The organism is Lysinibacillus sp. BS3 (genome assembly GCF_039614735.1).
In the GTDB taxonomy this organism is placed as follows: Bacteria; Bacillota; Bacilli; order Bacillales_A; family Planococcaceae; genus Lysinibacillus; species Lysinibacillus capsici.
In genome coordinates this window covers 57,672-114,549 of the sequence record NZ_CP154860.1, presented here as the reverse complement: position 1 = coordinate 114,549, position 56,878 = coordinate 57,672, and the positions used below count along the sequence as shown (strand labels likewise).

63 protein-coding genes and 1 riboswitch (2 of these 64 only partly in view) are annotated in these 56,878 nt (G+C 39.0%); of the genes, 25 read left to right on the top strand and 38 right to left on the bottom strand.

Annotation, left to right across the window (positions count from 1 at the left end; all coding sequences use genetic code 11):
• Positions 1 to 415, bottom strand: partial view of a GNAT family N-acetyltransferase gene (locus tag AAJG31_RS00600; protein WP_048392511.1) — the 5' portion only. 20 nt of this gene lie to the left of the window's left edge; 415 of the gene's 435 nt are visible here — the first part of the coding sequence; it begins with the start codon at positions 413 to 415; the stop codon falls past the left edge of the window.
• A 183-nt stretch (positions 416 to 598) separates the two neighbouring features.
• Here AAJG31_RS00600 and AAJG31_RS00595 point away from each other — a divergent pair, with 183 nt between their 5' ends.
• Positions 599 to 1,765 carry an immunity 26/phosphotriesterase HocA family protein gene (locus AAJG31_RS00595; protein WP_115673289.1) on the top strand — a complete coding sequence of 389 codons (1,167 nt, stop codon included), beginning with the start codon at positions 599 to 601 and terminating at the stop codon, positions 1,763 to 1,765.
• A gap of 116 nt (positions 1,766 to 1,881) precedes the next feature.
• Positions 1,882 to 2,916 (top strand): YdcF family protein, encoded by a 1,035-nt coding sequence (locus AAJG31_RS00590; RefSeq protein WP_279495230.1) that lies wholly within the window; start codon positions 1,882 to 1,884, stop codon positions 2,914 to 2,916.
• 61 nt (positions 2,917 to 2,977) lie between these two features.
• Here AAJG31_RS00590 and AAJG31_RS00585 read toward each other — a convergent pair whose 3' ends face one another.
• The 9 genes from AAJG31_RS00585 to AAJG31_RS00545 form a co-directional block, all read right to left on the bottom strand.
• A complete protein-coding gene (locus AAJG31_RS00585) occupies positions 2,978 to 3,445 on the bottom strand; it encodes a hypothetical protein (RefSeq protein WP_103118297.1) in 468 nt (155 codons plus the stop codon).
• A gap of 21 nt (positions 3,446 to 3,466) precedes the next feature.
• The gene (locus AAJG31_RS00580; RefSeq protein ID WP_279495231.1) at positions 3,467 to 3,934 is read right to left on the bottom strand and encodes a DUF4259 domain-containing protein; all 468 of its coding nucleotides are present in this window, start codon (positions 3,932 to 3,934) and stop codon (positions 3,467 to 3,469) included.
• 129 nt (positions 3,935 to 4,063) lie between these two features.
• Positions 4,064 to 4,864 (bottom strand): hypothetical protein, encoded by an 801-nt coding sequence (locus AAJG31_RS00575; protein WP_279495232.1) that lies wholly within the window; start codon positions 4,862 to 4,864, stop codon positions 4,064 to 4,066.
• Positions 4,865 to 4,877: 13 nt separating this feature from the next.
• Positions 4,878 to 5,573: a DUF4274 domain-containing protein gene (locus AAJG31_RS00570; RefSeq protein WP_279495234.1), complete on the bottom strand. Its 696-nt coding sequence runs from the start codon at positions 5,571 to 5,573 to the stop codon at positions 4,878 to 4,880.
• A gap of 13 nt (positions 5,574 to 5,586) precedes the next feature.
• Positions 5,587 to 7,248, bottom strand: a complete 1,662-nt coding sequence (locus tag AAJG31_RS00565) for a DUF6138 family protein (RefSeq protein ID WP_279495236.1) — start codon at positions 7,246 to 7,248, stop codon at positions 5,587 to 5,589.
• Between the two features lie 66 nt (positions 7,249 to 7,314).
• The gene (locus AAJG31_RS00560) at positions 7,315 to 8,376 is read right to left on the bottom strand and encodes a suppressor of fused domain protein (RefSeq protein WP_279495239.1); all 1,062 of its coding nucleotides are present in this window, start codon (positions 8,374 to 8,376) and stop codon (positions 7,315 to 7,317) included.
• Between the two features lie 371 nt (positions 8,377 to 8,747).
• On the bottom strand, positions 8,748 to 9,296 hold the full coding sequence (locus AAJG31_RS00555) for a hypothetical protein (protein WP_036076496.1): 549 nt from the start codon (positions 9,294 to 9,296) through the stop codon (positions 8,748 to 8,750).
• Positions 9,297 to 10,172: 876 nt separating this feature from the next.
• Positions 10,173 to 10,895, bottom strand: coding sequence for an SDR family NAD(P)-dependent oxidoreductase (locus tag AAJG31_RS00550; protein ID WP_066037249.1), 723 nt, complete (start codon positions 10,893 to 10,895; stop codon positions 10,173 to 10,175).
• 547 nt (positions 10,896 to 11,442) lie between these two features.
• Positions 11,443 to 11,613, bottom strand: coding sequence for a hypothetical protein (locus AAJG31_RS00545; protein ID WP_167444824.1), 171 nt, complete (start codon positions 11,611 to 11,613; stop codon positions 11,443 to 11,445).
• Positions 11,614 to 11,750: 137 nt separating this feature from the next.
• On the opposite strand from AAJG31_RS00545, the gene AAJG31_RS00540 reads away from it, so the two are divergent.
• A complete protein-coding gene (locus AAJG31_RS00540; RefSeq protein WP_167334363.1) occupies positions 11,751 to 12,692 on the top strand; it encodes an SDR family oxidoreductase in 942 nt (313 codons plus the stop codon).
• A 532-nt stretch (positions 12,693 to 13,224) separates the two neighbouring features.
• On the opposite strand, the gene AAJG31_RS00535 is transcribed toward AAJG31_RS00540, so the two are convergent.
• Positions 13,225 to 14,205, bottom strand: coding sequence for a DUF2268 domain-containing putative Zn-dependent protease (locus tag AAJG31_RS00535; RefSeq protein WP_279495241.1), 981 nt, complete (start codon positions 14,203 to 14,205; stop codon positions 13,225 to 13,227).
• A gap of 199 nt (positions 14,206 to 14,404) precedes the next feature.
• Between AAJG31_RS00535 and AAJG31_RS00530 the strand changes: the two genes are divergently transcribed.
• The 6 genes from AAJG31_RS00530 (at position 14,405) to AAJG31_RS00505 (ending at position 17,162) form a co-directional block, all read left to right on the top strand.
• Positions 14,405 to 14,629, top strand: coding sequence for a hypothetical protein (locus AAJG31_RS00530; protein ID WP_004224247.1), 225 nt, complete (start codon positions 14,405 to 14,407; stop codon positions 14,627 to 14,629).
• A 251-nt stretch (positions 14,630 to 14,880) separates the two neighbouring features.
• Complete coding sequence (locus tag AAJG31_RS00525) at positions 14,881 to 15,006, top strand: YjcZ family sporulation protein (RefSeq protein WP_081011033.1); 126 nt, start codon at positions 14,881 to 14,883, stop codon at positions 15,004 to 15,006.
• Between the two features lie 361 nt (positions 15,007 to 15,367).
• Positions 15,368 to 15,652, top strand: coding sequence for a hypothetical protein (locus AAJG31_RS00520; protein WP_036076476.1), 285 nt, complete (start codon positions 15,368 to 15,370; stop codon positions 15,650 to 15,652).
• A gap of 87 nt (positions 15,653 to 15,739) precedes the next feature.
• Entirely contained in the window at positions 15,740 to 16,216 is a 477-nt protein-coding gene (locus AAJG31_RS00515) for a GNAT family N-acetyltransferase (protein ID WP_048392488.1), read from the top strand.
• Positions 16,217 to 16,422: 206 nt separating this feature from the next.
• On the top strand, positions 16,423 to 16,902 hold the full coding sequence (locus AAJG31_RS00510) for a hypothetical protein (RefSeq protein ID WP_279495244.1): 480 nt from the start codon (positions 16,423 to 16,425) through the stop codon (positions 16,900 to 16,902).
• An 8-nt stretch (positions 16,903 to 16,910) separates the two neighbouring features.
• A complete protein-coding gene (locus tag AAJG31_RS00505; protein WP_279495245.1) occupies positions 16,911 to 17,162 on the top strand; it encodes a hypothetical protein in 252 nt (83 codons plus the stop codon).
• Positions 17,163 to 17,223: 61 nt separating this feature from the next.
• Here the strand turns inward: AAJG31_RS00505 and AAJG31_RS00500 are convergent, their stop codons facing one another.
• Genes AAJG31_RS00500 through AAJG31_RS00485 form a run of 4 tightly spaced genes read right to left on the bottom strand, consistent with a single transcriptional unit; the run spans position 17,224 to position 19,386 of the window.
• The gene (locus AAJG31_RS00500) at positions 17,224 to 17,577 is read right to left on the bottom strand and encodes an aconitate hydratase (RefSeq protein WP_279495246.1); all 354 of its coding nucleotides are present in this window, start codon (positions 17,575 to 17,577) and stop codon (positions 17,224 to 17,226) included.
• On the bottom strand, positions 17,561 to 17,896 hold the full coding sequence (locus AAJG31_RS00495) for a YolD-like family protein (RefSeq protein WP_279495247.1): 336 nt from the start codon (positions 17,894 to 17,896) through the stop codon (positions 17,561 to 17,563). Before AAJG31_RS00495 ends, AAJG31_RS00500 begins: the two co-directional genes overlap by 17 nt.
• 12 nt (positions 17,897 to 17,908) lie before the next feature.
• Positions 17,909 to 19,168: a UV damage repair protein UvrX gene (locus tag AAJG31_RS00490; protein WP_112118455.1), complete on the bottom strand. Its 1,260-nt coding sequence runs from the start codon at positions 19,166 to 19,168 to the stop codon at positions 17,909 to 17,911.
• The gene (locus tag AAJG31_RS00485; RefSeq protein WP_048392481.1) at positions 19,165 to 19,386 is read right to left on the bottom strand and encodes a transcriptional regulator; all 222 of its coding nucleotides are present in this window, start codon (positions 19,384 to 19,386) and stop codon (positions 19,165 to 19,167) included. The genes AAJG31_RS00490 and AAJG31_RS00485 overlap by 4 nt, the downstream gene beginning before the upstream one ends.
• Before the next feature lie 204 nt (positions 19,387 to 19,590).
• Here AAJG31_RS00485 and AAJG31_RS00480 point away from each other — a divergent pair, with 204 nt between their 5' ends.
• Positions 19,591 to 20,250 (top strand): cupin domain-containing protein, encoded by a 660-nt coding sequence (locus tag AAJG31_RS00480; RefSeq protein WP_279496341.1) that lies wholly within the window; start codon positions 19,591 to 19,593, stop codon positions 20,248 to 20,250.
• A 97-nt stretch (positions 20,251 to 20,347) separates the two neighbouring features.
• Complete coding sequence (locus AAJG31_RS00475) at positions 20,348 to 20,830, top strand: DUF3231 family protein (RefSeq protein WP_048392480.1); 483 nt, start codon at positions 20,348 to 20,350, stop codon at positions 20,828 to 20,830.
• 48 nt (positions 20,831 to 20,878) lie between these two features.
• On the opposite strand, the gene AAJG31_RS00470 is transcribed toward AAJG31_RS00475, so the two are convergent.
• The 5 genes from AAJG31_RS00470 to AAJG31_RS00450 form a co-directional block, all read right to left on the bottom strand.
• Complete coding sequence (locus tag AAJG31_RS00470) at positions 20,879 to 23,485, bottom strand: cation-translocating P-type ATPase (RefSeq protein ID WP_048392479.1); 2,607 nt, start codon at positions 23,483 to 23,485, stop codon at positions 20,879 to 20,881.
• Between the two features lie 252 nt (positions 23,486 to 23,737).
• Positions 23,738 to 24,928 (bottom strand): MFS transporter, encoded by a 1,191-nt coding sequence (locus tag AAJG31_RS00465; RefSeq protein WP_009370354.1) that lies wholly within the window; start codon positions 24,926 to 24,928, stop codon positions 23,738 to 23,740.
• A 73-nt stretch (positions 24,929 to 25,001) separates the two neighbouring features.
• Positions 25,002 to 25,101: riboswitch (purine riboswitch) on the bottom strand.
• Positions 25,102 to 25,500: 399 nt separating this feature from the next.
• A complete protein-coding gene (lepB, locus tag AAJG31_RS00460; RefSeq protein WP_279495249.1) occupies positions 25,501 to 26,061 on the bottom strand; it encodes a signal peptidase I in 561 nt (186 codons plus the stop codon).
• A gap of 150 nt (positions 26,062 to 26,211) precedes the next feature.
• Complete coding sequence (locus AAJG31_RS00455) at positions 26,212 to 26,322, bottom strand: hypothetical protein (RefSeq protein ID WP_004230560.1); 111 nt, start codon at positions 26,320 to 26,322, stop codon at positions 26,212 to 26,214.
• Between the two features lie 351 nt (positions 26,323 to 26,673).
• A complete protein-coding gene (locus AAJG31_RS00450; RefSeq protein WP_048392475.1) occupies positions 26,674 to 27,609 on the bottom strand; it encodes an LCP family protein in 936 nt (311 codons plus the stop codon).
• Between the two features lie 292 nt (positions 27,610 to 27,901).
• On the opposite strand from AAJG31_RS00450, the gene AAJG31_RS00445 reads away from it, so the two are divergent.
• Complete coding sequence (locus AAJG31_RS00445) at positions 27,902 to 28,990, top strand: Xaa-Pro peptidase family protein (RefSeq protein ID WP_279495252.1); 1,089 nt, start codon at positions 27,902 to 27,904, stop codon at positions 28,988 to 28,990.
• A 13-nt stretch (positions 28,991 to 29,003) separates the two neighbouring features.
• Entirely contained in the window at positions 29,004 to 30,203 is a 1,200-nt protein-coding gene (locus AAJG31_RS00440; RefSeq protein WP_048392473.1) for an aminotransferase class V-fold PLP-dependent enzyme, read from the top strand.
• A 27-nt stretch (positions 30,204 to 30,230) separates the two neighbouring features.
• Here AAJG31_RS00440 and AAJG31_RS00435 read toward each other — a convergent pair whose 3' ends face one another.
• The 5 genes from AAJG31_RS00435 to AAJG31_RS00415 form a co-directional block, all read right to left on the bottom strand.
• The gene (locus tag AAJG31_RS00435; RefSeq protein ID WP_036077236.1) at positions 30,231 to 31,004 is read right to left on the bottom strand and encodes an IclR family transcriptional regulator; all 774 of its coding nucleotides are present in this window, start codon (positions 31,002 to 31,004) and stop codon (positions 30,231 to 30,233) included.
• A 396-nt stretch (positions 31,005 to 31,400) separates the two neighbouring features.
• The gene (locus tag AAJG31_RS00430; RefSeq protein ID WP_175400760.1) at positions 31,401 to 31,796 is read right to left on the bottom strand and encodes a MarR family transcriptional regulator; all 396 of its coding nucleotides are present in this window, start codon (positions 31,794 to 31,796) and stop codon (positions 31,401 to 31,403) included.
• A gap of 58 nt (positions 31,797 to 31,854) precedes the next feature.
• On the bottom strand, positions 31,855 to 32,610 hold the full coding sequence (locus AAJG31_RS00425; protein ID WP_036077242.1) for an SDR family oxidoreductase: 756 nt from the start codon (positions 32,608 to 32,610) through the stop codon (positions 31,855 to 31,857).
• Between the two features lie 174 nt (positions 32,611 to 32,784).
• Positions 32,785 to 33,786, bottom strand: a complete 1,002-nt coding sequence (locus AAJG31_RS00420; protein WP_279495256.1) for an anti sigma factor C-terminal domain-containing protein — start codon at positions 33,784 to 33,786, stop codon at positions 32,785 to 32,787.
• Complete coding sequence (locus tag AAJG31_RS00415) at positions 33,779 to 34,282, bottom strand: RNA polymerase sigma factor (protein WP_279495258.1); 504 nt, start codon at positions 34,280 to 34,282, stop codon at positions 33,779 to 33,781. Before AAJG31_RS00415 ends, AAJG31_RS00420 begins: the two co-directional genes overlap by 8 nt.
• Before the next feature lie 195 nt (positions 34,283 to 34,477).
• On the opposite strand from AAJG31_RS00415, the gene AAJG31_RS00410 reads away from it, so the two are divergent.
• Positions 34,478 to 34,846, top strand: coding sequence for a hypothetical protein (locus tag AAJG31_RS00410; RefSeq protein WP_048392470.1), 369 nt, complete (start codon positions 34,478 to 34,480; stop codon positions 34,844 to 34,846).
• Between the two features lie 44 nt (positions 34,847 to 34,890).
• Here the strand turns inward: AAJG31_RS00410 and AAJG31_RS00405 are convergent, their stop codons facing one another.
• Together AAJG31_RS00405 and AAJG31_RS00400 are read right to left on the bottom strand one after the other, a co-directional pair.
• On the bottom strand, positions 34,891 to 36,624 hold the full coding sequence (locus AAJG31_RS00405) for an ABC transporter ATP-binding protein (protein WP_054550412.1): 1,734 nt from the start codon (positions 36,622 to 36,624) through the stop codon (positions 34,891 to 34,893).
• Positions 36,621 to 38,363, bottom strand: coding sequence for an ABC transporter ATP-binding protein (locus AAJG31_RS00400; RefSeq protein WP_115673309.1), 1,743 nt, complete (start codon positions 38,361 to 38,363; stop codon positions 36,621 to 36,623). Before AAJG31_RS00400 ends, AAJG31_RS00405 begins: the two co-directional genes overlap by 4 nt.
• A gap of 914 nt (positions 38,364 to 39,277) precedes the next feature.
• On the opposite strand from AAJG31_RS00400, the gene crcB (AAJG31_RS00395) reads away from it, so the two are divergent.
• From crcB (AAJG31_RS00395) to AAJG31_RS00385, 3 genes are read left to right on the top strand one after another with little or no spacing between them, the layout of a single operon-like run.
• A complete protein-coding gene (gene crcB, locus AAJG31_RS00395; protein WP_279495261.1) occupies positions 39,278 to 39,643 on the top strand; it encodes a fluoride efflux transporter CrcB in 366 nt (121 codons plus the stop codon).
• On the top strand, positions 39,640 to 39,969 hold the full coding sequence (gene crcB / locus AAJG31_RS00390; RefSeq protein WP_054550415.1) for a fluoride efflux transporter CrcB: 330 nt from the start codon (positions 39,640 to 39,642) through the stop codon (positions 39,967 to 39,969). The genes crcB (AAJG31_RS00395) and crcB (AAJG31_RS00390) overlap by 4 nt, the downstream gene beginning before the upstream one ends.
• Positions 39,970 to 39,983: 14 nt before the next feature.
• The gene (locus tag AAJG31_RS00385) at positions 39,984 to 40,331 is read left to right on the top strand and encodes a hypothetical protein (RefSeq protein WP_048392463.1); all 348 of its coding nucleotides are present in this window, start codon (positions 39,984 to 39,986) and stop codon (positions 40,329 to 40,331) included.
• Between the two features lie 30 nt (positions 40,332 to 40,361).
• On the opposite strand, the gene AAJG31_RS00380 is transcribed toward AAJG31_RS00385, so the two are convergent.
• From AAJG31_RS00380 to AAJG31_RS00370, 3 genes are all read right to left on the bottom strand, one after another.
• Complete coding sequence (locus tag AAJG31_RS00380; protein WP_279495262.1) at positions 40,362 to 41,063, bottom strand: NAD-dependent deacylase; 702 nt, start codon at positions 41,061 to 41,063, stop codon at positions 40,362 to 40,364.
• A gap of 54 nt (positions 41,064 to 41,117) precedes the next feature.
• Entirely contained in the window at positions 41,118 to 41,744 is a 627-nt protein-coding gene (locus AAJG31_RS00375; RefSeq protein ID WP_233732807.1) for a TRIC cation channel family protein, read from the bottom strand.
• A gap of 229 nt (positions 41,745 to 41,973) precedes the next feature.
• Positions 41,974 to 42,900, bottom strand: a complete 927-nt coding sequence (locus AAJG31_RS00370; protein WP_279495264.1) for a helix-turn-helix transcriptional regulator — start codon at positions 42,898 to 42,900, stop codon at positions 41,974 to 41,976.
• 162 nt (positions 42,901 to 43,062) lie between these two features.
• Here AAJG31_RS00370 and modA point away from each other — a divergent pair, with 162 nt between their 5' ends.
• Together modA and modB are read left to right on the top strand one after the other, a co-directional pair.
• Entirely contained in the window at positions 43,063 to 43,842 is a 780-nt protein-coding gene (gene modA, locus AAJG31_RS00365; RefSeq protein ID WP_048392458.1) for a molybdate ABC transporter substrate-binding protein, read from the top strand.
• Between the two features lie 3 nt (positions 43,843 to 43,845).
• Positions 43,846 to 44,502, top strand: a complete 657-nt coding sequence (modB, locus tag AAJG31_RS00360) for a molybdate ABC transporter permease subunit (RefSeq protein WP_279495265.1) — start codon at positions 43,846 to 43,848, stop codon at positions 44,500 to 44,502.
• Between the two features lie 37 nt (positions 44,503 to 44,539).
• Here the strand turns inward: modB and moaD are convergent, their stop codons facing one another.
• Genes moaD through AAJG31_RS00335 form a run of 5 tightly spaced genes read right to left on the bottom strand, consistent with a single transcriptional unit; the run spans position 44,540 to position 48,049 of the window.
• Positions 44,540 to 44,773 (bottom strand): molybdopterin converting factor subunit 1, encoded by a 234-nt coding sequence (gene moaD, locus AAJG31_RS00355; RefSeq protein ID WP_004230585.1) that lies wholly within the window; start codon positions 44,771 to 44,773, stop codon positions 44,540 to 44,542.
• Positions 44,770 to 45,246 carry a molybdenum cofactor biosynthesis protein MoaE gene (locus AAJG31_RS00350; RefSeq protein ID WP_279495266.1) on the bottom strand — a complete coding sequence of 159 codons (477 nt, stop codon included), beginning with the start codon at positions 45,244 to 45,246 and terminating at the stop codon, positions 44,770 to 44,772. Before AAJG31_RS00350 ends, moaD begins: the two co-directional genes overlap by 4 nt.
• The gene (gene mobB, locus AAJG31_RS00345; protein ID WP_081011035.1) at positions 45,243 to 45,761 is read right to left on the bottom strand and encodes a molybdopterin-guanine dinucleotide biosynthesis protein B; all 519 of its coding nucleotides are present in this window, start codon (positions 45,759 to 45,761) and stop codon (positions 45,243 to 45,245) included. Before mobB ends, AAJG31_RS00350 begins: the two co-directional genes overlap by 4 nt.
• Positions 45,731 to 47,020, bottom strand: a complete 1,290-nt coding sequence (glp, locus tag AAJG31_RS00340; protein WP_279495267.1) for a gephyrin-like molybdotransferase Glp — start codon at positions 47,018 to 47,020, stop codon at positions 45,731 to 45,733. Before glp ends, mobB begins: the two co-directional genes overlap by 31 nt.
• A gap of 12 nt (positions 47,021 to 47,032) precedes the next feature.
• Positions 47,033 to 48,049, bottom strand: a complete 1,017-nt coding sequence (locus tag AAJG31_RS00335) for a thiazole biosynthesis adenylyltransferase ThiF (protein ID WP_279495269.1) — start codon at positions 48,047 to 48,049, stop codon at positions 47,033 to 47,035.
• A gap of 107 nt (positions 48,050 to 48,156) precedes the next feature.
• On the opposite strand from AAJG31_RS00335, the gene AAJG31_RS00330 reads away from it, so the two are divergent.
• From AAJG31_RS00330 to moaC, 3 genes are read left to right on the top strand one after another with little or no spacing between them, the layout of a single operon-like run.
• A complete protein-coding gene (locus tag AAJG31_RS00330) occupies positions 48,157 to 48,651 on the top strand; it encodes a molybdenum cofactor biosynthesis protein B (protein ID WP_036077264.1) in 495 nt (164 codons plus the stop codon).
• Entirely contained in the window at positions 48,648 to 49,238 is a 591-nt protein-coding gene (locus AAJG31_RS00325; RefSeq protein ID WP_279495271.1) for a molybdenum cofactor guanylyltransferase, read from the top strand. The genes AAJG31_RS00330 and AAJG31_RS00325 overlap by 4 nt, the downstream gene beginning before the upstream one ends.
• Complete coding sequence (moaC, locus tag AAJG31_RS00320) at positions 49,231 to 49,713, top strand: cyclic pyranopterin monophosphate synthase MoaC (protein ID WP_048392450.1); 483 nt, start codon at positions 49,231 to 49,233, stop codon at positions 49,711 to 49,713. The genes AAJG31_RS00325 and moaC overlap by 8 nt, the downstream gene beginning before the upstream one ends.
• A 50-nt stretch (positions 49,714 to 49,763) precedes the next feature.
• Here moaC and moaA read toward each other — a convergent pair whose 3' ends face one another.
• The 3 genes from moaA to AAJG31_RS00305 are packed head-to-tail and all read right to left on the bottom strand — an operon-like array spanning position 49,764 to position 51,956.
• The gene (gene moaA, locus AAJG31_RS00315) at positions 49,764 to 50,780 is read right to left on the bottom strand and encodes a GTP 3',8-cyclase MoaA (protein WP_279495274.1); all 1,017 of its coding nucleotides are present in this window, start codon (positions 50,778 to 50,780) and stop codon (positions 49,764 to 49,766) included.
• The gene (gene fdhD / locus AAJG31_RS00310) at positions 50,781 to 51,584 is read right to left on the bottom strand and encodes a formate dehydrogenase accessory sulfurtransferase FdhD (protein WP_259419694.1); all 804 of its coding nucleotides are present in this window, start codon (positions 51,582 to 51,584) and stop codon (positions 50,781 to 50,783) included.
• A gap of 24 nt (positions 51,585 to 51,608) precedes the next feature.
• Positions 51,609 to 51,956: a DUF2294 domain-containing protein gene (locus tag AAJG31_RS00305; RefSeq protein WP_004230595.1), complete on the bottom strand. Its 348-nt coding sequence runs from the start codon at positions 51,954 to 51,956 to the stop codon at positions 51,609 to 51,611.
• 574 nt (positions 51,957 to 52,530) lie between these two features.
• Here AAJG31_RS00305 and fdhF point away from each other — a divergent pair.
• The 3 genes in view from fdhF to AAJG31_RS00290 are tightly spaced (at most 12 nt apart) and all read left to right on the top strand, a layout consistent with a single transcriptional unit that may run on beyond the window.
• The gene (gene fdhF, locus AAJG31_RS00300; protein ID WP_279495276.1) at positions 52,531 to 55,467 is read left to right on the top strand and encodes a formate dehydrogenase subunit alpha; all 2,937 of its coding nucleotides are present in this window, start codon (positions 52,531 to 52,533) and stop codon (positions 55,465 to 55,467) included.
• A gap of 4 nt (positions 55,468 to 55,471) precedes the next feature.
• The gene (locus tag AAJG31_RS00295) at positions 55,472 to 55,951 is read left to right on the top strand and encodes a DUF1641 domain-containing protein (protein ID WP_048392447.1); all 480 of its coding nucleotides are present in this window, start codon (positions 55,472 to 55,474) and stop codon (positions 55,949 to 55,951) included.
• Between the two features lie 12 nt (positions 55,952 to 55,963).
• Positions 55,964 to 56,878: the 5' portion of an Mrp/NBP35 family ATP-binding protein gene (locus AAJG31_RS00290; RefSeq protein ID WP_279495278.1), read on the top strand. 132 nt of this gene lie beyond the right edge of the window; the window shows 915 of its 1,047 coding nt (coding positions 1–915); it begins with the start codon at positions 55,964 to 55,966; the stop codon falls past the right edge of the window.

Here is a 56,878-nt window from a genome sequence, read left to right as displayed (position 1 = left end):
ATATAATTTTATGTCTGCCTTTTTCATCAATAAATGTTGATAATATATCGAAACCATGCTTGAGGTTGGTAATGAGCATGGCTTTGAATGTATTTCTTCCGTATGTACGAACTTTGTGAAAGCCTAAAGTCTTGATATGCTCATGCTGTTGTTTCATTAATTGACTTGCAATTCCCTGACCTCGATGTGCTACATGAACGCCACCCAACCAACTATAAAAAATATCATCTGGTTGTGGGTAGCCTAGTTTAAAGCCGATCAATGTGTCACCTTCCACTGCCAATATGCAAAGAAGGCCTTCTTTCTTTTCTAGCTTTTCGAGTGGCAAATTTGCTCCATCAAAAACGTGAGCGTGGATTTCTTGTAATTGTTCAAGCCAAGCATAGGGTATGCCTTCAATCGTCACAATATGCATATTCATCACCTCTGTCTGTCATTATAGCAGTTCTATAGCCTGAAGAAAAAGGTAGGCATCTGCTCCAAAAGCAATTATTATCACTGCATAAAAGTAACTATTTTCCATCTAAGCTATTTTCGACACCCACCAAATTCAGTATACTTGACCAAAATACAAAACAATAGCTAGGAGGAAATTCGATTGACACCATTTACTAGTTGGTTAACGAATTCATTGCGCCCCTATTTCGGCCTACATACTTTAGAAGCACATTGGGAAACGATTCCGATTCGAGAGGATTATTTTATTTGCCTTGAAGGCGATCTCATTAAAAAAAGAATTTTCGTGAATGAGCATAGCTACCAAGAAGCGGATGTCGACATTTTAACACGTAATCGTGAAGTCATTGTCCCTCAAACTGCGCGTGGAAAAGAAAAGAAATTGAATTATACCAATATCTCCGCTGTGAAAGCTGCAGGCGTTGTTTTTTCTGTTGGTCTAGGTAATGAAAACCATCCATCTAGCTATATCACAGCTCGTAACACTAAAACATATTACCAGCTACCATTAACAGGCTTTGAGCATTTAACGACTAAGTCAGCTCTCTTGAATTGGTTAGAGCAATTTCCCTCCCAGCTTCCTGCTGATTACTCAGACAAGCTAGAAAAGCTAACCAAGATGAAAAGTCTACGCTATAAAACTGTGCCAGGTGATATTTTTCGTGTAGAAATCGATTTATTTGTAGATGGCTATGTGCTTGTCATTGGCGATTTACGACAAATGCAAAAGGATCATCTATTTGGAGAAGATAGTATTTGGCATAATGTAATGACAATGCCATTGTTTGTACGGCCCTATTTGTTGACAACAACAGAGCGCCTGCCTTCTCTTGAGGAAATCATATCTGCTCCATTGGCCCCTCAAACCCATATTGTGATGGATGACCATTTTATGCGAGGATGCTATGAAAAGATAGGCCATAAAATGTTAACAGAATCCGATATTGTATTTCCAATGGGCTATGGCGTGACACTAAACTATGGGAAAGAGCCTCGATATCGTCTATCCTGGGGGACAGGAACAATTAGTAAACCTGCACCTTCCACCTCCTATCAAACAGCTAGCCGTTTTACCAATCATGGTGTCTATGCAGGCGTTGCCAGTGATTGGTTGAAGCAAGAGGAAGGAATTGTAACAGAGTCGCTAGATCATCCACACTTCCGCGAAGATCGTCAGCGGGCACTCGCTGAATTTAGTTTTCCAGAAGATATCTCCTACGATGACTTTAATCGCCAAACGGGTGGCTTGACCCGCACCCAATATATTCATTACCTCAATAAAACCTATCATCGTACACACAAAAAATAGAGGGAGCTTCTAGATGCTCCCCCTCCACTTTTTCATCGATGGTTGATTTCATCCAATAATTACTTATAATATAGAGATATCATTAACCAACTTCCATCACTAGAGGTGCATTTTGTATGTATTTTGGCATTATTCCACTGATTCTTTTCATCGTTTTTCTTATTTCTTACTTTAAAGACCCAAGAAAAATGATCAACGGACTATTATTTAATCTATTTGTCTGTTCATTTCTGCTATTCTGCGTCATTCTATCTTTAGCATCTGACCATTACTTTTTAAGGCTTATTGTCATTATTCCACTGATTGCTCTTTTCATTTTAATTCCTTTTGGTATTGTGGCTTTAATGTTTGGTTTATTTTTAAATGCGAGAGTATTAATGAAGCGAGAAGGTAGACGTTTAGCCAATTCCTTAACATTACTTGTGGCGATTGGCATTTTACTTTTTATCCTATTACCGATTATCAATCCAGCGAGTTTGTTTTCAGTCCACCTCCAGCCCATTTTTGGTGGAATTTCACTCATTACGTTTTATTTTTTTATCCATTTATCCAATTTTTTATCTGCTTATTTTCTCTACCAATTCAATCGCCCTCGATTGAATCAAGATTTTATTATTGTACTAGGCAGTGGATTAATTAATGATAAGGTGCCTCCACTTTTAGCTAGTAGAATTCAAAAGGCAATTGACTTCTATCATAAGCAAGCAGCAGTGACTACTCCACCTACCATTATTTTCTCTGGTGGACAAGGTCCTGATGAAAATCTACCCGAAGCTGAAGCGATGCAACGATATGCAATAGAAAAAGGCATTCCCATTGAGCATACACTCCAGGAGAACCGCTCTGTGAATACCTATCAAAATATGTTATTTTCTAAGCAGCTCATGGATGATCGGAAACAGGGTAAGGCCTATAACAGTATTTTCACCACGAATAATTTCCATCTTTTTCGTGCGGGTATTTATGCAAGACTTGCGGGCTTAGATAGTCAGGGCATTGGCTCTAAGACAGCCTTTTATTATTGGCCAAATGCGATGATTCGTGAATATGTAGCGATTGTTGTAATGGCACGAAAACGACATATGAAAATGATTGGACCTATTGTGATCATTTCGATTGCGCTATCTCTATTCAGCTTTTTCTTTGTATAGGTTCTAGGAAATGGATTCGTACACTTTTTATAGAAAGTGTTACGAATCCTTTTTGATGCTATCATACCCAAAATTTCTTCAGCTGTTGTTCATATAATGTCTCATAGTATAGTTTTCGAGGATAGCGTTGTTCTTGTAATACCTGATAGAGAATGGATTGACCTTCCTCATAGCGAATCCCCTCATCACAATTATCAAATAGTTTTCGTGTCAGCTGTCTTACTAGGTGAACATCTTTTGTGTTCACTCTCCAGCCAAATTGAATTAAATCCAGCTGATCGAGCGGATCTCGATAAGTATCAAGTACCACACAGACATGTGGTTGCTGCTTATTCGCAAATACTAAAACATGTCCTGTATGAATGGATTGACCAAAATAACGTTCGTAAATCTCTGCTATCGGTACTTGGATTTCAAGCACATCCATGATCGTCTGTAAAGTTGGATGTGCTATATAGTCATCACTTGTCTCATCTGGATATTCAACCAACTCCATGATGGAAGCCATCATCCAAAAATCATAGGTCATTTCCAATCACTCCATCTATTTTTATTGTGGCAAACGGTTAATCGCTTGTTCCACCGTCTGAATAAGATAGGCTAAGTTGGACTGCCATTCTGGCCAACTCTTGGACTCTTGCCATAATTCTACAATCTCTCTACTACCATGTTGATCAGGTACTTCATCTCTAATGTCCTGTAAATACCGCAATATAAATGTCAAAGAGCTTTCATCTACTACCCATTGTATTTGTCTATCCTTACTTTCTTGACCATAAATGGTTCCTGTATCCAGATATTGACTATAAAGCTCTGCCAAAGCCAGGGCACTTATATCGTAGAAAAAATCTATATCCTCCAATGTTTTACCAAAAAAGCCTTGCTGTTTCATAGCCTGTACAATATCCGATAATGTTAGCTGATTGGATTCCTTATGCTGTTCCATAAACTCCCTCAAAAACGCCACTACATCTAAACCTTCATCACTTTCCAATGCTTTGTATCCCCAAGCCCCCATCTCACTGCACCTCTCTTATTTATTCTAGTAAAGCTCTGGTAAAAGTAAAATCTGCACGCATGACCATGACAGCTGTTCATTATAGTAGCCGCTCTTAAAATTCCTTTGCTATATCAATAATCCTCAGCTTTATAGGTAGGAGGCAAAGTAAAACTTCATCTTTTCCTGTGAATAGCCATCCTGTCCTCTCCAAGTCGCCATTGACATAAAATCAGTTCCACGTCCACGCTCCTTGCGATAATCATCCTTTGATACGAGTAGTCCCGCATAACCCCAGATTTCCATGACCACATCTCGTTCATGTTGATTGGACTTGAAAACATCTTTCCAGCGCTTTTCAAGCTGTCTAGCTGCATCTGTGTCGTTACAGGATTCTATTGCTGCTACCATCTGTTGTAAGATGGCTACGTCATCCTCACTTACATTCAATGCTTCTTGTTCTTTCACTAGGCATTCTAAGTCTAGTAAACAATAGATGAGCCAATTGAGGCGAACCCCTCCCCACTTGATGCGTTCAAAATTAAGCACATTTAAATCTTCATTGACATACGTAGCATTGGACATGATTTTCTGCTCATTACAGTAGCCACAGCCACTATAGGAGACCAATGCCACAGGTTGTTCATCATACGTATGCATTGGTAAATCATGCGTAAGAGCCCAGCTCGATAAGGCACTGCGTAAATGTACTTTGCGCGTCGATAAGCTATGCAAAAATGCCTTTACCACAAGCTCCTTTGTTAAGGATTTCTCATGAAGCTGTTGCAATCTTTGTACACATTCATCATGGGAAATCGTTAATCGATCAAACATCAAGCCCTTACTTTTAGCATATTGAAAATCTTCTTCTGTATAGGTATAACCACCTGAACGCCATCCACCAGATTGCCAATAGGTTTGCATCAATATTTTCCTTGCTTTTTGGTCCATTATTCTCTCCTAGCTAGCACTTTAATTTTTCTTGTAAGGTTAGTGCCATCTCTTTCCATGGTCGCTTCCAATCGGAACTCGCTATCTCTTCCTCTGTTAGTGCTAGCCAATATTCTCCTTCCATTAGCTCAAACATGTCTATCATGGTAATAGGGGCACAAACTGGATTAGCTAATGCTGCGAGCATAGGCTCGGGGCCATCATCCCAGTTATAGCTATTGACAATGGCATGTAAAATAACAGCTGATGATATCTTGCTTATGCGCTGGCACATTGTATTGAGAGCATCCTCGTATAAAATGGCATCAGCTTGCTGTTGTTCTTCTGCATTCAAAGTTAGACGGATTGCACCTGGTGTATCTACCAATAAATCAGCTATTCTTGCATGCTCCCTTGCCGCAAACCAAGCTGTAGCGGTAATCCCCTCTGGCTCAGATAAATTTACACCCTTTGCAAGTAGTAAAGAAATCACTTCTTTCTGCTTAAACTTTACCGCTTTTTTCAGTGCTGTATCACCAAGCTTATCTCGTGCCTCCAAGTCTATATGCTGTGCCAAAAGAAGCTTGATTCCTTCATGTGGCATTCGATTTGTTATAAAAAGCATTAATGGTGTTCTCCCACGTGCATCTCGCTCATTTACATCTAATTTACTAATGGCCTCCCGAACGACCTCTAAATCCTTGGATTTACTCACTTCCGTCCATTCCATTCGTCTACCCCCTTCAGGAATCCATCCATTGCAGTAATTTCTCAAGTTCATCCCTTATTGGTGCTGATTCTTGCTTTAGTCGCTGAGCAAGCTTCTTGGAACTACCGAATATTCGATATAAAACAAATGGACGCTGATAATCTGCTTTCTTTTCAAGTTCTTGTCCGAGTGCCACGAGCAAATCTAAATCCATGATGTCAATGTTCTTTATTGGCTTAGCTGATTCACTTGCACCAAGTAAAATAGCTACAAACACAGGCATCATCTCTACTGATAAGCCATGAGCTTCAAGAAAGGCTTCCGCATAAGTATCTTGCACGGATTGATGCTCTGTATCAACGAGTAACATATATCGTTGAACAAGTGGAAAATAATCCTTGCTATAAAGCCCTAATCCAAAAACCGCATAGGTGCTGGGCATAGCTGATTTTTCACTCGGCTCAACATCCTGATACCAAGCATATTCCTCCATAGCGAGCTGGGCATAGTCCGCTAATAAAGGGAAAAGATTTGGATATTGTAGGCAATTGGCGAAAAATTGATGAAGTTTTGATTTAGCTAACTTTTTAATAGGAAGATAATTTTTCGCTTTACTCTTTAAAGTCAGCTTATAGCCCTTTGGAAAACCTTCTTGTAGCAGTTGAATGATATAGTAAAGGGCTTCACGATAAGCGTTTTCCTCTTCTACCATCACTCGTATACCAATCGTTTGTAAAATATCATTTGCCTGTCCTTCGAATACATCCCGCTTTCTTATACTTTCAAAACGACCGCTTCCTTTTTCCAAATAATTAGCTGCCTGCAGCGAGCCAAGCTGCTTCGCAAGTTCCAAGTATTCTAATCGAGTGGCTGGCTCTTTTTGACCAATCTTCAACGCGACATAAAGAAAGAAATCTAGTTTTTCCTGCTCTAGTTGTTGTACCGAGTCCTCTGTTTTCAATACCCACTCTTTCCTATAATCGCCTGCTTGTTCAAAATAGTGCGTTAAAAAATGCTCCTCTGCCCACTGCTTAAAGGCCATTGTATAATAATAAATCCATTTGTCTAAACGTTCTTTATTCGCCTGATGCTTTTCTTGAAGCCGATGAATAAATGGTTCGACTTCCTCAGCTGTTTGATGGAAAAAATGTGGATTGACCAAATGCTTCGCAAGGAAAAATTCATCATTGTCACTTGGTCTTACTGGTAGCTCTGCCATCACCTTTGTTTCTATAAAGCTTGCCAGCACTTGTTTCGTTGACGCTAGTTTACGATTATTCAACAGCTCCTTTTGATAATGAAGCACCGTTTTATCATGTTCAAATTCCAGCACAACCTCAAAGCGGTAATCAAAAAATCGGGGACCGTATTGCTCAGATTGAAATACTTCCTCTGTTTTAGTACATAAAGCACTAAAAAGCTCTTCAATATGCTGGACATCTGTAAATTCTTGTATGTATGAACCCGCTTCCACCTTATAGGAGCTATCACTCCAACTAAATGGCTCATAAACATCTATAAAGATTGTGCCATTAGGACTTTTTCCTTTTTTCCAGGCAACTTTCAAATATTGAAGGATGCCTGCTTGTAACCTACTTTGCTCTTTCAGCCCTGTTATTCGTTTACTCTCTTGTTGATAAACAGCCGTGATTTGCTCCCACACAGCCGCTAGAAAATGCTCTACACACTGCTTCACTTTACATCCTCCCTTTCTATGGATTAGAGAAAAATCTCCCGCTAAAGCCTTAGCGAGAGATCCATCTTATCCGATTGTTTTCACAACCGCTCCTTCTTGATTTTTAATATGTGTCTTCAAAATTTGAAAACTTACACCAACTAAAGAAGAAATAGTGAATTGACTTTCTTGCGGTATCAGCCTCTGACTTAATTCTTCTACCGCTGCCTTGTTCAATGTGATCGTAATCTCTTGACCATTCTCTGAATAACCTACCTGAGGGCCTGCTTTAAATATTATCGTTATTTGTTGACCGACTAAGGTAAGATCTTTATCTTTCAGAATACGTCCACGTAATAATTTACTAATGACAGCTGCTTGCTTTGCTCCAAGTTGAACAACATTAGACGGTTTGTTAAACCAGCTCTTTTTTTCTACTTCCCAAGCAAGTTGATCTACGAAAAGAAACCCCGTATTAGAGCCATCTTCTTCCATTCCTCGCACAACTGCCTCGGCAACTTCAGGATTTTGTAGGAGAGAAGTTCTTGTTAAATCCGTAGTATAGCTTGGTATTTGCTTCATGCCAGCCTGTAGTACACCAAGTGTATTCCATGTCTGCATCGCTTCTAACTCATCCTCTGAAATACCGACCATTTGGATAAACTCCATCTTGCCATTTGGTGTATCGATTTCAGCAAGCTCTGGATCATGTGTAAAGGCTAGTGCCGTTAATTGTGTGTCGGCATCGAGGCAAATCGGACCATTTGCATCCAAATAATCTCCCGCTCTAAATACATTACCACTATTAAACACATATCTGCCCATATTCTGTAGTAAATTCAATGCCCAAGCAGGTGGCTCTTCCTCATCATGTTGACGTACTAGTCGAAATGTTAATTCAAATCCATATCCACTATAGTCCTTGTTTTCAAATTCCTTTTCATATAGTTCCGAGAAGCCATATGTAACAAAATGCCAATGCGGAATGGATGTTTCGCTTTTATAAACACTAATTCCATCTAAAGGATCTTGTCCTCCTAGTGAATAGGGAATCAAAGTTCCATAATGCTTTGGCTCCTGCTCACCATATACCTGTGCTAATGCCTGATCAATCGCATCCCAGCCAACTGCTGCTATTTCATCACTCATTTCCATATCCTCCTTGCTGATATCACTCGTAGAACGTACGTATCTATTAATTATGATAGCAATTTTATGGTGACTCTTTTAACAGGAATAGGACTCATTTTCCAGTTTCCAGCAACTAGGTTTATTGACATTCTATATGGGGTAAATATGACTAATATTGATGACGCCTTAGCGTAATTGCGTTCATTTTTTTCGAGCTTGCTCGAAAAGTATTGGGACACCATTGAAGCAAAAAGTACAATTTGTACCTTTATCGCACCACCGATAAAGAAGGGTGTTTTCCGCTGAAAGATAAAAAGACAATCCTCTTACAAAATAGAAGATTGTCGCATGAGTGTCTATTTTACTATTTAAACGTCAGGCAGTGCATCTTAACCATATAGCATAGCTGGCTCACGAACCGTTTGTAAATAATCTGCCAATTTCCCTGCAAATACTTTCTCTAAATACGGTAATTGCGCTAGGCAATGAGGCGTCATTAATGCTGGGTTTTGATATATTTTTAGCCCTCCCACCTTTAGTAGCGTCGCTACAAACTGGGAACAAAAATAAGCACGCTCACGTCTCACTTCCTTTTGCATCACCACACCAAAAAGTCCGATAAAATTATATTTATAGCGATCTCGATTCCAGTACATATAACGGACAATTTTCATCATGTCTAAATATTGATAATGTGATATACGACAGCGATAAATAACACAATCCGCACACTCAAATAGCCCTCTTTCTGCATCCTCTCGTAAAAAGCCCCCACTTAACGGATTGTTCAATTGCCTTCGACCAAAGCTATACATTTCAAATAGCCCCTCATCAAAGGCTATGGATGCATGATTCATCTCCTTGCCCGTATACATGCCGATCGCTTTTGATAATAACGTCCCTGTTTTGGTTAATACTATGTAAATCGTATGTGCCATATCTTCACCTACTTAATATTCTCTCTCCTACTACCAATACGTTTTAAATCTTCAAATGGTTTCGTGAATTTCCTTTTTTTATAATTATACACAGCGAATCTTAAATATTTCCTAGTAGAACCTGAAGATTTTCTTAAGATTTAATAGGCTGGAAGTGATTTTAGAATTTGATTATGACGATGAAAGGATGTTGATTTTTTTACTACCTTTATTTATATGAGCTTAATTGTAGTGTTATGTGTGAAGGGATCGTGAAAATTTTTTCTAAGAGAAGGAATCTATTTCCCCTTTTAATTAAAAGACGCTACTCACGTCCTGTTGTTGAAAAAAGGTGATGTCAACGGCAGAAAAAGTAATTTTGAAAGGCAAGGGGTTGATTTCCGTTCCGCCAGCGTCCTTTCCAGGGGGCGTCCCATGAGCCGCTTCACTCACTTTCGTTCGCTCCAGGGTCTCATCTGTGACGCTAAAAACCCTAGGAGTGACGCTGGCTCCACTCCAATCAACCCTTCTGCAAAAGTGTCTTTACTTTTTTCATCCTTGCATAGCAATCAAATAGTCCAATATCTGTATTCTTAGGAGGATAGGATTTTTATTTTCAATGTGGAGAAGTGATGAGTGACAACACCCCTCCATAAAGAGGAATGAAAACCTTTGCTAAAAAAAACATTTTTGTGGGTTGGGGTGAAAGGCTACTTGACTACCATGGGATAACGAGACAGGCAAGCCACTAAACAGAGGAAGCTGCTCTACGCTCGCCCACAGGAAAGCAAGTAGCCTGCAATGGAAACCACTTTCACTTTTCACAAAAATGCTATGGATGGTTTTGTTTTTCAACACTATGACGCTACTCAATATTGAGTAGTGTTCACTGAGTAATCATGCATTTAAATCCGTTATGGCTGGGACATTAATTTCTTTTACACAGGAGACTGCTGATAGATTAATTACACATTGCACAAGAGAGACAATATCTTGTACGGGGATTCGTGTACCTTCATATAAATGAATGGCTTTTTCCGCTCCTTCTTCATAGGGTACTTCTGCTGCCAGTTCACCAGGATTAATGCATGTGACAGAAATTTTATCTTTCCTTAAATGTTCACGTAGTGCATTTGTAATGCCCCTTACGCCGAATTTAGATGTGACAAATGAAACTTGTGCATTGTTTGTGTGATCTAAGCCTGCTGTAGATCCAATTAAAATAACCTTTCCCTGCTTCGCTTGTCTTAAGTTGGGTAAAAGTGCCTGAATATATGTAATAGTAGAAGTTAGATTGATATTGATTAATTTCGAAATATCCTCTACTTCATCCTTATCAAATGTATAATCATCTTCAAAACCACGCTTTTCCCATACACCCACATTATAAATTAATACATCGAGCGGAATGCCTTGTAACACTTCTTTTAAAGTGGAAATTTGTTGTTGACTAGACAGATCGATGGATAACCAGTGACGATTTACTCCATCATTTAGCTCTAAACTATTGGGTCTCGTTCGTGCTACCATCCATACTGTATCTCCTTTGACAGGTAACCCCTTAACAAATGCATCTCCCAATCCTTGGCTAGCTCCAAAGATAATAAAATTCCTACTCATATTACCATCCTTTCTCATGACAAAATGTAATGAAAATGTTGTTGATCAATATATCCTTAAGTGAAAGGAATTTCTGCCTTTCAAAATTATCGCTACTAACTGAAAAGAATGAATAACTTTCACCTTATTTGATCTTAACCTATTTAATGCTATTAATCTCTTTTTATCACTTGAACTTGCCGCTGCCTCTTTTACGATTGTTGTATGAAAATTATTGTGAAGAGAACCTACAGCAGTGACAGTTACACAGCATATTTTTAGAAAAATTAACCTTATTTTACTTTTCATCAATCTCTACTTTACATTTGTTAGTCATTACCAATAAAATTTATTGATTAAACATGCTCTCATTTTGTGGGTAGTGGTTAAAGCAGGTGAATGCTGAAAAGAAAGCTTTTATACAATTACGTTCGTTTCATTTTTTAGTGAATCACCTACCTGTCTTTGCGAATAGTTTTGAGAATAAAAAAACTCCCGAATTAACTGCAACAAGAAGCCATCGGATGTTGAAAAAATAACAACACCAGATGGCTTCTTCGTTTACAGTTTATTCATTGTCCCAAATCGGATAATATGACTCGTAGATTGGGTAGCTATAATAAGGTGGTCTTACGCCAATGGTTGGTGTTAACCAGGTGTCATTCAAATAATGGATCTCAAGTGTAGACGCTTCATTTTCTAATAATCGCGTAACTTCTGGGAAAAATTCAACCTCCATTTTCAGTCCTCCTGTTTCCTTCACGGCTTGTTTGGATGTTTAACACAAAAAGCTAAGCTTTCATAGTATATGTTGAAAAGGAGGGATTGGTTATTACTAATCCGAATGACAAGGACTATCGTGAATTATTAGCACAAATCCACTTTTATCAAAAGTGGTTTGAGGACAATAAAAAGGAAGATCCATACCCGCAATATCCTGTCTATGGAAAGATTACGCAATATAAAGAAGTGCCACTGACTCAACCTGAACAAAGACAATTACGCCAACCGGGATTGGAAAGCTTAATGGTTCCTAAGCCCATCATAGAAAATCCTCATTATAAAGGGAGTGGTAAATTAAAGGGAAAAGTTGCGCTTATTACTGGGGGTGATAGCGGGATGGGTGCAGCTGCTGCCATTGCCTTTGCGAAAGAAGAGGCCGATGTGGCCATTGCTTATTTAGATGAGCATGAAGATGCGCTAAGAACGAAAAAAAGAGTTGAAGAATTAGGACAAAAATGTCTGCTGCTTCCTGGAGATCTTCGCTTTAAAAAACAATGTGTAGACATTGTTTCCGAAACGATGAACACTTTTGGTCAGTTGGATATTTTATGTAACCATGTTGGGATTCAATTTCAGCAAAATGAGCTGACAGACATCACGGATGAACAGTTTGATGAAACCTTTAAATTAAATGTATATGCTCACTTCTATACGACAAAAGCCGCTCTCCCTTATTTACGAGCAGGAAGCTCCATTATTGGCACTGCCTCCGTTGTGGCTTATGCTGGAGAACCTTTACTCATCGATTATTCTGCTACAAAGGCGGCTATCGTAGGCTGGACTCGTTCCCTAGCTAAAAGCGTTGCCAAAAAACAGATTCGTGTCAACGCGATAGCCCCTGGCCGTATTTGGACACCACTTATTCCTTCTAGCTTTTCCTCTGATGAAAACGCCTTACATGGAACTAATTTATTTAACCGAATGGCTCAGCCCTTTGAAGTCGCCCCTACTTTTGTCTATTTAGCATCAGATGATTCGAGGCATGTTACAGGGCAAGTCTTGCATGTAGATGGTGGCGAATCAACCAATTCATAATCGACATTATATTTAAAATATGTACTAAAAATTTTCTATTAAATGAAAATATAAATTCATTCATAGCAGACAAGGAAAAACCACCTTTTTTATCCATGATGCCTAGGATTATACCTATAATAAAAGCTTTACACCCTTATTTCAATTACTTTTCAATTTACTTACAGTGGTAATGTTCTTAAGTTCTTTCACATACATTAATGTCGGGATAGCACCTTTAACATCGCCCCCAAGATGTTTTTGTACAATGCTATCCCTTTTTACATACTCTGTTTAGTTGGAGATTTCCCCAAGTTTTAATTCATTAAAAGCCGTTGCATTGTTCTTGGGAAGGTTCTCCTCATTCCAATCATCCTAATAGGACTGTGCGGCATTACATAAGCCACTGCGATTTAAAACCGTAGTGACTTATTGTTTGTTTTTTCGATTGAGAAAGTCCTATCATTATGCTGCATGTTTTACTAGTTCATGTTGTAATCAGTAAAAGTGCTCTTTAATTTTGTACTCTCACAAATAAGTGTCACCAAAATAGTTATTGATAGTGTTCCAAGTATTTTCCTTCTTCGAAAATTTCTTGTGCACTTAAGGCTGTCCAATCCTCTGGTGTTTGATTAGGATGCAAGTCAAGATAGGATTTAACCATCTTATAGCCTTCACTGTAACCATAATTTTTCGGTAACCCTTTTCCACCATATAAGATGTCTGAGGTACGATTACTGTCGTACTTATGTAAATCAGGTTCTACTTTAGACCATAATTCCTTGTTGTAAGTTACATTCTTTGCTGTATAGCCGTAGTCAGGATAAACGGTTTTTTCAAACATGACCGCTTTTCCTTCAAAGACGATACTATCCAATACCGAAGCTCCGACATCTTTATTGAGATATTTTTCCGCCCAAACGCTGTGATGGTATTCGTGGGCAACAGTTGACTTTATACCATCATCCAAAACATTTAGATAAAGCGGGAGGATGATTTTGCCCGCTCCTACTGCGAAGGGTATTCTATTATTGGTTGCTGAAGGGAATACACAAACGGCTACATCGCTTTGAGAGGGTAAGAGGTCTGCGGATTTCAATAGCGATTCTTGAATGAGTTGATTGATTTCTGCTTTATGTGTTTCCATTTTTTCACTCACCATTTGTATTTCTGTTAGCCTGCTAGGAACCGTATTAAGCAGAGTTTCTGCCATATGATAATATTCCCCATTTTCAAAACAATCCTGGTAGATCGGTTGAATAACTTCCTTTTTATACAAATCCAGAGTTTCCGAGCTTGAAAGATTCGGATTCTCTTTGACCTTTTCCATATACGGATAAAACAGTTGATTGGCATGAATGATTTTGTATTTTTGTTTGGTTTGAGGGTGCTCAAATGAGAACACCATCTCTTCATCATCTGTTATTTGCTTTTTCTCATGAAGTTGGCTCTCACTTTTTTCTGTTGGTGTACAGGCAGCAAGCATAAGTAGTAAGAGACCTAGAATAAAGGTGATTCCCTTTTTAAATTTCATCCATTCTCCTCCCAATCGTTAATAACTAAAAATTCTTTATAACCCCATATATAACTTATATTACCATAAAAATAGTAATGAAAGAATGATTGATTTGTCAGTATTTAGTTAGCATCTCCACAAACGGAGTGTACGATTTTGTGAAGGTAAGAACCTCTAGCTACGCCTTTCATATATTATAGTGAAAGGAGTGGCTATTGTGCCTTGGCAACATAAAATTCCGTATTTAATCGGTCAGCCTGTTGGTGTTTCTTTTACAAATGGTCAAGGAACTTCTGGTGTCCTCTGTGGCGTATCAGGAGGAAAACTGCTTGTTCTTGAATATTTGTATCAAAGTCAATTTGCCTTAAAGCAATACGACCTTCATATGATTCATGATGTGAACGGCTTCCCCCCTTGTCATACGCAGCAGCCGTTATACTAAAAAAACATCCTAGAACGGATGTTTTTTTACATCGTGTTGAATACCAATACAATTAGTAGAATTTGTTTCATTATTCTTGATGCTATACAGGCTAACAACTAACTCAAGCTACTATTCCATCATAATAATAAAGTAAAGCTTTCACCGCTTTATTCCCGAATGAAGGGACAAGTCATTTTTTCTCTACTCGCTAACACCCCCCTTTTGTCCAATACATACTTTAAAAGAAAGAAAGAAAGGAGGTGTGTTTCATGAGTTACTGTAATTTCAATAGTTACTGTGGCGGGGACAATGGAAGCGGCAATAGCTCTACATTCGTGCTTATTGTTGTACTATTCATCCTTCTTATTATCGTTGGTGCTAGCTTCATGTGTTAATTGATCGTCTTAGGCTTTAGCCTCTGTTCCATTACAGAAGCTAAAGCCTTTTTACCATGAATCGCTACCACAGCTATTCAAATCTCCTCCCCTTTTCGTTTTTTTCTAGCTCATTTATTTTTACTCACAATTAAAAGTTAGTAATTTAGATAGATAACTATCTTAAACCGCTAGCTTCACATAATAATAGTAGTGTAAAGTTCTTGTAACTTTACTTTACACTCCTTTTTGGTACTTGGGGTCACTTTCGTCCGAGTGACCCTGTTCTAGCAACACACATTTAGTTTCTCCTTTTCCCTATCAAGCGGAATCATCGGAACATTCCTACAACAAATTCGTTTTTATAGGAAGGAGGAAAACAATGGGAATTAATTTAAATCTCTGGTCATTTATCTTATCTTTGGGCTGTATTCTTTTATTTTTTCTATCAGGTTCAATGAAAGACTTCTTTGACACCTATCTTCATTTCCATCCATTACTGTTGACACTACTCTTGTCTATTGCCTGTTTCTACCTAAGCCTGGTCGGTATGAAAAATGTTAAAAATTTAACGACCTTGCTTCGAGGAATTTTAACAATGGTCATTACACTTATTGTGATGATTAGTATTTCTTTTATTTTACTTTTTGGTACCCTTTTAAGTTAAAATGACCTACCCCCACATTATTTTAATACAAGCCTCCTTGACGAACGTTTGTTCTCTGGTTAAACTATTAGAAAAGGGGGCTTTTTTATGCAAGAAACAACGAATATTGAGTTAGTACATTTCTCTGAAAGCTATGTAGAGCAGTTAAATCGTTTTGAATTACCTGAAGAACAACACCAATTTACGGCACTTCCTCAAGAGATTTCAATCGAGAAGGTCGGACAGTATCCAATTGTGATTTTAAGTGGTGGCGTACCTGTCGGCTTTTTTGTGCTTCATGCAACGGACAGAGTCCAACAATATTCTAGTAATCCTCAGGCAATGTTACTAACTGCCCTGTCCATCGATCATCAGCAGCAAGGTAGGGGCTATGCTAAAAAGGCTATGTCTGCACTTGCTGATTTTGTGAAGCAGGAGTTTAAAGAATGTAATGAAGTAGTGTTAGTCGTCAATCATAAAAATATAGCTGCACAGAATTTATATGTCAAAGTGGGCTTTATGGATCATGGAGAAAGAAGAATGGGACCTATTGGTGAGCAAATCGTTATGAATTTGCCATTGTAAAGAAATCGTCACTCATTTGCTTTTCAAAATGCGAGACGTACCTTACAAACAATGGAATTCTATTTTCCCCTACCATCTCTAAGAATTTCATTGTTACACCTCCACTCCCTGGCATATAAGCTTTTCCTTCACGAATTCAACTGCTATGAGGCATGTTTGTACAGTATAATAAGGTCAATTAGCTATAGAAAAGGTGGAACTAGACATTGAAAAAAGAGATGTGGCTATGGTTATTAGGAATTTCTCTACTAGCTGGATGTAGTGTTACTGTTCCAAACGAGACAGTAAACACCCCTGCTGAACAGGTCTCATCACAGCTGGAGATACAGCATAAGGCTCCATTGATCGCCGTTTCCGATGATGAGAAGGTGAAATTATTTGCACGAAATGAAGCACAAAATGAAATTACAGAGGTAACTTTAGATATTGGTGGTAAGCGGAAAAATTTTGACTGGACAATCCCTGATACAAGAACTAAACCTCAGTTATTCTATACAGATCTGACAAATGATCATAAGGAAGAGGCTGCTATTATTATCCAAACTGGACGAGGGACAGGCCTCAATCACTATGAGATTCATGTGGTAAATGGAGAGGATTTATCGGAGATGAATGTCCAACATTATGAAGACATCGTTGCACATACTATTGAATCAACGATTACGAAAAAGATGATGGCACATTAGCGATTACGATGAAAGCACAGGGAAAAGAATCTACATTTGATTATGACTTTGATCCAGTACCAGATATCAATCAAGCGCAACTTGCTTTCGGTGGTGTGGTTATTTATACAGTAGAAAATCAAAAAATAATGTTAAACATCCTTGGATCGATTGGCATCTCACCTATTTATGTAGCCGATGTTCGTATTACCTATCAATTTAATCGTACTAACAATGAGTTTCTTGTTGAGCAAATTGATGTGAAACCTATCGAGAAATAAAGCCGCCAAAAGCTGACCACTCCTGTCATCAGCTTTTGGCTTTTTCGTCGTAGACGTAAGCCTAGGCATTGTGTAAATGTTTATTCATTAGCTCTTCGACTTGTGTTTTTAACGCTTGATTGGCATAGCGTAGTACCTCATCATTGCCTGCGGTAGCCACCTGCACATCACTAAAATAATCATCAATTCGATGCCAGCAAACTAATCGTATTTTTTGTTGGGCGAGCTGACGTTTTAATTGAAAATAATCTTTGTGTAGCTGCTTTAATAAAGCATCCATAGCAGGTAAAAATACACGCTTCATCTTAAAATGCTCCGCCACTGTTAGATCGTGCTGTAAGGATTTCACAGCTAAATCAAGCAGCAAATATTGATGTAATAATCGTCGTTGCTCTCCATTAATCACATCCATCATCTTCTATACGAGCAGCATAAATGTATCTTAACGGGATGTGCTTCGTTGTGGTAATGGTTTCTAGTAGCAGCTGGTCCTCGTTCATCGCTTGAATGGTACCTCCCCATTGCACATAGTTACCATGTTCCCATATAGTTAACATAATATAGTTATGCTGTGTGAATGCTTGTGTGATTATTTGCTGTAATTCTTCAAGCTCCCATTCAGCATGTTCCCGAGGCAACTCTGTCAACACCTCTTGTTTCCATGCCTTCAAAAGCATTAAATGCTCTGGTAGCATCATCGCTGTCCATTTCATATTTCCTCTATCTCTTATCATTTTTTCCACTCCTTATGCTAAATGCCCGCCCACTAAGCGATTCCGTGAAATAGCTGTACCAGCGCTGGTATAGGAGGCTGCGCGTAATAAGGCCACCACTCCATATTTTCTACGAATCGCATCCATGACATGACCAATGACCTGTCGCTGGTCCTTACGCTCATCAAATAAATCAAGCTGAATGCTACGCTCTGGCTCTAAGTTTGTCAGTCTAACAGATAATTGACGCGCTGGCTCACCCGCAAAATGCTCATCTAGTAAGTCCAGACAAGTCTGATACATAACAAGGGTCTCATTGGTTGGACTTTCGATGGTTCTTGAGCGATGGAACCCCTTCGTCATCGCATTGCGACTGTAAGAGAGCCCCAAGCTAACAGTCCGCCCGACATAGCCTGCTTCCCGTGTACGTCGCATCACATCCTCACACATTTCTAGGAGTACAACTGCAATATCCTTTCGTGTGTGATAATCCTTCATGAGCATTTGGCCCTTCCCAAAGCTTAATGCCGCATTGTTCACCAATGGCTCACCTAATGTGGAGAGATCAATGCCCCATGCATGGTAATAGTATTGATTACCCATAATACCAAAGCGCTTTTCTAATTCGGCTAAATCGGCATGGGCTAATCCACCGACTGTTTGAATGCCCATCGCATTTAAATTGGCTGCCATCTGTTTCCCAATCCCCCACATATCAGATAAAGGACGCACTGGCCAAAGCTTTGTTGGGACATCGGCATAGGTCCATTTGGCAAAGCCTGTTTTTTTTGCCTCTAAATCTAATGCTAATTTAGCCATCAACATGTTTGGTCCCATGCCAATGGCGGACGGAATGCGAAACTTTTCATAGATGTCTTCCTGAATCAATTTGGCTACCTGTTCAGGCGAACCCCAAAGTTGCTCCGTACCTGTTAGATCTATAAAGCTTTCATCCACACTATAAACATGGATCGCCTCTGGAGGGACATATTGTGCAATCAGACGCGTAATGGCCATGGACATCTCTAGAAAAAAGGACATTTTTGGTTCAAACAACTTAATATCTGGATGTTTGGGAATTTCATAACGCCGATTCCCTGTTTTAATGTTAAATTTTTCTTTCATCACTGGTGATGCAGCCAGCACAATACTACCAGGTTGTTCAAAATTACCGATGATAGCAATTGGATCTGTCAGCACATCTAGCCCTTCTAGCATGGCAATACAGCTTGCATAAAAGCACTTCATATCAATACAAAAAATATCTTTCTGTGGGAAGTCGTTGTAATTCATATCACCTCAGACTCCCGTTGGAGAATGGGCAGAAGTGCTAGAACATTGTTAATATGAAACGTACGCTTCGCTAGCCTTGTAAAACAAAAGGCGGTAAAGGAATCACCTTTAATGTGGATGATTTTCACGCGCCTTTTCGTAATGGCACCTGATTTCGCTATATACATCATGTGAACGATTTGGTGACGATGCATGGCTTTTATCAACTGTTCTTTCATGTTGAATGCTCCTTTACTGACTCTGTTTGCGTTCATGTTGAACAGAGTTTTTGATAACTAAGAACAAACGTTTGTGTTTTTATTATACGCACGTATGTTCTGAAATAGAAGTGGTAATTTTAGCTAATTTTTTATCCAGATAGAGGCTGACTGTAGCTAGGCATTTGTGTAAGTCTAGAAGTACCTAAAACATAATCTATGATGATGAATAGCTCAAATATCGATTATAGCTCCCCTTCTGCAGCGTTCACTTTTGATGTCAATAAAAGTACGCTTTTTAAAAAAGACTCCCGAAATTACATTAATATTCTCGGTGTGGAACAATTAAATACATTAGAAAATACATCTTTGCTTGATATTTTTTTAAGTAAAGACAATGTCATCGAGCCACATTACCATCAAAATGCTGCAGAGCTTGTCTATTGTATTGCAGGAGCAGCAACGGTTTCTATATTGAATCCCTTTACCAAGAAAATTCAAAACTATCCTATCAAGCCTGGGCAGGTTGCGAATGTACCACAGGGCTGGTGGCATTATGAAGTAGCCACAGAAGATGACACGCATCTACTTGCTATTTTTGATGCGCCAACGCCAGAGGTCATTTTAGGCTCTGATATCTTAAAATTCACACCAGCCAATATTATGGCCCATACGTATTGTTTAGATGAAGAACAATGGAAGAAAACGATTGCACCGATTGTTCCTACGACTTATATCGGACCAGCAAAAGGCTGCAATCGTGTCCAATCAGCAACCGATCAAGCCCCTTATAAACCAACCATGCCACAGCAATATATGAAACCATGTCCATACCCTTATCCCTATCGTTACCCTCCTATGTACCCTTATGGCACCTACTATTAGCGACCTCTTATACATTTTTTATTGTAAAAGATGAATAGAATGTCATTTACTGCTACATCCTAATCTTAAATCAACCTAAGAGTTAGGAAGTGTCAGGATGACAATGATAAATGAAAATCTAGCATCGCTACGATTTAAGGAGGTTTTCAAGCTTTGGTCACAGCTTGGGATCAATCAAGGCTATATTGCTTCCAGTCATGCTTTTTTTAAGCATACGCGTGATAAAAACTTAAAAATCCTTACATTGGAATTTATTCAATGTTTAAAAGAGGAAAATAAACAGCTAACACTGCTATTAAAGGAAAACGGTGTGCTGGCACCAACAGCATCGATAGAATACAGTAAAATGAAAATAACGGATATTCGTGGGAAATCTTTCATTAATGATGGCGAAATAAGTGCTATTTTATCGATGAATATTGCCTCTTCTTTGATTGCCGTAAGCCAAGCTTTAGAGCTGGCAGTAAAGAAAACACATCTAACCAAATATAGTGAACTCCATATGCGTTATGCGCTACTTGGAGCGAGATTGATTGACCTAAGTAAGAGTAAAGGCTGGTTATTAGCCTCTACACACTAAAAAGAAGCCTCCGTTTTAATAACTAACGGAAGCTTCTTTTTTTAATCTTTATCGATTTCTCACGAACAGTAGCTTATACCATTGATTGACTAGGAATGGTAACACCGATAGGCTATAAATAAAGCCTAGCTGTGCAGGTGTTAATGGAGCTACCTCAAAGACCGTTGTAAGCATCGGCATAAATAAGACCATGTGTAAACTTAGCACACCAATGATAAAGGCGAACCACGTATATTTATTCGAAAATACACCAATCGCAAAGATGGATTGTTTGGATCGAGAATTAAAGCCATGCACTAACCTTGACAGGCATAGTGTTGTAAAGGCCATCGTGCTTGCTGTTAACGTATCGCCTGTCGATAAACCGATTTGAAACGCAATAATGGTGGAGATGGCGATTAATATCCCTTCAAGCACAACTTGTGTGGTAAATTTTTTATTTAATAAAGGAGTATGAATGTTTCTAGGCTTGTCCTTCATTGTTTTCTTATTATTTGGCTCTAAACCGATGGCAATAGCAGGCAGACTATCTGTTAATAAGTTGATGAATAGAAGATGGACAGGTGCAAAAGGAACAGGTAAGCCCAGAACCGTTGCATATAACACGACAAAAATAGCGCCTGCATTTCCAGATAATAAGAACAGAATGGCATTTTTAATATTTGTATAGATGCTACGGCCATTGGCGATTGCTTTAACAATTGTTGAAAAATTGTCATCCGTTAAAATCATGGATGAGGCATCTTTTGCAACCTCTGTGCCTGTTACGCCCATAGCCACCCCAATATCTGCTTGCTTCAAAGCAGGTCCATCATTGACACCGTCTCCTGTCATGGCCACCACATGTCCTTTATCCTGCCATGCTTTAACAATTCGAATTTTTTGGGCTGGTGTCACACGGGCATAAACAGAATAATCCTGTACTTTCTCTTGCAGCTCTTGATCAGTTAAGCCTTCGAGTGCATGTCCCTCTATAGCTTCAGCTGGATTTTGCAAAATACCAATTTGTTCGGCAATCGCGGTTGCTGTAATTTTATGGTCTCCTGTAATCATGACGGGTTTAATACCTGCCTTTATACAGCTTTCCACAGCCTCTTTCGACTCTTTTCTCGGAGGGTCCATCATCGCTACTAAGCCGACAAAGATTAAATCTCGTTCCGCTCGTGGATCGACTTTTTGTAGAGGCAATACCTCCTTATAAGCAATGGCTAACACCCTTAAACCATTCATAGAAAAATCACGATTCACCGCCTCGATTTTCTGGCGATGCTGCGGGGTTATCTCAAAAATACCTGTTGATGTTTTGATTCGTGTCACTTTTGGTAAGAGTACATCCAGAGCCCCTTTGGTAATCATGATGGGCTGCTTGTCCATCTGATTGACAGTGCTCATAAGCTTCCTCGTCGAATCAAATGGAATTTCAGCCAATCGTGGATATTGCTCACGTATCTTCAATTCATCTAACCCATACTGTTTCCCCAATTTCACGAGCGCAATTTCTGTAGGATCACCAATTTCTTTGTGGTCACGCTCGACAGCGTCACTACATAAAAGCGCTTTTACCATTAGTTCTTTTTCCACTGGATTTATTGGATTGAGCCAATCATGAGGAATTTTCTTCTGGTCCACAAAAACTTCCTGTACCACCATTTTATTTTCTGTTAAAGTACCTGTTTTATCAGAACAGATGACCGATACACTCCCCAAGCTTTCCACAGCATAAAGCTTGCGGATGATCGCATTTTCCTTTGCCATCTTTTGGGTGCCAAAAGCTAATACGATGGTCACGATAGAACTTAAAGCCTCAGGGATAGCCGCCACAGCAAGAGATACAGCAAACATAAAGGATTCTACTAAGGCTCGTCCTCGGATAAGATCAATCGTAAAGATTGCTAAACAAATCAGCGTAATCCCTAAGGCTAATTTTTCACCGAATTGATCGAGACTAATTTGTAATGGCGTTTTCTTTTCCTTTGCTGTATCGAGTAAATTCGCAATTTTTCCGATTTCCGTCTGCATCCCAATTGCCGTAACCATCACGATGCCACGTCCATTGGTCACAAAGCTTCCTGAGTACACCATATTTTTCTTATCCGCAATGGTGATATTCTGCTTCCGAATGGGGTCTGTACTTTTTGCCACAGCAATTGATTCGCCTGTAAGAGAGCTTTCGTTGATGTGTAAATTATGGCTTTCTAGTAGTCTTCCATCCGCATTAATATAATCTCCCGCCTCCAACATCAGAAGGTCCCCTACTACAATTTCTTCAGAAGGAATTTCTACTAGTTGATTATGACGCATGACCTTGGCAATGGGAGAGGTCAATGCTTTTAGATTATCTAATGATTGTTCAGCCTTCACATGCTGCACTGTACCTAAAATGGCATTTAAAATAACCACGATCATGATCACAATGGTGCTTTCTACTTCTCCTAGTAGAAAGGAAACGAAGGCAGCAACGAGTAAAATGATGACCAATAAATCTTTGAATTGGCCCATAAAAACAGCCAACGTACTTGTCTTTTTCCCTTCCTCTAATACATTATAGCCATAGACCTGTTGCCTCTTTTGGACGTCATCATCAGTCAAACCTTGCGTGGTGACGTTCAATATCTTCATGACTTCAGCAGTTGATTGTTGATGATATTCAGTCATTGAGTTCTCCTTCCATTTACAAGATTTGAAAGCCTCCTACTATTTTTCTTAAAAATAATATTCGTTCTTAAAATCTCAAACTTCTCAAATCTGTAAATTCATTAACTACAACAATCTATTCCATAGGTAATTAGAGTATGCTAAGAAACCATAGAGAATTTAATTTTGGGAAGTGTACGAAAATAGATTCATCAAACCAATTAAAAAGGTATTGGGATGGCTTTCCCAATACCTTTCAGGGCTATCGTTCGATTATGAATGATGATGTGCTGACTGATAATCTACGTGCTGCTCCTGTCCAAGAGGTGCCCTTTTAATAGAAAAGATCGCGCAGCCTAATGCACAAAGAACTAGAATCGTACCAAAGCTAGCTAGGTGCATAACGGACCCTGTCCAAGCAAACATTGCGCCACCAACTGCTGATCCGATAGAAATACCAATTTGCAGGGCAGCTGTATTTAAGCTTTGCTGAATATCCGATGATTGAGGATCCGCCTGAATTAAGTAATTTTGTAATGGCGGTGTCAGTGCCCAGCTCAACGCACCCCATAAAACCGTAAATACTAAAAACAGTGGAAGGGCAATAATTGTATAAGGAATACTAAATAAGACAATGGCAAAGGCTGAGACAATTAAAATAATGGCTTTACTTGTGCCAATTTTATCACTCACCCATCCACCTACAGCATTTCCACTAACAGAGGCAATACCAAAGATTAAGTAACAAATACTAATCCATGAAGCATTCATATCAAATGCCTCTACTAAAAATGGTGTTAAATAGGCGTAGAGCATGTAATGGCCCGCTAGCATAAATAAGGTAGTTAACTGTGCTGTCAGGATTTTTAAATTCGCCAGCGATTTAATTTGCGCCTTGAGTGGCACTACTTCTCCAATTGGCATTTTTTCAAGTAATAAAGCAATTAATATCATTGAAATCGTTGATAGGATACTAATACCTAAAAATACAGCTCGCCAGCCAAACGCTTCTGTAATAAAAATACCCATTGGCACACCGATCACCAGCGCAGAACTTACCCCCATAAAAACAAGCCCCAGTGCTTTAGCACGATGGCGAGGCTCTACGATTTTAGTTGTAATCGTTAATGATAAAACAATCACTAACGCTGTACTCATAGCTGTGAAAATACGTGCGATTAGCACAATGATAAACGTTGTACTAAAGAAGGTCATTAGATTTCCTAACGTAAAAATAAATAAAGAAATAAGGAATAAGCGCTTGCGTTCCACCTTGGCTGTCAAGGATAGTAGGACAGGCGCAGAAATTGCATAAACAAGTGCAAAAATAGTAATTAATTGCCCCGCTGTCGCTAAAGACACATCTAAATCCTCTGCAATATTTGGCAGGATTCCACCAACAATTAATTCAACTAACCCTACTGCAAAGGTAGTCACAGCAAGAATATAAACTCTCCAATTCATCGTAATCTCCCCTTCGATACCGTTCATTTTTGTAGGAGATTGTTTTAAAACAAACTAAAAAAATCCTGACTACAAAAATGAAGCAAAGTTTTGTAGTCAGGATTTTATGGTTCCTGGTAGAGACCCTCAATCCATATTATTGAGGTTATACAGATCAAATATTTACTTTAGCTATAGTAGCACATCAAAATTTCATTGACAATAGCTTTTTTCATAGAATTCATTGCCTCTAAAAATCTTTTTGGCAAGAGAAAATTTCGATTTTCTGCTTATATTTCGACGAATTTGACCATATATATAAACATACAATAACTATTTTACGAGGTGATTGTTTGCGTATAGTAGGATTTGTCTGCTATTTTTTAATACTATTTTATGGCGTTGAATTAGTAGAAGAAGCGTTCACAAATGAAGAACCAGCAATGCAATCTCCCATGAAAAGTAAGCCATCGCCCATCAAGGAAACCGTTGAAAATTCAAGGATTTGTGTCTATTATCCCACTTATAAAAGCTGTACCGATTTACCCCAACAATAAAAAAGAGGCTACTCAATGGAGTGACCTCTTTTTTCATCATTTTGAGCCAATATGAAAATGACTAAATGGATATAGTATTAATTTCGAATCACCATATACAGCATCCTCTGAAATTAAACCATAATGGCGACTGTCACTACTTTTTAGGCGATTGTCACCAAGCACAAAATACATGCCCTCTGGCACTTCTTTTTCATTCACTAATTGTTCCAATGTAAAGTTTTCCGTAATGCGTAATTGATTAGGATCATCCGTTTGACGGTTCACATAATCTTCTTTATATGCTTTGCCATTGACGTACAATACATCATCTTTCATTTCCACTTTATCCCCTGGAAGACCGATAACACGTTTAATATATAACTCATCTTCGACAGGAGATTGGAAAACAATTTGATCAAAACGCTCAATTTTACTTGTTTTGCTTACAATAATAATATCCTTATCGTGATAAGTTGGATACATAGATGCTCCCTGTACTTTAATCGGCGCAAATAAGAATTGCTTACAGCCAAAAACAACAACAGCTGTAATGACAATAATTTTGATGTAGGATAATATTTCTTTTTTAAGATTGGATGTTTTTTCCGCTTGCATGCTCATTCCCCGATACTGTTTTTTTAATAGTATAACATTTTCTCACTATATATTGACGAATGAATCACACAAATTGTTTCCTATTCATAGAAAAATAGACAAGGCTACAAAGTAACATTGTCTAGAAATTGATATTTTACTGTTTCAACGTTATGAATGGTTAGTTTGTGTAGCAGAGTGATGCTGCTCGTTTAATAAATCTACTGCTAATACGATACCCACTGGTAATGCAAATGCTAATAAAATTGTGCCTACAATCATCACAATCACTCCTTTAACCATTTCTAATGTCAGTATACACTTAATTTTCTGATATTTCAAGAAATATCGAAAAATGATGAATAACAGCAAAAAAATCATTCAACTAGGCATGCACCCTACCTGAATGATTTTTTATCCCTTACATAAATAATTTTAAACATAATACTTGTAGGCCTCTAATTGCTGATTGGACTGGATTTTTTCGCACTTTACGTTTAGGTACATAGCTTTGCATGCAATGATTCAGCGCTGTATACCTCAGCACCTGGGTCCTCCCATTCATTCATCTCCCTCCCTTCGTGGCCAAAAAGTTTACAACTAGTATGCGACATTTGTAAGCAACTTGCTTACTTACTTTTTTAAATGGTTTTGTAAATCTGTTTGTATTTTTTGAAGCTCTGCCTCATTCGGAATATAGTACCAAATGCGGTTAATCCTTTCACCGTCTCCCTGTTCGAACGATAACTGCTCTATATCCTTATCCATTTTTTTATAAATACTTTGCAGCTGAATAAGATCCTTCACCGAAAAGTTCATGCGAACATTGTCGCCTAGTACATTCAACATATCAGTTGCTTTTAATAATGTTGATGGTGTGGAGGCTTTTTTCATCACCGCTTCAATGATTTGACGTTGTCGAATTTGGCGTCCAAAATCACCTCGAGGATCTTCATAACGAATACGAGAAAAAATAAGGGCCTCATTACCATCTAATGTGATTTCTCCCTTTGGATAATGGTATTCGTCAAAGGTTAAATCCATATCATTATCGATTGTTACGCCACCCAGCGTGTCAATAATTTGTAAAAAGCCCTCCATATTAATAAATACATAATAATCGATGGGTATATCTAAAAAATTTTCGACCGTATCCACAGCCATAGGGACGCCTCCAAAGGCATAGGCATGATTAATCTTATCTACCGTATCATGACCAACGATTTCTGTTCGAGTATCACGGGGTATACTAAGCATTTTCATCGTCTGCTTTTCAGGATTTACAGTGATTACAATCATGGTATCGGAACGTCCACTATCATCTTTACGTTCATCGACCCCAAGCATTAGAACCGAAAAGGGATCTTTTTTAATCACTGTTTTTTCTTCTGGTTGTGCTGCATCTGTTGTTTGAATAAGTGGTGTATTTATTTTATTCATAGTTTTTTGGATGGTAAAGTAGGCAGTACCTATAAAAATTAAAAAAATTGCTAATAGGCTACCAACAATCCACAGCCATAATTTTTTCTTGCTCTTTTTCTCTTTTGAGCGTTTCATGTTTTTTTCCATACATAAGTCCTTTCTTGCTTAACAATTTTGCCCCTCTTTTTGACGTATTAAGTTGGAAAAAAGTTTATCTAGTCTACTTATATGCATAATGAACGAAAAAAAGACGTACACTAGTATTTACTAAATTTACAACATACTATTCCCTCATTTGTCAATTATCTTCCTTTTACATTCATTCCCCTCTATCAAAATGGTGCTATCTTAATTTATTGAAAATTCATTATTGTTGATATATACTATTTTTCAGATACAACGTCTCTATAATAGAAACGTTTTTAGGAGGAATCACTCAATGTTTCAAAAAAGAAGAGAGCAGCTCGTTTCCCGTATGCAGCAACAGTCAATTGATGTAGCAGTGCTAGTGCCAGGGTCAAACATGTATTATTTTACAGGTCTTCAGTTAAAGCAAAGTGAACGCCTAACAGTAGTCGCTATTACTGCTCATCATCAATTATACTTTCTCGTTCCACAAGTAGAATTAACAAAAGTTGACTTGGGTAATGGAGGGACAATCTTATCCTATTCGGATGAGGAAGGACCGTCACAGGCCATCCAGCAACTAAAAAAAGAGCTAGGAACAGCGCAGACACTTGCCGTTGAGTTTGACACCATGCGCGTGAAGGAACAGAAAGCTATCGAAAACCTTACATATGACACTTTATGTGATATCGGTGAAACCATTCGTGATATTCGTATGGAAAAAGATGAACACGAAATAGCCCTCATGCGTCAGGCTGTACAGATTGTCGAAGAAAGTCTTGCAGCCACATTACCGATTATTCAAGCTGGTATTTCAGAGATGGAAGTCGCAGCCCAATTAGAATATGAAATGAGACGACGTGGATCAGAGGGAACACCTTTTGGAACCATTGTTGCTTCTGGTTATCGAGGTGCACTTCCTCATGGTAGAGCGAGCACAAAGAAAATAGAGACAGGTGAATTAATCGTCATAGATTTTGGCGCGATTTATAAGGGCTATGTGGCGGATATGACTAGAACAGTTGCTTTAGGAGAAGTTTCTCCAACGCTCAAAACAATTTATAGCATTGTGAAGCAAGCAAATGAAACAGCCATAGCAGCCATAAAACCAGGTATGACAGCTCATGCCATTGATGATCTGGCAAGAGACATTATTCGCGATGCTGGCTATGGCAATACTTTCACACACCGACTTGGCCACGGCATTGGTTTAAGTGCACATGAAGAGCCTTATATGATGCAGCGTAATCAGCTAGTGTTAAAGCCAGGCATGGCCTTTACCGTGGAGCCAGGTATCTATGTGCAGGATGTTGGTGGTGTTCGTATCGAGGATAATTTAATTGTTACAGAAGATGGTTACGAAAATTTAATGACCTATTCGAAAGAATTAATCATTTTATAAGGTTGGTGTGTACATGATCGACATGAGGAAAATACAACAGGATATGCCGCTACTTGAACACTATATTTATCTAAACACAGCTGCTGCATCTGCCATGCCACAGCCAGTAGTGGATGAAATGACTAGCTATCTCCAAAAACAAGCAAGTATTGGTCCCTACTTGCCCTCTTTTCGTCAAGAAACGTATGCGCAAGTAGAGCGTATTCGAGAAAAAGCAGCATTGTTCATCGGCGCAACAAAAGAGGAAATTGCCTTTGTGCCAAACGGTTCAGTGGCGATTAATTATGTCGCAGGGGGCTTGCAATGGAAACAGGGAGATGAGGTCATAGTGCTCGACACAGAAATGTTGAGTAACTATGTGCCTTGGCTTGCCCTTCAGCAGCAAGGGGTTCAGCTGAAGGTGTTAAAAACCAATGATGAATATATGGTAGATTTATATGCACTTGAGCAACTCATCACACCACAAACAAAATTGATTGCCTTTGCCCATATGTCCAATGCTGCTGGGGCACTCCAGCCTGCCAAAGAAATATGTCAGCTCGCCCAGCAACACCATGTACTAACATTGATGAATGCCAATCAAACACTTGGTTTAACACCAATGAATGTTGCAGAGCTTGGCTGTGACTTTCTAGTTGCATGTGGACGAAAATGGCTACGCGGCCCTGAAGGATCAGGTATTTTATACGTACGAGAAGCACTCATTCCAACATTGACACCTATTATGATTGGCTGGGGCAGCACCCAGTGGGATTATCAAAACAATGCCTATTCTTTTGTAGAAACAGCTAAACGTTTTGAGCCAGGTTGTCCGATCATTCCAAGTATTTTCGGCTTAGGGGCAGCTATTGATTATGCGAACAATATCGGTATCCACCACATATATGATCGTGTAAAGCAGCTAACAAACTATTTAATTGAACAGCTTGCAACCATTCCAGGCATTGTCTTATATGGTCCTCAAAATAGTGCTCATCGATTATCGATTACGCCGTTTAACATTGAAGGGCTGTCACCAGATGAGCTAACCAATGCTTTAGCAGAGCATGGGGTCATCATTGAAGCTGGCACATTTATGGCAAATACCATTATGGAACGCAATCAAATTTCTAAAATGGCCCGTTTTTCACCACACTATTTTAATACGTTTGAAGAAATTGACAAGGCCGTATCCATCATGAAAAAAATCCAAGCAAAGGCTCAAGATAGTTAATGTCTATCTTGAGCCTCTTTTTCATGCTTATTCATGATATAATTTAAAGCTGTATTGATCGAAATACCGTTGAATATTCATCGCTCCATATTGAAGAACATTGACCATATCAGGTAACTTCTCCTCTGTTGGCTTACGATAAATAGGGCCAGCAATTGTTAAAGAGGCAATGACTTCTTTTTTACTATTAAAAAGAGGTACACCTAGCCCAAATACTGAATGAGAGTACTCTCCTGTTGAAAAGCACCAGCCTTGCTGTTGTATTTTTTCTAAATCGGCTAACATTTCATCAGGGTCAGTAATGGTTTCAGGAGTTAATCTTTTCATCCCATGCTCCATGATCTCCTTTTTTCTCTCTTCAGGTAGATAAGCCATGATGACTTTACAAGATGCCCCGATATGTAGTGGTGTCCGCGTGCCAATCGACACTGAAAACTTAATGGTTTGAGAGCTCTCAGCTATTTCTACTGTGACACCATCTGTTCCATCCAGCCATGTTAAAAATACGGATTCTTTGATGGTATCTGCAAGGTTGATCATAATTGGTAAAACAAAGTCAGAAAGATTTAATTTATCTTTAACCATCTGGCCATATTCTAGAAAGCGAAGCCCTAATTCATATTTTTTTGTCTCAGGATTTTGAATAAGAAAGCCTTGTTTTTCGAAGGTTGCTAAAATCCGATAAATAATGGAGTGACTAATATCCATCTCTTTTGCTAGCTCACGAACACCCCATGTAGGATTTTCCTTATTAAAATATTTCAGTACCTCCAATGAGTTATCTAATGTTTTTAATGTCATTTCACACCTCAAATGTCTCTATAATAGAACCGTATTTTGATTATAAAATGAAGACGGACAATTTTCAATAAATTCAACTATTTTACAATTAGATTTTAAATGAACTATTTCATTTCAAGCAGTTCATATGGACATTCGGATTGTGCTGAGCATGGCTATCACGCAAAAAAAGAAGGCTATCCGCCAGAATCCTCTTTCTATCCGTCACATTTTGAGTTTTATCCGCCAGTTTGGACATTCTATCCACTTAGAGCCATTCTATCACGTAAAAAAGGAAAGCTATCCGCCAGAATCCTCTTTTTATCCGTCACATTTTGAGTTTTATCCGCCAGTTATCCGCCTAAACAATGAAAAATCAACCCACCTCTTAAAAGGTAGGTTGATTTTTTTACATGGTTATTTCTGCTGGATACCCTGTACTAATTTTTCTTGAATCCGCAAGTATTGGGCAATTTCCTCATCATCTAATACTTCAAAAAGCTGTACAAAGACCTCTTTTCCGATAGATTGAGCCTTTGCTAAAGCACTTTGACCCTCATCTGTAATTTGTAAGCGAATGGTGCGGCGGTCGGATGGATCATATAGTCTTTCTGCTAATCCAAGCTTGACCAGCTTTTCAGCAATGCTCGTCATAGCACCTTTTGTATAGCCGATTGTCTCAGCTAATTCGGCTTGTTTTTGAGGGCCTTTGACATGTAGCTCATTTAAAACTAAAATTGGTGAAATTCCTAAAGGATATGGGAACGCTTTTGTAAAACGTATAATATTCGCATTGTTCACCTGTTCAATCATATGAATCAGTTTAAAAATATTTGTCTGTTTCAAAAAAATCCTCCTCAAACGCTGAGAATTAATGAAGCATTAGTGAGCCTCCATCCACCATAATCGTTTGACCTGTAATGTATTGAGAATCGTCAGAAGCTAAGAAAACAGCTACTCGACCAATATCTTGCTCAATATCACCAAAACGGCCTAACGGGATTTTACTTCTCACCGCTTCATAATACTCTGGCTGTGCTTTTGCCCATGCTTGTACACCTGGTGAATCAGCAAGCGGACTAATGATATTGACATTAATACCAAAACGTCCCCATTCATTTGCGGCAACACGGGAAATACCACGAATGGCTTCCTTGGCAGCGGCATAAGCAGCCTGTGTTTCATGACCTTGAATGCCTGCTCCAGATGCAAAGTTAATAATATTACCCTTAGTTTCTTTTAAATGCGGTAGGGCTGCTTGCATTAAATAGAAGGTTGGATAAAAACCTGTTCCAAATGACAAATCAAGATCTGCTTGTGTAGTTTCTTCTATTGTAACTTGTTTAGCAGCATGAGCGTTATTAACTAGCACATCTAGTTTACCGTATTTTTCTACGACTGTATCAATAATTTTTGGTAATTGGTCGCGTTCCATTAGATTAGCCTGTAAAAACATAGACTTCGGAGACATTTCTTGTAATTCTTTTGCCATTGCCTCGCCTGCTTCTGCATTTAAGTCAACAATTGTAACAATCGCCCCTTCCTTTACCATAGCTTTTGCCATTCCACTACCAATACCACCTGCACCACCAGTAATGATGACCACTTTGTTTTGTAGTTTACCCATTGCAACAACATCTCCTTCTTGTTTATCTGTTAATAGTTTAACATTAAACTATTTAATTTTAAACTAAATTGTTTCAGATAAAAAAGCCTATTCTGGAGAAGGGTTCATCCAAAATAAGCTTTTTCTAAAATTGATCTTTCCTACATGATTGTGCCGATTCTCTTTTCCAGCGCTCTATTTCTGATTTGATATTACCCCAAATATAGACCCTTTAATGTAGGTTTGTCCTTGTAAAGACTGCAATTGCTCTGGAGTACCAGTTACTACAGCCCCACTTATTTTCACATCACTTTTCTCCAGGGTGCCATTTCCCCCTACTAAAGCTTGATAAACCTGGTTTGTTTCCCACTCAAAGTTCTTGCTTTTACGCAGAAGCTCAATGTTTCGAATAAAGGTCGCAACCTCATCGATTGAAGAGCGTCGAGGTTTTGGTTTGGATTGCTCTGATTGAAAGCCATAAATGTATGGATCATTGGCTGAAATAGTATTCTGTCCTTGCTTAAAAAAATCTAGTGTATCATCTGTATAGGCATCCACCCACCACCAATCTACTTGTACTTCAGAAGGTAGCTTGCTTTTAATTTCACCAAAATCATAGGCATCATCAAAAGAAATAGCTATTTCTACTAAAGTATTTTTCTCCAATTGATGCAGTTCACTAATATTATCTTGATAATGGTCGTAGGAAATCCTTGGATGATAAAAAAACATTTCTCGGTCACCTGTGTAGTCATTAAACCGTTCGAATTGAGATGTTTCCGCCAGTGATTCTGAACCTTCTATTTGGATGGGGCTAGAAATGGCCGTTCGTGTAAGCGTTCCAAATAAATTATAATCGCTTTTGATAGGCTGCCAAATATATGGCCGATGCTGATCTCCAAGCACCTTATAGGTTGTTGTTGTTATTTTCCCTCCCAGCAAATGATCGTCATAAACCTGATTACTAATTTGGACATTGGGCGCACTTATTTCGTTAAATAAATGAATATCATCCATTACTTTTTGCGCACTATTTAACGATAAAGCCCTCAGCCCATACCATAATGCTATTAGCACAATTGGGGTAACGACCAATGTAATCCCAATCATTTTGACTGTTGACCAAAACCTTGCCTTTCTCATTATTTTTTTCGTTTGTCTATCATCAAACAAAAATTCATTTTCTTCTTTATTCATCATGAGCATCCTCCTTAAATCGTTCAGTAAATTCTTCCCTAGCACGTCTGACATGCGTTTTTAGTGTGTTTTCATTCTTATTCATCAAGGCTGAAATTTCCTTATACGATAATCCCAGCTCATATTTCAGGATTAATAATTCCTGATGCAAAATGGATAGCGTTTCCAGTGTGTTCTGTATGTCCTTTAATTTTTCTTTCTTTAGCATCTGGATCTCAGGAATGTGAATCAATGAAGTCAATTGAACTTCCTCTAATTCTGTTGTTGGATGACGTTTTTCTTTTCTCTTGAGATCATAAAATTGATTGGTTGCTACACGATATAACCAACTCATTACTTTGTCTGACTGAATTCCATTTTTATGTAATAAAAATTTATAACATGTATCTTGGACGATATCTTCTGCATCCTCATGGGCTAATCCACGTTTTCTCAAATAACGATATAGCAGCGTTCCTGCTTGCTGTAGAAACGCATTCATTGATTGCTTTACCATGTCCACCTCCCTTCTGCCTATACAACGCAGAACTCCATGAAAAGTTTACATATTACAAAAAGTTCTCATTAAATATTTTAGTTTAGTGAAAACCAACAACATTTATTTTCAAATACATACAAGCATCTTTTTAATTTGACAAGAATATACTGTAGCAGCTAGCTAAAATCACTTTCAAGAAAGGAGTTGTGGATAATGGGTGCTAAATGGATAAAGGTTTCAGTCTTTTATTTATTAATTGTTTTTGCTTTTGGCCTGTTTATGCATTATACGGTTCAACTTCAATGGAAAGCGACACATGCTCATATTGGTGTGGTAGGTTGGCTGACTACTGGATTCATTGGTTTAATTTATTCGACTTATAAAAATGCTGCGGAGACAGGTCTCGCCAAAGCACAGTTCTGGCTTTACAATCTCGGTTTACCCTTCCTTTTTGTTGGCATGATGATGGTGTATTGGGATGTACCACGCTGGTTATTTGAGCTTTTCGTGTCTGGTGGTGGAATTGCTGTAGCGCTGTCTGTCCTGTTATTCTTTATCAATGTCTTCAAATATGTAAGATAAATAGAAAAGCCCCGCTTCACAGTTGAAGTGGGGCTTTTAAGCTATTATTGTAAGGAGTTCGCCTGCATTTGATACATCTTGTCATAAATTCCGCCAAGCGCTAGCAGTTCATCATGTGTGCCGTTTTCTACAATTTTTCCTCGATCAAGCACAAGAATACGATCTGCATTTTTAATGGTAGAAAGTCGATGGGCAATAATAAACGTTGTTCGTCCTTTTTTCAGGACATCCATCGCATGCTGAATAATTTCTTCCGTTTCCGTATCAATATTCGATGTCGCTTCATCCAATATTAAAATGGCTGGATCAAACGCCAGGGCGCGTGCAAACGAAATCAACTGACGTTGTCCTGAAGATAATGTGCTGCCCTTCTCAATAACTGGCTCCTCATAGCCATTTGGTAAATTAGCTAAAACACGTTCTCCCCCTACAGCATTTAAGGAAGCTTCTATTTTCTCGTGAGAGATGCGAGGGTTGTTTAAGCTAACATTGGATGCAATCGTACCCGTAAATAAGTAAGGGTCCTGTAGCACAATACCCATATGTTCACGCATCGTTTGACGTGGAACAGAAGTAATATCAATGCCATCAATGGTTATTTTGCCTTTTGATGGGTCGTAGAAGCGGAACAACAAGTTCATAATGGAACTTTTCCCTGAACCTGTATGACCAACTAAGGCAATTGTTTCACCTTGATGTGCTTCAAATGACAGGTTTTTCAGCACATATTCATTATCTTTATAGGCAAAGGAAACATCTTCGAAAACCACATTTCCTTTATATCGTGGGATGCTCTTTTCAGAAACAGGCTCACCATTCGTATCTAGCACCTCAAAGACACGTTTACCTGCAATGAGTGAACGCTCAAGCTGTGAAAACTGGTTCACAATATTCGTGATCGGATTAAATAGCTTTGTTAAGTAATCAACAAATGCATACAATGTCCCTGCTGTAATCACTTCAGTTGATGTGAATGAGCGTGTACCAAAGTAGAAAATAAAGACCGTAAACATGATAAGTCTTAGCGTATTCACAAGGTTAAAGGATGTAGCTGAATCTAGCACCAGCAGCTTACGTTCATACGCATAATGCTCATTATTCATGTCATCAAATTCCTTCGTCATTTGCTGCTCACGACGGAACGCCTGAATAATTGTCATGCCCTGAATGGATTCGTTAATCATGGCATTAATATCTGCAATTTTTGTACGAATGACATCGTTATATTTAGAGGCAAATTTTCGATATAAAATCATCCACACATAAACAATTGGAATCATGGTTAAAGCAAGCATTGCCATTTTCCAATTTAAAATAAAGAGCGCTATATACACCCCAAAAATAGAAATGAAGCTCGTCACAAAATTGGATAGTACCTGTACATATAAATTCCGAACTGCCTCTGTATCGTTTGTTACACGCGCAACAATTTTACCCGCTGGTAAATTGTCAAAGTATTGGATTGGTAAAGTTTGAATATGTTCAAAGACATCTTTACGTAATTTTTGGATAACACGGTTTGCCCCAATTTGCAAATAAATATACATAAAATAACGTAATATGGCTGTTGCAATGGCTAAAAGTAAATACACAATGAGCAACCATGTAATCGGTTTGATTTCTATATGACCGATTGTCATGTAATTATCAATAATATGTTTCGCAATAAACGGTCCAACAAGCTCCGTGAATACGGCAATTGTTAGGAAGAATAAGCCTAATAGTATCGGCTTTTTAAAATACATCGCATAGCGCATTAAACGTTGACTCGTACTCATGAGGCACCTCCTTCTAGCTGCTGACGGTCAAATTGCTCTTTATACCATCCTTGTTGCGCAAGAAGTTCCTCATGTGTTCCCTGCTCTACAATTTGCCCATCATCCAGTACGATGATGACATCGGCATGCTGAATACCAGACAAGCGATGTGTCGTAATAATCGTCGTTTTACCTTGACGTTCACGCTGAATATTTTCAATAATTCTTGCCTCTGTCTTCGCGTCGACAGCGGAGAGTGAATCATCCAGCATTAAAATTTCAGGATCTTTAATTAAAGCACGAGCAATAGACACACGTTGTTTTTGACCGCCTGAAAGAGAGACACCCTTTTCTCCAACAAGTGTTTCAAGGCCCATTGGTAGATTGTCTAAATCCTTTTCAAAATACGCGGCACGTATCGCCTGCTGCAACTCTGCTTGTGTTGCATCTTCTTTCCCAAATAATATATTTTCACGAATAGTTCGTGAGAATAACACATGATCTTGTGGCACATAACCAATCCAATCGAGGATCTGCTCCTTCGTTTGAGCGGTAATATCGATACCGTCAATGGAAAGCTGTCCCTGACCGATTGGGTATTCTCGCAATAATTGGCGTAGGAAGGTTGTTTTACCTGCTCCCGTTTTGCCAACAATGCCAAGCGTTTGGCCTTTTTTCAAGGAAAGTGAAATCTGCTGTAGGTTTTTCACCTGACTCATCGGATATTGGAATGTTAAGGCATCAAAGCCAATCGCATTTGGTGTCGCAATCATTTGTGGATTCGGAATATTTTGAACATCCGCCTCGTAGTTCAAGGTTTCCTGCACGCGATCTAATGAGGCATTCCCCTGCTGCATAACATTGATGAGCTCACCAATCGCAAATATTGGCCAAACAGCCAAACCTAAATAAACATTAAACGTGACCAGTTGTCCAACCGTCATCGCCTCAGTTGCCACTAAATGAGCCCCGTAACCAAGTGCTACAACATAGCTAATGCCTGTTCCGACTTTTGTAATCGGGCCAAATAAAGCATTGATTTTCGCTGTATGAATATTTTTCGCATACACAACTTCACTCATATCTGCAAAATTAGCCTCATCCTTTTTTTCCTGCACATAGGCACGCACCACTCGCACTCCTGCTACAGATTCTAGCACACTATCATTTAGTTCCCCAAAAGCATCTTGTGCCTTCATATATCGCTCATGAACAATTTTCCCTAAATATTGAATGAGGATCGCCATAATAGGAACCGGTAACATAGCAAAAAATGTAAGCTTCCACGAAATCATATAGCCCATCGCAAAAATGATAAAGCCCATATAAATCGTTGAATCAATCAACGTCATAATGCCAAAACCTGCTGTCGTGGATACGGCATTCAAGTCATTTGTTGCACGAGCCATCAGGTCACCGGTACGGTTTTTTTCATAAAATGTTGGGGTCATACGTAAAAAATGCTGCATTAAATTACGACGTAAAATTTTCTCAAGGTTGATAGCTCCTTCAAATAGTCGGAATTGCCACACAAAATTTAATAAATAGCCCCCAATAATAATCCCAATAAAAATCAAGACATATTTTGTTAAAATAGCTGGTGTCATTTCTCCTGCAGTCAATAGATCTATAATAGAACCGAGTAAATAGGGAGGGACAACCTCTAATCCACTGGCAACCATTAGTAGAACAATGGCCACTGTATATTGCTTCCAGTATTTTTTAAAGAACCAGCCTAATTTACTTAACACATCAAACATACATCATAACCTTCTTTCCTCCGTGCTGTTGTGGATGACTACCCACTTTCTAGAAATTCCTTTTTGAAAATCATTCTTCTAACTGTTTTTGTCATATACATACACTCCTTTTTTGTTTGCACTACAACCTTTTTTGCACAAAAAAAGACACATACCCTAAAAGAGTAAGTGTCTCTTATAAAAGGCAGGATAATTCCATACCTAGTTCTGCAATAGTAAATAAAGCGTTAGGCACGGACAATGTATGTAACTGTGATTGAATTTGATACTGATAAAATTAACATTGTCATGCCCTCCTTTAGCTTATTTGTTATAGTGTTCTTGAAGATTATCACACTATAGAAATATTTGTCAACTATCACCCTGTTATTTTTTATCATTTTCAGGAAATAGTTAGCGCTTTAAAGCATTGAAATGCTCTAAGGAATCAAAGGGAGAACATGCTTAAAATTACAGTGTTGTCTATAACCTTACAATAATTCTACGGCACAAACATTAACCTAAAGACTGAAATCCAAGGCTAGAGATTTTGATACCCAGTAGTAGACAAGAGAATATTCTTTTTGCGTCTGTTGCACTCCTTCCATATGCTTATCTCATCATCTTTATTTAGTTAATTATTATTTAGTTATTTATTATTTAGTAGTGTCGGGATTTCCGTTTATGGATTAGCCGTCACCGGGTTTTCCGTCAACGGCTTCACATAAGAGGGACAAAGAATTGTCCTTGTAATAAAAAATATTTCATTTTCCACATATAATATTTCGAAATATTATTTCATGCGCATCTATAACTTTCTATACACTATATACATTTTAACAATCGATTTTAGGACATAACTTGAATTGAAATATTTCTAAAATTTTTGTCTCATGATACACTTTCATTATAGTCATTTTCAGTAAGGGGTTTTTATGTTGAGGTCATTTCTAGCCGTGGGAGTTGGTGGAATTCTTGGTGCCATCTGTCGATATAGTCTGAGTCTCGCCGTTCCCAATACAGAAATATTTCCATTCACAACACTGTTTATTAATTTACTGGGCTGCTTTTGCTTAGCATGGTTTTTTACTTCATTTATAAAACGCACACCTATTGTACTAGGAGTAGGTACAGGTTTTTGTGGAGCTTTTACTACCTTTTCGACATTTTCCTTAGAGACACTATTACTCCTAGAAAATAGCGAGTGGCTACAGGCTGTACTCTATGTTACAGTAAGTGTTTTAGGTGGATTAGCTTGCACATGGCTGGGAATACGACTTGCTAGGGGGCGTAGTGCATGATTTTAGTCGGAATTGGTGGATTTTTTGGCGCTCTTTCTAGATTTTATTTAGGAAAATTACTTGTACATCCCTATCCATGGGCGACTTTTATTATTAATTGTACAGGCTCCTTTGCGCTTGGTTTCTTATTTGCCTTACATCTTAGTGATTGGTTATGGCAATTAATGGGCATAGGTTTTTTAGGAGCCTACACAACTTTTTCTACTTTTGGATTTGAATGTCTACAGCTTATAGAACAACAAAAATGGAGACAAGCCATTAGCTATATTGCCAGTACCTTGCTAATTGGCGTACTTTGTGCAGCTATTGGTTATCTAGTCGTATAAAAGAGGGTGAACTAGTGACACAGCCGTCAAAAGAGTTATTGGAGGAATTAGAAGTTGAAATAGAGCAAACGCTCTATGCATTGATTGACCTAGAATTAGAGGAAAATTACGCTACCATGAATACACAATTTGCGCAATTACTTGCCAAGGTTCAGACAGCCCAGTTAATTAATTACAAGCTGGATGTTCTCGTTGAACCTCAAGCTTTTGCAACTGAAACTTGTATTCTTTTACAGAGCCTCATAGAAGCAAAGGCGAGACCAAATAAAAGGCATAAACTGTTAACACATCGCATGATTTTGAAGATATGGTTACGAAAAAATCAACGATTCATGAGGGAATTTCTACCTCAAATGTTTTAGGCGCCACTTGAAATTGCAAGGGCGCCTTTTTTAAATTTGAAGTTTTTGCAACACTTCTTTTATTTTCCCCCTCACTGTCAGATCAAATGGGGTTGTCTGCTGTGAAATATCCATATTAATATACACGGTTTTTCCTGTTGTCATCACAGGTAGTTGGTTGACGGGATATACCTCAAGACTCGTTCCAATGACAAGGACAAGTTCAGCTGTTTTAATTGCCTCCATTGAACAGTGCCAGCTTGCTTGTGGTAGGCTTTCTCCGAAGAGCACAACATTTGGACGAAGTTTCCCACCACAATGGGCGCAACTAGCCTTATTCAAGAAGCTTGCCATGACAGCCGCCTGCTGGCAACGATGACAACGAATAGACCGGATCGAACCATGTAACTCCTCGACGGATTGACTTCCTGCCAATTGGTGAAAACCATCCACATTTTGAGTAGCGATTAGAGACACTAAACCTCTTCGTTCCCAATCAGCTAATATATGATGTCCCTCATGGGGAGCCACCTTTTCTAGGTTTTCAATACGTGTTTTATAAAATTCATGAAATAATGAGTAATGATCTGTTAATGCTTCCGTTGTTGCGACAGTTCTTGGATTCATTTGTTTCCACCAACCAGATGCTGAACGGAAATCAGGAACTCCACTTTCCGTTGACATGCCCGCTCCTGTTAGAATCACTGTATTATTTGAGGATAGTAACCACTCACGTAAACGTTCTATTGCCATTTTCCCCCTCCTTTTTTCGAATTAAAACTACCTTCACCTATTTCGACAATCAACCTATTTTTCCTCTGCATTCTTATAGGAATGTTTAAAAGGAGGCTTCCATTTTAATTTATTATTCACAGATAACATGCGAATCACTACTATAAAAATAACAATGACTGACAATTCAAGCGGGCTGTCCCACCCTAACCATATACAAAGGGCACATACAAATGTTAGGACAGCATGGATTTCTTCTCTTAATGCAAGCGGTGTTCTACCAGCTAACAAATCTCGAACCATCCCTCCACCAACACCAGTAAACATCGACGCTATAATAATGATACCTAGGTCGTGATGTAAGCTTTTTGCTAACAAACCGCCTTGTATTGCGAAAGAAGCTAGGCCAATTGAATCAAAGAAATAGCCCCAGCGGTTCCAATGATGAATCCAGTTCCTTTTGACAAATAAAATGGTCGTCAGCGTGACTAAAACGACTAATAAGGATTGCCGTTCCCATATATCTGACACAGGGATATCCAGTACAACATTGCGGATAATGGAACCACCATAAGACGTTGTCAGACCAAGCACAAATATGCCAATAAAAGAATAGTTGGCCTGTAACGCAACAAATGCTCCACTAATGGCGTAGGCAATAATGCCAATGATATGTAATACTGACCATGTCACATCATCCATCTCCTTTTTACTATACAAAAAAGCCCACCATAAAATAGTTGCGCATTGAGTACGCAAGCTATTTTATGGTGGGCTAATATCCTAGCAGTAGTACCTACTAATTTATCCATCTCACCATGTATCCTAAAAGAATATAGCTGCTGTGCCATACTAATTGACACAACAACCATAAAATTTCCTAGTTAGAATTGTAATTGATTTTTTTATTAAACTCAATATGAATTTTTGATTATAGCGTTTCATACATGACTTGGCCCATTAAAGAGATGTCATAATCTCCTAATGCAGCTACTTCAGATTGGAAATCAGGTGTATTTAAAATCTCCTTCACCATATCGATGAACGGTTGATTTTCTGGTGTTTTTAATAACACAATATCGTAACGTTCAGTGACCATTGGTATAAAATCGACCTGAATAAGCTTGGCGATTTTTTCAATGCCAATCCCAACATCTGCACGTCCATTGGCAACTGCAGAGGCGACATCGAGGTGGCTCATTTCTTCATGGGTATAGCCTACAATCGTGGATGGAGCGATACCGTGAATGCGCAATTGCTCATCTAACAGAGTACGAGCACCTGAGCCTTTCTCACGGTTGATGAATGTGAATGTCTTTGTTTGGAAATCTTCAAATGTGCGTATCTCCAGCGGATTCCCCTTTTGAACATAGAAACCTGCTTTACGTGATACAACATTGATGAGAACAAAGGCATGGCTGACAAAGATTTTTTTTACATAAGGAGTATTATAATCTCCTGTATCCCCATCAAACATATGTAAACTCGCAATATCACAGTCTCCGTGATACAACGCCATTACACCATTAAAACTACCTTCATGTGAGCGTAATACTTTCGTAGATCGTCGTTTCTCGATATATTTTGCTAAAATATCTAATACTAAATCTTGCCCACTCACTATAATTTTCGCGTGATTTTTAGTCGGAGTGGCTATGGAAGCCTGTGCCACAGCTGGCATACTACCTGTTTTTCGTTTTTGTATATAGGTTTGCAAGTCAGCACGATCTACCCGCATTTGCCGTCCTACGCGGAAAACTGGCAAATCACCCTTTTTCACTAAATCATAAATTGTTAATTTTGAAACCTTTAATAATTGTGCAACCTCTTCAATCGTATAGGATTGTTCTTGTGACATGTAAAAGTTCTCCTCCTATAAGCCTCTATTTTACATGGTAACGTATTTATAGCCTTATGAACATCTTGACATTTTCCCCCTTACTAACTTTCTTTTTTATTTATATCTGATTATAATTAGTTATGTCTTGTTATAACGAGTTATAAAAGGAGTATACTCATCGTGAAAAAATATTATCGTTTATTTGCGACAATGTTAGTACTAGTCGGACTATTAGCAGCCTGTGGTAACCAAGAGGCGGCAACAAACGAACCAGTTGAACTAACAATTTCTGCGGCAGCTAGTCTACAGGATGCCTTAGAAGAACTGAAAACAACTTATGAACAACAACACGATACAATCAAAATCCTCTATAACTTTGGAGGTTCAGGTGCTTTACAGCAACAAATTTTACAAGGGGCTCCTGCAGACCTTTTCTTTTCAGCAGCAAAGGATAAATTTGATGCGCTTGTAGAGAAAGAAATGATCGATCAAAAGCTAGGAACGGATCTTTTAGCCAATGATTTAGTATTAATCGTGCCTAAAAGCAATGAAAAGCAAATTCAATCCTTTGAAGATTTACAACAAGCAGGAAAAATTGCACTCGGTACGCCCGAAACGGTTCCTGCTGGGCAGTATGGTGTGGACACATTAAAAAATATGCAACTGTGGGATTCACTCGAATCAAAAGTAGTGTATACAAAAGATGTACGTCAAGTACTTACTTATACAGAAACAGAAAATGTGGATGCGGGTATGGTCTATAAAACAGATGCCCTTGTCTCTGATAAGGTCAATGTCGTGGCAACTGCCGATGATGCTATGCACGCACCGATTATTTATCCTGTAGGTGTTCTAAAAGCTAGTAAGCATGGGCAAGAGGCGGAGGATTTTTATCACTTCTTACAAAGTGATGAAGCTATGGATGTCTTTGAAAAGTATGGATTTAAAGGGGCTCAATAAAAGATGAGTACCGATTTTTGGTCTCCACTTATGCTTTCGATCGAAATTGCTTTTGTTGCAGGGATCATCGCTATTATAGCAGGTATTTTAATGGGTAAATGGATGGCAACCCATGATTTCAAAGGCAAACTAGTGCTAGAAACGGTATTGCTATTACCATTAGTATTACCTCCTACAGTAGTCGGTTTCCTGCTTATCGTCATTTTCGGGAAAAATAGTATGTTAGGAGATATCATTATCTGGCTATTCGATCAACCTATCATGTTCACATGGTGGGCGGCCGTCATCGCTTCTACAATCGTTGCCTTTCCATTAATGTATCAATCAGCTAAAACTGGCTTTGCCTCTGTTGATCGAGATATTGAAAATGCAGCACGTGTGGATGGAGCGAATGAATGGCAGGTCTTTCTTTACGTGTCCATTCCCCTTGCATTAAAGGCACTTGTTTCTGGTGGGATTCTAAGCTTCACACGAGCTTTGGGTGAGTTTGGAGCGACACTTATGTTTGCGGGAAATATTCCAGGGAAAACACAAACAACACCACTAGCAATATATATGGCCATCGATTCTGGAAACATGCCCCTTGCCTGGACATGGGTTCTGTGTATGATCGCCATTTCCTTCCTTTTACTTCTTAGTATCCATATCCTGAAAGTATAAAAGAGGTAGTTGGCTCAAGCCAACTACCTCTTTTTGCTCATCCCCCACTGATCGGTGGAATAAAGGCGATTGTGTCGCCAGATTTGACAATCGTCGTATCCGTTGCAAATTCCTCATTAACCGCTGTCATGATCTGTTGTAATGATAGCTGAGGGTAGCGCTTTTCCATCCACTCTTTTAACTGCGCAACTGTCACATCTGACAGCTCTACTGATAGCTTTGATTCACCTAGTGCTTCCTGTAGGTGAGCAAATAATAAAATGTTAATCACAGGTTTTCCTCCTCCTGAATGGCTGGTTTCCCTTGCGGATAGGGAACATTTTCTAATTGATCACCAATCCACTCTGTCCCGTCCTCCCAATGTTCTTTTTTCCATATGGGCACGATTTGTTTTATGCGATCAATTGCATATTCATTCGCCATGTAAGCTATTTTACGATGCGGTGATGACACAGCAATCACTACGGCAATATCGGAAACAGCTAAATGACCGACACGATGGGTGATGGCCACTTTTGCTTCTGGCCACTCTTCTTGTATTTCCTTTGCAATCTGTTCAAACATTTTAATCGCCATTGCTGGATAGGCTTGATATTCCAAATGCATCGTTTTTTTACCATTTGTCATTTCACGCACTGTACCGATGAATAATGTGATGGCTCCAGCATTTCGACTAAGGACTTTTTGTCTTACTTCCTCCACATCTATTGGTTGATCGATAACTTCAAATAACGCTGTCGTCATAGTTTTCCCCTCATTTCTGTCAACAAAAATTCCATATATTGTGATTCTTCATAAATCGAAAAAGCAGGGATTGCAAGGGATAGATCAAGCGGACAGCTTGGCCAAAAAATCACACAGAGGATATTGGTTACTTGCTGTAGTAGTACTTGATCCTGTGCAGTGCGCAGCAGCACAACCTTCGGATAATGTTCATTTTTATACCCTTCAATTAGCATGATATCCAGTGGAAGGGACTCATAAATCGCTAGTATATCAGCCAATTGCCAGCTATTTTGGTGGATACTCATACGTAAAGTACCCGCCCCCTCCACTGCTGTGACAACCGCGCCTGCTTGCTCATGCCGACTACTATCCTTGGAAGTTTCGATCGTCGGTACTCCACCATGTCCATGATGCTTAATGGTTCCTACCCTTAGCCCTTCCATTGTAGCCTGCCTGATCAATTGCTCCATCAATGTTGTTTTCCCACTATTTTGATAGCCAACTATCTGTAAGATTTTTCGATATTGTCCCAAGGCCACTCACTTCCTTGCAGATCTTCTAGCAAAAGGACATCCACTTGCATACCCTTTTCATAGCCTCTAGAGCCACCTGGTAAAACAATGAATGCATTGGCTGTCGCTAAAGATGAAACTGCACTCGATTTATCGAACCCAGATGGGACAGTTACGAGCTTCCCTTTTTCATATTCGATACGAGCTCGTACAAAGCGTGTAAAGGGATTTGGCTTTGTAAAATCAGCCCCTAAAATCGCTGGCTCTCTGCGTAAATGTGGTTGAGTATGCCCATATGCAGAACGTATAATCGGACGTACAAATAGCTCAAAGCCAACATAGCAGGCTGAAGGATTACCAGAAAGACCAAATAATAATTTGTCGTTGCGAGCAGCAACCGTTGTCACACTACCTGGACGCATCGCTATTTTATTAAACAATACCTTTGCATCGATCGCCTCATAAATAGCTGGTAAATAATCATAATCACCTACGGAAACGCCACCCGTTGTAATTAAAATATCTACTTCCTGTAAGGCTTTTTCTACGTTTTCAATACATAATGTAAGATCATCGCTCAACTTGCCGAAATATTTCACTTCTGCCCCAGCACGCTCAATTTGCGCCATTATCATATAGGCATTACTATTGCGAATTTTGCCTGGCTGTAAAGCTTCACCTGGCTCTAGTAATTCGCTACCAGTGGCAAGCACACCAATAACTGTTTTACGATAAACAGGTACTTGCTCATAGCCAAAAGTAGCAAGTAAGGCCATCACACCCGGGTTAATATATTGGCCTTGTTCAATGAGGACTGCGCCTTGCTGTACATCTTCCCCTTTATAGGAAATATTAGTACCTGCTTCAAAAGGTCGTTTAATCGACATATACTTTTGATGATTTTCTTCGAATGTTTGGGTTAATTCTAGCATGACCACTGCATCACATCCTTGCGGTATCGGCGCCCCGGTCATAATGCGGACTGCTTGATAATCGCCAACTACGTCTTCATAGACATAGCCTGCGCCAATTTCTCCAACGACTTGAAAGCGGACTGGATGCTGTGAAGATGCCTCTTGGCTATCGACGGAACGAATGGCATAGCCATCATACGGTGAACGATCAAAAGCAGGTACATCATGATCGGCTCTAATAGCTTGTGCTATAAAGCGTCCATGTGCTTGCGTTAATGACACATGCTCCTTTTTTGCTTGAAAGGCATAGTCCATTACACGATGAACGGCTTCTGCCACAGGAATTGGTTGTCTTTTTTCTACCATTTGGTACACTCCCTAACCTAATAAACGATAATAAATGCTTTTGGCTTTCTGTATATCTTGTATACCATGTATCACAACTCGCCCATCTTGGAAAATAACGATTCGGTAATCGTCCGCTTGGCAAGATAGCAAATAAGGATTAACCTGGACTTCTCCGTAGGAACGGAGCTGATTTGCCAGCTGATCAAGCGAATAGTAAATGGGCTTTGGTGGTCGAATTTGTACCGCGTCTCGGCCACAAAGGATCTGTAATTTCGTTTGATTTTCGTAGGATAAGTAAGGATAGGTCGGCTTGTCGCCACAAGATGGACAATCACCCTGCCTTATTTTCTCCACATTGATTTCATAGTGTTGATTTTGCCAAACATCAAACGTTAAGTAGCTTTTTCGTAAGGCTTTGTCATCTCCAACAAGCAGCTTGAAAACCTCAGCCACTTGATAAGCAGCAACAATTTGAACTGCTGGACTAATAATGCCAACGGTATCACAAGTCATCCCTGTATGGGGCATCACTTTTAATAAGCAATGCAAACAAGGCGTTTTACCTGGTACAACCGTGTAAGTCGCACCATAACTACCAACACAAGAGCCATATACCCAAGGAATACGATATTTTTGCGCAAGGTCATTCATGACAAAACGAACATCAAAATTATCGGTCGCATCGACCATCACATCAACATCTTCTAGTAATGGTAGCAAGGTCTCTGTACAAGCATCCATAATGCCGACATGAATTTCTACCTCTGTGTTTATTTGTTGGAGACGCTTTTTAGCTGCGATAACTTTGGGCATTTTTTCTTGTGCATCTAGCTCTGTATATAATTGCTGTCTTTGTAAATTACTCCACTCTACATAATCACGATCAATGAGTGTCAGCCTGCCAATACCTGCTCGCACAAGCGCTTCTGCACTAGCACTCCCCAATGCCCCCGCACCTATGATAAGGACGTGTTTTTGCTGAAGGGATTGTTGCCCAGTTTGTCCGATAGGGTGAAATAATTGTTGTCTAGAATATCTATTTTGCATACGTATGTGGCCTTTCTTTCTATGAATTTTCGTTTGACCTTTTCATTTATAGCATTATAATAAAAGCAATGTTTTTTAGCAAAAACGCATTTGAAGGAGGTCTTACTGTGCATCCAACACATCAGCAGCAACCAATTCAAGTTGCCATTTTAACGGTCAGTGATACACGCACAAAGACAGATGATCATGCTGGTCAGCGTATTCAGTCCTTTCTACAGGAAGCTGCATTTGAAGTTGTAGACTACCAACTAACAAAGGATGAACCGCTCGATATCGCTCGTCATGTTAAAAATTGGTGCAGCGATCCAACAATTAATACCATTATCGTTACGGGTGGAACAGGGTTTACACCAAGAGACCAAACCTATGACACCATTCTGCCTCTGTTTGAAAAAGAAATGATGGGGTTTGGTGAATTATTTCGAATGCTCAGCTATGAAGAAATTGGCCCAAAGGCGATGTTTAGTCGTGCCACCGCTGGAAGCCTTCAGCAAACAGCCATTTATGTTTTACCAGGCTCCACAAATGCAGTGACTTTGGCTATGTCGAAGCTCATAGTACCTACTGTCCAACATTTTGTCGGAGAGCTGAAGCGCTTATGAAAATTGCTGGTATTGTGTTAGCTGGTGGTCAATCCTCTCGCTATGGTCAGCCAAAAATGTTTGAGATGTTTGCTGGACAGCCATTATATAAACATAGTCTCATAGCCCTGCAAAAAAATCAGCTGGATCCTCTTATTATCGCTACAAATGCGCACTTACAATATCAGTTTGGACAGGAAAATGTCCAATGGGTCATTGAAAAGCAGCCACATCAAGGCCCTCTTTTTGCTTTGCATCATATCATGACAGCCTATCCTGATGTGGAATGGTTTTTTGTCGTAGCAAGCGATATGCCTTATATGAATGCAGAATTTATCCAAAAAATGGTAGGTTTGATTAATGACACTTATGATGCCATTGTTCCGACGCAAGGGCTACGTGATCAGCCATTAGCTGCATTATATCGACGTACTGCTTTACCAAAGGCGACACAATTAACGGCACAAAACAAACGGAGTATGAAAGTGCTTTTAGAGCAACTTCGTGTTTGTTATGTCTCTTTTGATGACGATAGCTCAACATTTATCAATATCAACGCACAACAAGACTGGTCACAAACAAGTAAAAAGGAGTTTAATAATGAATAATTTTACACACTGGAACGAAGAAGGTCGTCCTAAAATGGTCGATATCTCCGCAAAAGAAATCACAACACGTACAGCCATTGCGCGCAGTACGATTCTTTTATCCGATGCGGTCTATGAAGCCATCCAACAAGGTGGCATTAAAAAAGGTGATCCGACGCAAGTTGCGCAAATTGCAGGGATTATGGGAGCTAAAAAAACAGCTGATATCATTCCCATGTGCCATCCCATCATGCTACAGGGTACGGATTTCCAGTTTGACTATGAAAAAGCAGAGAATGGCTATGAGCTCCATATTCAAGCCACTGTTAAATGCAGTGGAAAAACGGGTGTTGAAATGGAAGCTCTCACTGCTGTGTCTGTCGCAGCACTAACTTTTTATGATATGTGCAAAGCCGTTGATAAGACGATGGTCATCAAAGAAACTTACCTTGTTGAAAAAACAGGTGGGAAAAGTGGCACTTTTGTGCATAAATAAACAGAAAAAATTCGGCATTATTGTGCCGATTTTTTTCTGTTTTTTACACGCTACCCCCCAATATGAGACATTTCAATTTTTGACGTTTTCCTTTTTGCCATCGTTTGTTCATTGCGTTCATCGGAATAACGATCATTTCTTGTTTCCCAAACGTTCGTTATGCACTTGATGATGGCAGCATCATCTTGCCCTGAACGTAACAATTCCCTTAAATCCGTGCCTTCTGTTGCAAATAAACAAGTGTATAATGAACCTTCTGCAGAGAGACGAGCACGTGAGCAATTGGAGCAAAATGAATCCGTTACAGATGAAATTACACCAATCTCACCTTGAGCATCTTGATACTGATAACGCGTTGCCACCTCTCCTTTATAATTGGGAGCTACTGGTTGTAACGGCGTAAACTGATGGATTTGCTCAATAATCTCTTTTTTGGACACCACATCATCCAAACGCCAGCCGTTCGAATTCCCTACATCCATATATTCAATAAAGCGTAGAATATGCTGTTTTTCTTTAAAAAACTGCGCCATGGTAACAATATCTTGTTCGTTTTTCCCTTTTTGAACAACCATATTAATTTTTACTTGTAAGCCCGCTTCTGCAGCCTTTTCAATTCCCTCTAACACTGGCAATACCTTGCCTCTATGACCATTCATCTCGATAAAACGCTCATCATCAAGCGAGTCTAAACTAACAGAAACTCGGGCTAAGCCTGCCTGTGCCAATGAGTGTGCGTATTTTTTTAATAACGAGCCATTGGTTGTTAAAGCAATATCTTCTACACCTTTTATGCGGTGAATACGGGCAATTAATTCGGGCAAATCACGACGTAGTAAGGGTTCCCCACCTGTAATCCGTATTTTTTTCACGCCCAATGAAACAAAGATTTTTACTAATCGTTCAATTTCATCAAAACTTAATATTTTATCAGACGGTAAAAATGCGTAATCTGGACCAAATACTTCTGCTGGCATACAATATCGACAGCGAAAATTACAACGATCTGTCACGGATATTCTTAAATCTCTTAACGGTCTGTGTAATTGGTCTTGTAGATTCGTCATCTAATCTCCTTCTTTCAATTCATTAGCTGGTAATAGGATGCGTTGTGGGTGTGTATAAATATTCAATGTCTGTTGCCGAATAAAGCCAACCGTCGTAATACCAAGCTGCTCTGCTAATTGCAATGCTAATTCTGTGGGTGCTGATTTAGATAGCACGATGGCACAGCCTATTTTGGAAACCTTTAGTAAAATCTCCGATGATATTCGTCCGCTAAAGACGATAATTTTATCTTCCATACGGATGTTGTTGCGTAGGCAATAGCCGTAAATTTTATCCAAAGCATTATGACGTCCAATATCCATGCGACTTAGGACGATGCCATTTACATCACATAGTGCAGCATTATGCACCCCACCCGTTTTCTTAAAAATATCTGCACTATCCTGCATCGCATACATTAAACGGAAGCAATCTTCGGTCGTTATTTGCACATGGACTTGATCCATTTTTTTCGCTACTAATGCATCGTTCGTAAACACAAAGCCTTGTCGACTCATCCCACAGCAAGACGTAATATAGCGCTTGTTTTGCGTCTGTTGGTAATAAGGATTAATATGCTTTGTTTTAATATGCACAAAACCCTCTTTCTCTTGGTGCCAAATTTCCTCAATATCCTCAAAACTACGAATCACTCGTTCAGAAGCTAAGTAGCCAATAACCATATCTTCTACATACTCGGGTGTACAGACCATCGTGACAAATTCCTGCTGATTAATTTTTACGGTAACAGCGTATTCTGAAACAATTAAATCAACCATTTCTGTCACTCGTTGTCCTTCAACACGCACAATTTTTCTTGTCATTGCTCGATCCATAAGGCATCCCCTTTATTCACTGATATGCTTTTCAAAAACAAAGACGGAAATCGCAAAATCCTCTTCAATTTTAATATCTGAAAATAAGTGAAGTAATTTGCTGCCCATCAATTCTTCCATACCCTCTGGTGGCGATTGTCTATATAAATCTTGAATCATACTCGTCCTTGCAGCATGCACCATTTTCAGCCCTTCTGGTGTACTGGCAATAAATTTTTCTGTCGGAGTGATATTTCCGTATAAGGTAGATACAGCCATATTCTCGACAAAAACAGTATGAATACGTTCAGGACCTTTACCAAATACTTCCTTTCTTAACTTTCGAATCATGTCATTAAATTCGTGGATTTTTTTAGACATAGCAACGATTCTCCCATCATAATTAAACTTTTTTAGGCAAATGGTTATGTAGGCCACCCTTACAGTTTGTTAATGATATAGCAACTTTTAAAAAAATAAAAGAGAAAATACTTTTTGATAATAATTCTCATTTAATAAATTTTATGATAAATATTGTTCATTTTGAAGGAAAGGGCTATAATATTCATATCACAAATGGAATTAATTTATTTTGAACCCTATGTTACGATGTTGCATAGTGTTTTTAATAGTTGAATTCTATTGTAATTAAAAAATAAAAGTAGATTGAGTTTTTAGCAAGACCTGCTAAGAATTTTATCCACCATGAATTATTAGCATGTCTCGGACATGTAATTTCATGGTGGATTTTTTTATTTTTTCAAAACCGAGACATGGATAACATGTTATGATCTAGCAATTTACCTATTTTGAGGTAGCTTCAAGAACCATTGGGAATTACAATGATAACAAGACAATCTTTTCAACAATCACCAACTCGATTTGTTATTCCCTTTTGTCTTAAGCTGTACCATGTTATCCGATTCGTCTCAAAGTGCAAAAGGAGGAAGTTACCTTGACTCAAATTAATATTAATGGCGTACCGTATGAAGTAAAAGAAGGAGCTACAATCCTTGATACCATTAATCAACATGACATTCCGCATCCACAGATTTGTCATGTGCCCGCTGTTGACCCCATTGAAACATGTGATACATGTATCGTAGAAGTGAATGGCCAATTAGTTCGTTCCTGCTCTACAAAGGCAGTAGACGGCATGAATGTATTCCTAACTTCTGACAAAGCAAAAGCGGCACAAACAGAAGCGATGGACCGTCTACTCGAAAATCATTTACTGTATTGTACAGTTTGTGATAACAACAATGGCAATTGTGCTTTACACAACACAGCCGAAATGATGGAAATCGAGCATCAAAAATATCCCTACCAGCCAAAAGTGGAACCTCATGAAGTAGACATGTCACATCCGTTTTATCGATACGATCCTAACCAATGTATCGCTTGTGGTCAGTGCGTAGAGGTTTGTCAGAATCTACAGGTAAATGAAACATTATCCCTTGATTGGGAAGCAGAAAGACCACGTGTCATTTGGGATACGGGCGTTGCTATCAATGATTCTTCCTGTGTAAGTTGTGGTCAATGCGTAACCGTATGTCCATGTAATGCCTTAATGGAAAAATCCATGCTTGGAGAGGCTGGATTTATGACTGGCCTCAAACAGGATATGTTAGATCCGATGATCAGTTTGATTAAGGAAGTTGAACCAGGCTATAGTGGTATTTTTGCCGTTTCTGAAGTGGAAGCAGCCATGCGTAGTAAGCGCACCAAAAAAACAAAAACAGTATGTACTTTCTGTGGTGTAGGCTGCTCGTTCGAAGTTTGGACAAAGGGTCGTAAAATTTTAAAAGTACAGCCTTCCGATGGTCCAGTAAATGCGATTTCTACATGTGTCAAAGGGAAATTCGGCTGGGATTTTATCAATTCTGAGGAACGTATTACAAAACCACTCATTCGTAAAAATAATGAGTTTGTGGAATCATCGTGGGATGAAGCACTTGATTTAATTGCAACAAAACTAAGTGGCATTCAACAACAATATGGTCCAGGTTCTGTTGGCTTTATCTCCTCTTCTAAAATTACAAATGAAGAGAATTACTTAATTCAAAAAATGGCCCGTCAATTATTTGGCACAAACGATGTCGATAATTGTTCTCGTTATTGCCAATCTCCTGCAACTGATGGTTTATTACGTACAGTTGGCATGGGAGGAGATGCTGGTACGATCAAAGATATTGCTAAGGCTGGACTTGTCATTATTGTTGGGGCTAATCCAGCTGAGGGACATCCTGTTTTAGCAACACGTGTGAAACGTGCACATAAATTACATGGTCAGAAATTAATTGTTGCTGATATTCGTAAGCATGAAATGGCAGAGCGTTCCGACATCTTTATGCGTCCAAAGCAAGGTACTGACCAAGTTTGGTTAATGGCTGTTACCAAATATATCATTGATCAAGGTTGGCATGATGAAGCGTTTATTCAAGAAAACGTCCTTCATTATGATGATTTTAAACAAGTACTTGCAACCTATACACTTGAATATGCACAAGAAATGACTGGTATTAGTAAGGAAACATTGATCGAAGTAGCTGAAATGATTCGTGATGCAGATGGTACATGTGTTCTTTGGGGCATGGGTGTAACACAAAATACTGGTGGCTCCTATACATCCGCAGCGATTTCAAATTTACTTTTAGCAACTGGAAACTATCGTCGTCCAGGTGCTGGTGCCTACCCACTTCGCGGCCATAACAATGTGCAAGGTGCCTGCGATATGGGGACACTTCCAAATCTATTGCCAGGCTATCAAAGAGTCACAGATGACGAGGCACGTGCAAAATTCGAAAAAGCCTATGGTGTCCCTATTCAACCACAGCCTGGTCGAAATAATATGCAAATGTTAGATGCGATCATGGAAGGAAAAATGAAAGCGATGTATTTAGTGGGCGAAGATATGGCACTTGTTGACTGTAATGCCAACCATGTAGATGAGGTGCTTTCACAGCTTGACTTTTTCGTTGTCCAAGATTGTTTCCTATCACGCACAGCACAATATGCAGATGTGATTTTACCTGCTGCGCCTTCGCTTGAAAAAGAAGGTACATTTACGAATACGGAACGTCGTGTTCAACGCCTGTATCAAGTATTACCAACACTTGGTGAGTCGAAAGCAGATTGGGAAATATTGCAAGCGGTTGCTCGTCGTTTAGGGGCAGATTGGCATTATGATCACCCAAGCGACATTTTTGATGAAATGGCGAGCCTGTCTCCCCTCTTCTCACAAGCCAACTATGATGTTCTTGAAGGCTGGGGAAGCTTCTGTTGGGGTAGCCATGATGGTAAAGATACACCATTATTATATAAAGATGGCTTTAACTTCCCTGATAAGAAAGCTCGTTTTGCTTTAAATGATTGGGTGCAGCCTGTTGAGTTTGAAGCACAATACGATTGTCATATTAATAATGGCCGTATGCTTGAACACTTCCATGAAGGAAATCTAACAAATAAATCGAAAGGTATTCAATCGAAAGTACCTGAAATTTTCGTTGAAGTATCACCAGAATTGGCGAAAGAACGAGGCATTGCAGATGGAGCCCTACTTCGTTTAGTGTCTCCATATGGTGCCTTGAAGCTAAATGCTCTTGTTACAGATCGCGTACAAGGAAACGAATTATTCTTACCAATGAACTCTGTTAGCAAAGATTCAGCCATCAACTTCCTAACTGGCCCTGCAGCAGATGTGAATACGTCAACACCAGCTTATAAACAAACAAAAGTACGAGTAGAAGTGCTAAAAGCAAAAGGTAAATCACCACTTCCTCGCACAAACCCACGCTATAAAAAGCGTCATCCTCAAAATGGTGTTGAGGTACAACGAAAATGGAATCGTCCTGGCTACGTTCACTTAACAACCATAAACGAAAGAGAGTGAGAGCATGGCTGTACCCATTACAGGCATTAAAAAACAACAATTAACAGAAGAACAACTAAAAGAACAAAAATTAGATAATCTAAAAGAACTACTTTCTGAAAATGAAGAAGCCGTCAATCAGGTGTTTAGTATTATGGCTGAATTAAATGATATCGGTGCACTAGAAGCAGCAATGAAGCTACTTGAAGCCAAAGAGGAAGTGGCACATATTGCACTTGGACAATTAACACGTAAGCCTGTAACCAATATCATTAACAATTTAATGGGTGTTGCGGGAGCATTGACGGAGCTCAATCCTGAAACAACGACTAAGCTGATTGAAGGCTTAAATACAGGCGTAGATGAAGCAAGTAAAGCACTTGAATCTAATGAAAAGGTCAGTGCCTTTAAGCTCATGAAAATGATAAACGATCCAGATGTCAATCGTGCGCTCAATTTTGGGGTTCATTTCTTAAAGGGACTCGGCAAAGGCTTAAAAGAATAAGGTGGTTCCTAAATGTTAACAAAAGAAAATGTTGTAAACGCATTGAAACAGGTAAATGATCCTGAGCTACATCAGAGTATTGTAGATTTGAATATGGTGCGAAACATTCATATACATGACAACCATATAGCGCTGGATATTATTTTGACCATACCAGGATGTCCGTTAAAGGCGAAAATACAGCAAGATGTGGAGGAGGCCATACAAGCGCTTGGTGCCTCCACTGTTACCATTAGCTTTGGCTCTATGACAGATCAGGAGCGCCGCACTTTAACCGCCTCTCTACAGGCAAAGAATGTGACTGATCAAGGAATGCCAAACATGCTACTGCCTAATTCTGGTGTTCAATTCATTGCCATTACAAGTGGTAAAGGCGGTGTTGGAAAGTCTACGGTGACCATTAATTTAGCGGTTGCACTTGCTCGTCTTGGCAAACGTGTAGGTATTTTAGATGCTGATATTTATGGTTTCAGCATCCCTGCCATGATGAAGATTGATCAAAAGCCTACCATGCTTGATCAAACGGCGATTCCAGTAGAACGTCACGGCGTAAAAATAATGTCGATGGGCTTTTTTACAAATGACAACCAGCCTGTTATGTGGCGTGGTCCTATGCTCAATAAGTGGATTCGCAATTTCCTTGTCAACACGCTATGGGGAGATTTAGATTACCTCCTCATCGATTTACCACCTGGTACAGGAGATGTTGCAATTGATATGGCTGCGATGATTCCACAAGCCCAAGAAATCATCGTGACAACACCGCATCTTGCCGCTTCTCATGTTGCATCTCGTGCAGGCTTGATGGCGCAACATACGAAACACAGGATTCTTGGTGTTGTTGAAAACATGGCCTATTTTGAAGGCGCTGACGGTCAAAAAAACTATCTATTTGGACAAGGTGGAGCCGAACAATTAGCAGATTTA

Excerpts from the sequence above, each read along its gene's own strand:
- glp (WP_279495267.1), bottom strand. The coding sequence starts at position 47,020 with ATGGTAGAAAAAAGACAACCAATTCCTGTGGCAGAAGCCGTTCATCGT.
- fdhD (WP_259419694.1), bottom strand. The coding sequence starts at position 51,584 with ATGACAAGAAAAATTGTGCGTGTTGAAGGACAACGAGTGACAGAAATG.
- AAJG31_RS00305 (WP_004230595.1), bottom strand. The coding sequence starts at position 51,956 with ATGTCTAAAAAAATCCACGAATTTAATGACATGATTCGAAAGTTAAGA.
- AAJG31_RS00590 (WP_279495230.1), top strand. The coding sequence starts at position 1,882 with ATGTATTTTGGCATTATTCCACTGATTCTTTTCATCGTTTTTCTTATT.
- AAJG31_RS00295 (WP_048392447.1), top strand. The coding sequence starts at position 55,472 with ATGGCTGTACCCATTACAGGCATTAAAAAACAACAATTAACAGAAGAA.
- AAJG31_RS00335 (WP_279495269.1), bottom strand. The coding sequence starts at position 48,049 with ATGCAAAATAGATATTCTAGACAACAATTATTTCACCCTATCGGACAA.
- AAJG31_RS00475 (WP_048392480.1), top strand. The coding sequence starts at position 20,348 with ATGACAATGATAAATGAAAATCTAGCATCGCTACGATTTAAGGAGGTT.
- AAJG31_RS00545 (WP_167444824.1), bottom strand. The coding sequence starts at position 11,613 with ATGGAGGTTGAATTTTTCCCAGAAGTTACGCGATTATTAGAAAATGAA.
- crcB (WP_054550415.1), top strand. The coding sequence starts at position 39,640 with ATGATTTTAGTCGGAATTGGTGGATTTTTTGGCGCTCTTTCTAGATTT.
- AAJG31_RS00470 (WP_048392479.1), bottom strand. The coding sequence starts at position 23,485 with ATGACTGAATATCATCAACAATCAACTGCTGAAGTCATGAAGATATTG.
- AAJG31_RS00440 (WP_048392473.1), top strand. The coding sequence starts at position 29,004 with ATGATCGACATGAGGAAAATACAACAGGATATGCCGCTACTTGAACAC.
- AAJG31_RS00350 (WP_279495266.1), bottom strand. The coding sequence starts at position 45,246 with ATGACGACAGCGTTATTTGAAGTTATCGATCAACCAATAGATGTGGAG.
- AAJG31_RS00450 (WP_048392475.1), bottom strand. The coding sequence starts at position 27,609 with ATGGAAAAAAACATGAAACGCTCAAAAGAGAAAAAGAGCAAGAAAAAA.
- AAJG31_RS00550 (WP_066037249.1), bottom strand. The coding sequence starts at position 10,895 with ATGAGTAGGAATTTTATTATCTTTGGAGCTAGCCAAGGATTGGGAGAT.
- AAJG31_RS00490 (WP_112118455.1), bottom strand. The coding sequence starts at position 19,168 with ATGAATTACAACGACTTCCCACAGAAAGATATTTTTTGTATTGATATG.
- AAJG31_RS00400 (WP_115673309.1), bottom strand. The coding sequence starts at position 38,363 with ATGTTTGATGTGTTAAGTAAATTAGGCTGGTTCTTTAAAAAATACTGG.
- AAJG31_RS00520 (WP_036076476.1), top strand. The coding sequence starts at position 15,368 with ATGGGAATTAATTTAAATCTCTGGTCATTTATCTTATCTTTGGGCTGT.
- AAJG31_RS00570 (WP_279495234.1), bottom strand. The coding sequence starts at position 5,573 with ATGGAATGGACGGAAGTGAGTAAATCCAAGGATTTAGAGGTCGTTCGG.
- AAJG31_RS00505 (WP_279495245.1), top strand. The coding sequence starts at position 16,911 with ATGAAAGCACAGGGAAAAGAATCTACATTTGATTATGACTTTGATCCA.
- AAJG31_RS00465 (WP_009370354.1), bottom strand. The coding sequence starts at position 24,928 with ATGAATTGGAGAGTTTATATTCTTGCTGTGACTACCTTTGCAGTAGGG.
- AAJG31_RS00535 (WP_279495241.1), bottom strand. The coding sequence starts at position 14,205 with ATGAAATTTAAAAAGGGAATCACCTTTATTCTAGGTCTCTTACTACTT.
- moaC (WP_048392450.1), top strand. The coding sequence starts at position 49,231 with ATGAATAATTTTACACACTGGAACGAAGAAGGTCGTCCTAAAATGGTC.
- AAJG31_RS00515 (WP_048392488.1), top strand. The coding sequence starts at position 15,740 with ATGCAAGAAACAACGAATATTGAGTTAGTACATTTCTCTGAAAGCTAT.
- moaA (WP_279495274.1), bottom strand. The coding sequence starts at position 50,780 with ATGACGAATCTACAAGACCAATTACACAGACCGTTAAGAGATTTAAGA.
- AAJG31_RS00325 (WP_279495271.1), top strand. The coding sequence starts at position 48,648 with ATGAAAATTGCTGGTATTGTGTTAGCTGGTGGTCAATCCTCTCGCTAT.
- AAJG31_RS00585 (WP_103118297.1), bottom strand. The coding sequence starts at position 3,445 with ATGACCTATGATTTTTGGATGATGGCTTCCATCATGGAGTTGGTTGAA.
- AAJG31_RS00415 (WP_279495258.1), bottom strand. The coding sequence starts at position 34,282 with ATGGTAAAGCAATCAATGAATGCGTTTCTACAGCAAGCAGGAACGCTG.
- AAJG31_RS00480 (WP_279496341.1), top strand. The coding sequence starts at position 19,591 with ATGAATAGCTCAAATATCGATTATAGCTCCCCTTCTGCAGCGTTCACT.
- AAJG31_RS00555 (WP_036076496.1), bottom strand. The coding sequence starts at position 9,296 with ATGGCACATACGATTTACATAGTATTAACCAAAACAGGGACGTTATTA.
- AAJG31_RS00375 (WP_233732807.1), bottom strand. The coding sequence starts at position 41,744 with ATGGATGATGTGACATGGTCAGTATTACATATCATTGGCATTATTGCC.
- AAJG31_RS00420 (WP_279495256.1), bottom strand. The coding sequence starts at position 33,786 with ATGAATAAAGAAGAAAATGAATTTTTGTTTGATGATAGACAAACGAAA.
- AAJG31_RS00500 (WP_279495246.1), bottom strand. The coding sequence starts at position 17,577 with ATGATGGATGTGATTAATGGAGAGCAACGACGATTATTACATCAATAT.
- AAJG31_RS00410 (WP_048392470.1), top strand. The coding sequence starts at position 34,478 with ATGGGTGCTAAATGGATAAAGGTTTCAGTCTTTTATTTATTAATTGTT.
- modB (WP_279495265.1), top strand. The coding sequence starts at position 43,846 with ATGAGTACCGATTTTTGGTCTCCACTTATGCTTTCGATCGAAATTGCT.
- AAJG31_RS00425 (WP_036077242.1), bottom strand. The coding sequence starts at position 32,610 with ATGGGTAAACTACAAAACAAAGTGGTCATCATTACTGGTGGTGCAGGT.
- AAJG31_RS00380 (WP_279495262.1), bottom strand. The coding sequence starts at position 41,063 with ATGGCAATAGAACGTTTACGTGAGTGGTTACTATCCTCAAATAATACA.
- AAJG31_RS00560 (WP_279495239.1), bottom strand. The coding sequence starts at position 8,376 with ATGAGTGATGAAATAGCAGCAGTTGGCTGGGATGCGATTGATCAGGCA.
- lepB (WP_279495249.1), bottom strand. The coding sequence starts at position 26,061 with ATGCAAGCGGAAAAAACATCCAATCTTAAAAAAGAAATATTATCCTAC.
- AAJG31_RS00495 (WP_279495247.1), bottom strand. The coding sequence starts at position 17,896 with ATGATAAGAGATAGAGGAAATATGAAATGGACAGCGATGATGCTACCA.
- crcB (WP_279495261.1), top strand. The coding sequence starts at position 39,278 with ATGTTGAGGTCATTTCTAGCCGTGGGAGTTGGTGGAATTCTTGGTGCC.
- AAJG31_RS00430 (WP_175400760.1), bottom strand. The coding sequence starts at position 31,796 with ATGATTGAACAGGTGAACAATGCGAATATTATACGTTTTACAAAAGCG.
- AAJG31_RS00445 (WP_279495252.1), top strand. The coding sequence starts at position 27,902 with ATGTTTCAAAAAAGAAGAGAGCAGCTCGTTTCCCGTATGCAGCAACAG.
- AAJG31_RS00405 (WP_054550412.1), bottom strand. The coding sequence starts at position 36,624 with ATGAGTACGAGTCAACGTTTAATGCGCTATGCGATGTATTTTAAAAAG.
- AAJG31_RS00370 (WP_279495264.1), bottom strand. The coding sequence starts at position 42,900 with ATGTCACAAGAACAATCCTATACGATTGAAGAGGTTGCACAATTATTA.
- AAJG31_RS00455 (WP_004230560.1), bottom strand. The coding sequence starts at position 26,322 with ATGATTGTAGGCACAATTTTATTAGCATTTGCATTACCAGTGGGTATC.
- AAJG31_RS00575 (WP_279495232.1), bottom strand. The coding sequence starts at position 4,864 with ATGGACCAAAAAGCAAGGAAAATATTGATGCAAACCTATTGGCAATCT.
- AAJG31_RS00485 (WP_048392481.1), bottom strand. The coding sequence starts at position 19,386 with ATGAAAGAACAGTTGATAAAAGCCATGCATCGTCACCAAATCGTTCAC.
- AAJG31_RS00525 (WP_081011033.1), top strand. The coding sequence starts at position 14,881 with ATGAGTTACTGTAATTTCAATAGTTACTGTGGCGGGGACAATGGAAGC.
- AAJG31_RS00580 (WP_279495231.1), bottom strand. The coding sequence starts at position 3,934 with ATGGGGGCTTGGGGATACAAAGCATTGGAAAGTGATGAAGGTTTAGAT.
- AAJG31_RS00435 (WP_036077236.1), bottom strand. The coding sequence starts at position 31,004 with ATGACATTAAAAACATTAGATAACTCATTGGAGGTACTGAAATATTTT.